The sequence below is a fragment of the Microvirga zambiensis WSM3693 genome (assembly GCF_016735695.1).
GTDB lineage: Bacteria > Pseudomonadota > Alphaproteobacteria > Rhizobiales > Beijerinckiaceae > Microvirga > Microvirga zambiensis.
Map to the genome: position 1 here is coordinate 1 of NZ_JAERQD010000014.1, position 57,671 is coordinate 57,671.

The following is a 57,671-nucleotide window of genomic DNA, read 5'->3' on the forward strand; positions in this document are numbered from 1 at the left end:
GACGTGGGTGCCCGGGACAAGCCCGGGCATGACGGCGCGGGTGTCATTCCCGGTCCGGTCACGGCGAGCGTGGCGCCCTTAGGATCGCGATCACCGGCACTGATCCCCGGAACGAGTCCGGGGATGACGATGGGAAAAAGCATCGCGCTTCATCGGACCGGGATGGCCGGCACAAGGCCGGCCATGACGTGAGAAGGTGTCATACCCGGCCGGAGCGTTAGCGGAGGGGGGAATCCATAGTGCTCCGCTTGATCGGGATCCCATTCCCTCGCCGAGCTCGCCGGGGACGACAGCGGGAGAGTGCCCATCGTCGGCACCTGCCGGTGGCCGCTCACCCAGCAACGGCAGCGTTCTGCCGGGATAGCCCGGTCAACGCCCCGCGCAGGTTGTCGGGATCGAGGCCGGAAAGCCCGGCTTCGATGACGGCGTGGAGATGGCGCCAGATCGGGACGGCGGAGGCCAGCACCTGCAGGCCCTTGTCGGTGAGGTGCAGACGGCGGTTGCGGCCGTCCTCGGGATCCTTGGCAATGGTGACGAAGCCCTCCCGCTCCAGCGGTTTCAGGGCGGCGGTGAGCGTCGTCCTGTCCATGGCCAGAAGCCTCGCCACCGGGGCGATGGAGGGCGGATCGGGGCGGTTGAGCGCATTCAGCAGCGAGAACTGGCCGGAGGTCAGGCCGACCGGGCGCAGGGCGTCGTCGAACAGCCGGGACAGGGTGCGGGCGGCGCGCTGGGCGTGCAGGCACAGGCAGGTATCGCGCACCTGCAGGGTGGTCTCGAAGGGGACGGGGCGGCCGTTTGACATGGGGGAATTATGTTGATATCAACTTAAATTGTCAAGAACGACCTGCATCGAAGCGTCACGAATTGATGCTTCCCTTCCCAGCACTTCCGAGAAAACCACCCAGGGAGATACGCGATGAAGTATGTCGATGGTTTCGTGATCGCCGTTCCGGCCGACAAGCAGGAGGTCTATCGCAAGCACGCTGCGGATGCGGCGCCCCTGTTCAAGGAATTCGGCGCCAGCCGCATGGTCGAGTGCTGGGGCGACGACGTGCCGGACGGCAAGCTGACCGATTTCCGCCGGGCCGTGCAGGCCAAGGACGACGAGGTCGTGGTGTTCAGCTGGATCGAGTATCCGTCCAAGGAAGTCCGCGACGCCGCGAACGAAAAGATCATGACGGATCCGCGCATGAAGGCCATGGGCGAGCAGATGCCCTTCGACGGCAAGCGCATGATCTTCGGCGGCTTCCTGCCGATCCTCGACGTCTAGAGCGCTTTTCGGCGAAGTGGATCCGGTTCGCCGTCGTACGGAGCGGAGAATCGAGTCCACATTTCCGCACGATGCGCTAGCTTCCCATCAGCCAAGATCAGCCTTCGAAAACACGGTCCACTTTTCAGCGAGGAGATGCACCATGGCCAACCGGCACGGCGATTTCATCTGGTATGAACTCCTGACCACCGACGCCGATGCGGCGGCCCGTTTCTACGAGGCGGTCATCGGCTGGAAATCCCGGGCTTTCGAAGGCTCGGAGATCGGCTACAGGCTCTTCTCGATCGACGGCACGGACGTGGCCGGCTTCATGCCGATCCCGGCGGATGCCAAGGGCATGCGGCCGGGATGGCTGGGCTATGTCGGCGTCGACGACGTCGACAAGATCGCGGCCGAGATCGTCCAGGTCGGCGGCACGCAATACATGCCGCCGGCGGACATCCCGGGCGTCGGCCGTTTCGCGATGCTGGCCGACCCGCAAGGCGTCCCGTTCTACGTGATGCGCGGCGCCTCGGAGGAAACGAGCACGTCGTTCTCGCCGAACGGGCGCGGGCATTGCCAGTGGAACGAGCTCAACACCAGCGATCAGCAAGCGGCGCTCGCCTTCTACAAGGCCCGCTTCGGCTGGGAGAAGGGCGATGCCATGCCCATGGGTGAGATGGGCGATTATCAGTTCATCAATCATCACGGTCAGACGATCGGCGCCGTGATGCGGCGCACGCCCGACGGGCCGCCGCCGGCCTGGACCTTCTATTTCGGCGTCGCGGATATCGACGTCGCCGCCCGGGCCGTCTCGGGCAACGGCGGCACGATCCATTACGGACCCGCCGAGGTGCCGGGCGGCATCTTCATCATCGTCGCCAGCGATCCGCAGGGAGCCATGTTCGGCCTCGTCGGCCCACGCATACCGGCCTGATCCGGCTAGAGCATCGGACGAACCCAGAGGGTCCGTCTCGATCGATGCTCTCATTCAAGGAGAAAGCATCGGATTCATCCCAAAAGTGCAAGTCCACTTTTGGGTCCGATGCTTTAGCCGTCGCAACACGTGAATCCGTCCAAGGAGTTTTCCATGGCTGATAAACTTGTGCCCGCCGCAGAGCTCGCGCACCGCTCGCCGGTGCGCTTTCCGAACGAGAGCGCCGAATATCGCGCGGCGCGCACGGCCCTGCTCGCGGAAGAGATCGAGCTGCGCCGCCATCTGGAACGCGTCGCCGCCCAGCGCCGCGCCCTGCCGCCCGGCGGCGAGGTGACGGGCGACTATCGCTTCGAAGGCGAGCAAGGTCCGGTGAGCTTCGCCGATCTCTTCGGCGACAAGCAGAACCTCGCCGTCTACAGCTACATGTTCGGCCCGCAGCGCGAACGCCCCTGCCCCATGTGCACCAACCTGCTCGGCGCCATCGAAGGCAATGCCGCCGATATCCAGCAGCGCATGGCGTTCGCCGTCGTCGCGCGCTCGCCGATCGAGAAGCTGAAGGCCTGGAAGCGGGAGCGCGGCTGGAAGAGCCTGAAGCTCTACACCGATCTCAACGGCAACTATTCGCGCGATTATCACGGCGTGCTGGAAGACGGTTCGGAAATCCCGAGCTTCAACGTCTTCACCCGCCGCGATGGAACCATCCGCCATTTCTGGAGCGGCGAGATGACCGGCGATTCCGCCGATCCCGGCCAGGATCCCCGCGGTGCGCCCGATTTCGCGCCGCTCTGGAACGTGCTCGACACCACGCCGGACGGGCGTGGCACCGATTGGTATCCGAAGCTGAATTACGGGACCTGAGGCAGGCGATCGGGGCCATCCGAAGATCGCGGCTCCGGAGAGACGGGAAGCTCGACCAGGACGGCAAGTCCGCCCCGGTCTACGTCATTGCGCAGCGACATGCGGCCCCCGATACGAGCCGTGAGAGCCTTGACGATCGAGAGTCCAAGTCCCGTCCCGTCCTGTTCGTGGTTCCCCCGGACGAAGGGATCGCACACGCGGTCGAGCAAGGCGTCGGACAGCCCGGAACCGGTATCGGCGATCTCGACCAGCGCCCTTCCCGCTTCGCAATGCGCGGTGACCCTGACCTGCCCGCCGGGAGGCGTGTAGCGAATGGCGTTATCGAGAAGGTTTGAGAAGATGACGATGAGATCGTTGCGCTCGGCCTGCACGTGAGCCATCGGCAGATCCGTGAGCGCGAGCGCGATGTGCTTGCTCTCCGCCAGGGGTATGACACCACGCGCGGCTTCCTGCAGCACCTTGGCCAAGTCGAGCGGTTGCGGCGCATCGACCGGCAACGGCGCTTCCGCGCGTGCCAGAGCCAGGAGCTGGCTCGTCAGAGCCGACATCCGCCGGAAGCCGAGATCCATGTCGTCAAGGACCTCCTTGGCATCTCCAAGCGTGCGGGCGTGCCGAAGATTGCTCGACTGGATCCGAAGCGCCGTCAAAGGCGTGCGTAGCTGATGTGCCGCGTTGGAGACGAACCGCCGTTGCGACGCAAGCATCTCCGCGACCCGGTCGAGCGCCTTGTTCATCGCCTGGATCAGCGGAACGATCTCGCTCGGCACATCCGACACGGCCAGCTGCTGCGTGCAATCGGGCTCGCGTGTCATGAGCTGAAGAGCCAGGGCGTCAACCGGCGCAAGGATCCGACCGACGAGCCAGCGCACCAGCAGGGCCGATATGGGAATGAGCAGCAGCGCCGTGATGATGGCGGGCAACGCCGCCATCAGCGCAAGCTCCCGGCGCACGCTTGCTCGTTGCGAGACCTGCACGGTGCCGTCGTCCAAAACCCATGTGTAGCTGCGCCACTGCCCGCCAGGCGCATCGAAATTCGAGAATCCGGTTTGCGCCTGACGCGGCAGATCGGAACCCGGCGGAAAAGATTTGAGCAGGTGCCCGTCCGCGTCCCAGGCCTGGACGACGAGCATGTCCTCGGCCTCGAGGGGCGGTGCAGGCATCTGCGCGAGATCGTCGACGGAGCTGACCACGTTGAACGCGATCTCCCGCATCTGATCGTCGAGGAGATTGTCCGGATCCTGCTGGGCCGCGATGTAAGCTCCGAGCCCCCCGAGCAGACCGAACAGGATCAACAGGGCCGTGAACCAGACCGTGAGGCGTGCGCGGAGCGAGTTGCGGCGTTTCATTTCATCACCATCCAACCGACACCGCGGACGTTCCGGATGATGTCGTTGTCGAATTTGCGGCGGATGTAATGGATCAATACGTCGACCGCATTGCTCTCGACCTCTTCTCCCCAACCATAGAGAGCATCCTCGAGCTGCTGGCGCGACAGGATCGTTCCCGGCCGCTCGAGCAGAGCCTGCAGGAGAGCGAATTCCCGCGCGGGGAGAAGCTGCGTGACGCCCTTGTAGTTGACCTCGTGCGCTGCGAGGTCGAGAACGATTTCGGAGGAGCGGATCTGCGATGTCGGATGCCCTGCATGACGACGGATCACCGCGCGGATCCGCGCGGCGAGCTCATCGAAGTCGAATGGTTTCACGATGAAGTCGTCGGCGCCGAGATCCAGACCCGCCACGCGGATCTCGACATCGTCGCGCGCCGTGACGATCAGCACCGGCGTCGCATCCTTGCCCGACCGCATGTCCTTGAGCACGTCGAGGCCGGCCTTGTCAGGAAGACCGAGATCGAGCAGGACGACCGAATAGCGGTTCGCCGTCAGGGCCGCGAGGGCGTCGTCCCCCGTACGGGTCCAGTCGATCGCGGCTCCCGACCCCTCGAAGGCCCGGGTCAGACTGCGCCCGATCAACGGATCGTCTTCGACCAGGAGAACCCGCATGTTTGCCGCTCTCGATACAGGGGCAAGTTCAACCCGAATGCCGGTGACATTCAATCGCGCAATTTGCCGCTTGAGGCCGCGGAACCGTTCGTCCGCGAAGCCGGGCCGTGTTCGAGGCTCGTTGAACTCGCGGCCCGATCCTCATTCTCCCCTAATTCAGGCGCCGTAGGATCGATGCCAGGTACCGTCAGGTGCTGTCATCGAACGGAGAGAATCCATGAAGCATCTCGTGATTGCCATGTCGACCCTGGCCTTCCTCGCAGGAGCCCCGCTGGCTGCGCAGGCGGCGACATCGTCGGCAGAACATCATAGCGCCAAGCATGCCACCGTCCGACATCATGCAAATGCAAGCAAGGGCCACATGAATCAGGCGAAGAACCACGCCTCATGCCCAGCCGGATCGACGAGCGCGGCATGCCAGCCGTCATCGACAGGTTCCGTCAAGTGATGTCGATTGTTCGCTGACACGGATCTTCGGTTTGCACCGAGCGACGCGCCAGTCGAACATGTAAGCATCGGAGCCCAAAGTCAGAGACCGCTTTCGGGTCCGATGCTCCAAAAGATGTTTCGGCGATGTGGATCCGATTGCCGGAGCATAAGCTCGAGGAAGTTGACGCTTCCGCGTACCCGGAGAAAGCATCTCCAGCTTTCGAATAGTACTCTAGCTTTGTTCCTCCCTTCATCCTGCCTGGCGCTCCCTCACCGGGAGCGCCTTTTTTCAAGGCTTGCCTCTCGATAGGCATCTCGGTGGGCAATCTTCATGGAAGCATTGATTGCCACGATCGCTCTGACGGCAACCCCACTGATGCTGACCGTCGTCGTGCATTACGAGGCTCTCAGCGGATTGTCGAAGCTGCTGCAGAGATCGACGATTCAATCCCACCCTAAGGTTCTCGTGGTGGTCTTCGGGGTCATCACGGCCCATTTCACGGAGATCGCCATTTATGCGCTGACATACTGGATTGCCGATGCAGGCCTGAACATCGGCGATTTCGGCGGCAACAGAGCCGTCAGCTTTGCCGATTACCTGTTCTTCTCCGCGGAAACGTTCAGCACCCTCGGCATCGGCGACATCTTTCCGCTCGGGATGATGCGACTGATTGCGAGCCTCGAATCCCTGAACGGCATCGTGCTGATCGGATGGTCGACGTCTTTCACCTATCTGACCATGTCCCGCTACTGGACAAGCGACTCGTTCTGAAGACGACGAGCTTCGGTCATGTCGTGCAAAATCAGATCAGGCGTCAATGCGCCGCCGCTTCCAGCAGCCGCGCCGCAGCGGCGCGGGCCTCCTCGGTGATCGTCGCGCCGGCGAGCATGCGGGCAATCTCTTCCCGGCGCGGGGTTGCCTCCAGCGGGATCACGCGGGTCGCGACCCGGTCCTTGACGCCGCGCACGCCCTCCTTGGCGATCAGGAAATGACTGCCGGCCTTCGCTGCCACCTGCGGCGCATGGGTCACGGCCATGACCTGAACCTTCTTCGCCAGGCGCGCCAGGCGCTGGCCGATGGCATCCGCCACCGCACCGCCGACGCCGGTGTCGATTTCGTCGAAGACCAGGGTCGGCGCCGAGCCCTTGTCAGCCAGCACGACCTTGAGCGCCAGCATGAAGCGCGATAGCTCGCCGCCCGAGGCCACCTTCATCAGCGGCCCTGGCCGCGTGCCCGGATTGGTCTGGGCCCAGAACTCGACGCGCTCGAAGCCGCTCGGATCGCGGCTGTCCTCGTCGGTGGTGATTTCCGTGATGAAGCGCGCCCGCTCGAGCTTGAGCGGCGGCAGCTCGGCCTGCACCGCCGCATCGAGGGCCTGCGCAGCCTTCTTGCGGCCGGCCGACAGGGCTTTTGCCGCCTTCACGTAAGCCTTGTCGGCATCCTTCAGCGCGCTCTCCAGGCCGGCAAGCTTCTCCTCGCCGGCATCGATGGCGGTGACATCCTCCTCGAAGCGCTGGCGCAGGGCGGCGAGATCGTCGGCGGGTACGTCGTATTTGCGGGCAGCGGCGCGCAGCGCGAAGAGACGCTCCTCGGTCTGCTCCAGCTCGCGCGGATCGTATTCGGTGGCGCGGATCGCCTCTTCGAGCGCCGCGCGGGCTTCGTCGATGGCGACGAGGGCGGCATCCAAGGCCTTCACGCTGGGCTCGACCAGCGTCGGCGCCTGAGCGCTGCGGCGCTCCAGCTTGCGCAGGGCGGCGGAAAGCTCGGCCACGGGAGACGTGTTTCCGGCGACGACGTCATAGGCCTCGTTGAGATCCTGAGCCACCTTCTCCGACTGCATCATGAGCACGCGCCGCTCGGCAAGCGCCTCCTCCTCTCCGGCAAGCGGGTTGAGCTTCGTCAGCTCCTCGACCGCATGGCGCAGGAAATCGGCCTCCTTGCGCGCTTTCTCGATGCGGCTGCGATGCTCCTGCAGGATATGGCGCGCCTCACGGACCTTCCGTGCGGCCTCCGAAACGGCCTGGACCTCGGCCGCGAGGCCGCCGAAGGCATCGAGGATGGTTCGGTGCGAGACGGGGTCGACCAGGGCGCGGTCGTCGTGCTGGCCGTGGATCTCGACAAGGGTCGCGCCGATGGCTTTCAGCACCTGCACGCTGACGGGCTGGTCGTTGACGAAGGCGCGGGTGCGCCCGTCCGCCACCTGGACGCGGCGCAGGATCAGGTCGCCGTCGACATCGATATCGGCCTCGGCGGCGATGCGGCGGGCGGGATGGTCGAGGGGGCAGTCGAACACGGCCGTGACCTGGCCCTGGTTCTCGCCGTGGCGCACGAGAGTGCCGTCGCCGCGGCCGCCGAGGGTCAGGGCGAAGGCATCGAGCAGGATGGACTTGCCAGCGCCCGTTTCACCCGTGAGGACACTCAGGCCCTCATGGAAATGAAGCTCAAGCCTGTCGATGAGGACGATATCGCGGATCGCCAGCTGGATGAGCATGGAGGGTGAGGCTTAGCCCGTGCGCTGACTGACCTGGGGAACGCCGCGGAAAGCCTTGCTGATCCAGGACTGGGAGTCCTCGCGCGGCTCGACGCCGCCCTTGGTCAGCAGGGCGTGGGCATCCTTGTACCAGGGAGAATCGGGGAAGTTGTGGCCGAGGACCGCGGCTGCGGTCTGTGCCTCGTTGACGATGCCCATGGCCATATAGGCCTCGGTCAGACGCTCGAGCGCCTCTTCCACGTGGCGGGTGGTCTGATAACGCGACACCACGGTCCGGAAGCGGTTGATGGCGCCTGCGTAATTGCGCTTCTGCAGGTAGAAGCGGCCGACTTCCAGCTCCTTGCCGGCGAGCTGATCGCTGGCGACCTGGAGCTTCTTGCGGGCATCCGCACTGTATTCGGAGGTCGGATAGCGCTGAACCAGCTCCTGCAGCGCCAGGATGGCGCGCTCGGACTTCTCCTGGTCGCGGGTGATGTCCGGGATCTGGTCGTAATAGGACGATGCCATCAGATACTGGGCATAGGCCGCGTCCGTGGTGTTGGGATAGCTCTGGAGGTAGCGCTTGGACGCGGTGATCGATTCCTCATAGAAGCCGCCCTCGTAATTGGCGTAGGCCTCCATGATCAGTCCTTTGCGGGACCACTCGGAATACGGGTACTGCTTGTCGAGGGCGCTGAATTTCTTAACGGCGCCGTCGAAATCGCCCTTCTGCACCCGGGCGAGACCGTCGTTGTAGATCTCCTCAGCGGGGGCATTCGCCACGATTTCGGGCTTGTAGGTCTCGCTCTTGTCGAACGGGTTCAGCGCCGAAAGGGATTCGCAGCCGGCGAGTCCCAGGGCGCAGACGCCGAGGATCAGAGCGCGGCCGGCCGCGCCTTTCATACCCGAATAAGCCTTCGCGAACGACATGCCTCGCGGTCCTCCAAAAACCGTGCCCGATGTTTCAACGATGCACTACGGGTTCTTTAGCCCAAGCATAGGGGCAGAGCCAAGCCCTTGCGTTCGGGTTTACCCAATAGGAATTAAGAAAGCCTGCATGATCCCATGCGGCCAATGGGCGCTCGCCCTCTCCTGCCGGGAGCCGGACGGCCCGGATGCGCTCTCAGTGCATCTCGGGTGCGAGGACCGAGGCGGCCACGCTGCCGAGATCGGCATAGCCGGGCTCGCGGCGCGGCACGGCATCGACGATGGCGTAGTTGGAGCGGCTCGAGAACAGGGCCTCGAGAACCGAGAAGTTCATGCGATGGCCGCCGCAATAGGAGCGGTAGGTGCCGAGCAGCGGCAGGCCGGCCAGGGAAAGGTCGCCGACCGCATCGAGAAGCTTGTGGCGGACGAACTCGTCCGCATAGCGCAGCCCTTCCGGGTTCATGATGCCGTCATCGCCGATGGCGACCGTGTTCTCGAGGGAGGCGCCGAGCGCGAAGCCGGCGCTCCAGAGCTTCTCAACATCGCGCATGAAACCGAAGGTGCGGGCGCGGGAGATGTCGCGGCGGAAGACCGACGGGGACAGGTCCACGACCTTGCGCTGGCGGCCGATCACCGGGGTCGGGAAGTCGATCTCCACATCGAGACGGAAGCCGCGGTCGTTGGGAAGAAGCTCGGCGAAGGCCTTGCCCTGCGTGACGCGCACGGGCTTGAGAACCTTCAGGTAGCGGCGGGTTGCGCCCTGCATGGCGATGCCGACCTGGTCGATGGCATCGATGAAGGGAGCCGAGCTGCCGTCGAGGATCGGAACCTCGGGCCCGTCGATCTCGACGAGCACGTTGTCGATGCCGAGGCCGGTCAGGGCCGCCATGAGATGTTCGATGGTGGCGACCGCGCCCGTATCGCGGTCGCCGATGACCGTGCAGAGCTCCGTGGCGGTGACCGCCAGGTGCCGAGCGTCGATCAGTCGGTCCAGGCCGCCCGGAAGACCCGTGCGGAGAAAAGCAATGCCATGGTTCGCTTCAGCCGGATGAAGGATCATCTTCACTTCATCCCCGGAATGGACTCCGGTCCCGATGAGGGTCACGGCGGCGCGAAGCGTGGTTTGCTGGCTTTGCTTCATTATTCCCGAACCTCAACTACCCTTGTCGCCTCTAGAGCCTGTTTGTGCCGGGGAAGCCGCATTTTCTGCCTTTTGCTTCCGTCCGGCAGGCTTCTCTTAGCGCTGCCCCGTTTGATGAGTAGGCACCATAGTCCCGCTGTCAGGCTAGGCCAAATCACGCTTTCTTACCGTGTGTTACAATTTGGATAACCGGCAAGGCATTGAAATTAATACATTTTTAACAAATGAAAGCCCCCAGCCGTTGCGGGCTGGGGGCCTTTTGTAACAACCGTGGCAGGACGTGGCGGCCGGTCAGTTCGCCTGTCGGCGCAGGAAGGCCGGAATCTCGAGCTGATCGTCTTCCGACGAGGCCCGGGGAGCCGGTGCCATCTGGCCCTGCGGCGGACGCTGAGCCTGGGGCGGAGCCGGCCGGCGGGCGTACTCGGCATGAACCGAGGACATCTGCTGGCGCGGGGCCTCCTGGCGCGGCTCGGCCGGTGCCTGCTGCGGTTCCTCGCGGCGGCCGAAGCCGATGGTCGCAAGGCGCTGGATCAGCGAGGGCTTGTGCTCCTGGCTCTCCTCGCCACGGCTGGCGCGGATCTGGTTCTGGGCCGGCATCGGCAGTTCGTCGATGCGCGGCATCCGGGCCGGGCGCATGGCGCGCTCCGCCTGCGGCGGGATGAAGGCGCCCTGCTCCATCGGCTCCTCGTAGACAGGGGCCTGGGATGCGGGAGCGTCGTAGGCCACCGCATGGCGCGGCTGAGCCGGGGTCAGGATCACGTCGTCGCGGATCACCGGCTGAGGAGCGGACTCCACCGGCTGGGCGGCGATCGGAGCCGGGGCATGGATGGGCGCGCTCTGGCTCAGGATCGGAGCCGCCTTCACCGGTTCGGCTGGGGCGGCGGCGCGAAAGGTCGGCGTGGCCTGGGTGGTCGTGGTGGCGCGGGCGCGGGCTTCGGCGCGCAGGCGCTCGGCCACTTCGGAGATCCGCTGTTCGGTCGCCGTGAGGTCGCCGCCGCTCTCCAGGAGAGCGTGATCGATGCCGGTCGCCACGACGGATACGCGGATGATGCCCTCCAGGCTCTCGTCGAAGGTGGCGCCGAGGATGATGTTGGCATCCTGGTCCACTTCCTCGCGGATGCGGGTAGCGGCCTCGTCGAGTTCGTACAGCGTCAGGTCGTTGCCGCCCGTGATCGAGATCAGCAGGCCGCGCGCGCCCTTCATCGACACGTCGTCGAGGAGCGGGTTGGCGATGGCTGCTTCGGCCGCGCGGATCGCGCGCTTCTCGCCGGAGGCTTCGCCCGTGCCCATCATCGCCTTGCCCATGCCGCGCATGACGGAGCGGACGTCGGCGAAGTCGAGGTTGATGAGGCCTTCCTTCACCATCAGGTCGGTGATGCAGGCGACGCCCGAGTAGAGCACCTGGTCGGCCATGGCGAAGGCGTCCGCGAAGGTCGTCTTCTCGGTGGCGACGCGGAACAGGTTCTGGTTCGGAATCACGATGAGCGTGTCGACCGCCTGCTGCAGCTCGTTGATGCCGGCCTCAGCCAAACGCATGCGGCGCACGCCTTCGAACTGGAACGGCTTCGTGACGACGCCGACAGTCAGTATACCGAGCTCGCGGGCCGCGCGGGCCACCACCGGAGCGGCGCCCGTGCCGGTGCCGCCGCCCATGCCGGCGGTGATGAACACCATGTGCGAGCCTGCGAGCTGATCGCGGATCTCGTCGATCACCTCTTCGGCGGCGGCGCGCCCGACTTCCGGCTGCGAGCCGGCGCCGAGGCCTTCCGTCACCTGAATGCCCATCTGGACCACGCGCTGCGCCTTGGACGAGGCCAGTGCCTGAGCGTCGGTGTTCGACACCACGAACTCGACGCCCTCCAGACCGGATTCAATCATGTTGTTCACGGCATTGCCGCCGGCACCGCCGACGCCGAAAACCGTGATATGCGGCCTGAGTTCCCGGATGTCCGGAGCTTGCTGATTGATAGCCATGACCTGTGCCTCTTCTGGCCTTATACCGATGAGCGTTTGGCGGACGCTGACCTTTGTTGACTTGAACTCTTCACGATGGCCCGCCGCGCCAACGCGTTACGCATTTAAAAACTATCGCGAATCCACCGGCCCATTCGCGAGAAGTAGCCGTCGGTTCCCGTACTCTGAAACAAGCCGCTCGACCGCGGCTCGAAATACTCGATATGCGCCACCTGCGGATAAACCAGGAGGCCGACCACCGCCGAGAAGGCGGGGCCCTTCGCCGCTTCCGGCAGACCCTTGATGCCGAGCGGACGCCCGACACGAACCTGGCCCTGCAAGATGCGGCGTGCCGTTTCCGGCAGCCCGACGAGCTGGCTTGCGCCGCCCGTCAGCACGACCCGCCGTCCGGCCTGGGCCGCAAAGCCCGCGGCCCTCAGCCGGTCGCGCACGAGTTCGAGAACCTCCTCGACCCGCGGCTTGATGATGCGAACGAGGTGCGATTTCGGCAGATGATTCGGAACGTCCCGTTCGTCCTCATCGACCTGCGGCACCGCGATCATGTCCCGGTCATCCGCGCTCGAAGCGATCGCGGAGCCGTAGAAAGTCTTGAGCCGCTCGGCAGCGGAGACGCGAGTCGTGAGACCGCGCGCGATGTCCATGGTCACGTGATGACCGCCGACGGCGATGGCATCGGAATGCACCAGATGCCCGTTGGAGAAGATGCCGACACTGGTGGTGCCGCCGCCCATGTCGACCACGGCGCAGCCCATATCGGCCTCGTCGTCGACGAGCGCGGAAAGACCCGCCGCATAAGGTGTTGCGATGACCGCCTCGACGCCGAGATGGCAGCGCTCGACGGCGAGCATCAGGTTGCGCGCAGCCGCAGCTTCGGAAGTCACCACATGCAGGTCCGCACCGAGCCGCTCGCCGATCATGCCGGCGGGATCGACGATGTGGTGCTGCTGATCGAGCGAGAAGCCCGTGGGCAGAGCGTGCAGGACGGTGCGGCCGCGCCGCAGGTCGTAGCTCGATGCGGCATCGAGCACGCGATGCACGTCGCCCTCGTTGACCGTGCCGCGCACGGGAACATGCGCCTCGAAATGCTCGGAGGCCAGACGGCCGCCGGTGAGGTTGACGATCACCGACTGGATCTCGACCTTCGCCATCCGCTCGGCCGCATGCACCGCCTGACGGATCGCGGATTCGGCCGCTTCCAGATCGACGACCACGCCGCCCTTGAGGCCGACCGAGCGCTGATGTCCGATGCCGAGGATGCGCGCCACATGGGTGCGGCTGCGCAGCGACTCGACCTCGTCGGCCGGCCGCAGTTCCGCCACGACGCAGACGACCTTGCTCGTGCCCACGTCGAGGACCGAGAGAATGGCGCTCTTGCGCGCGGAAAGCGGCTTCAAGCGGGGCGTCAAACCGTGACCCGAGAGACTCATGTGTCGACCCCCTTGCCGCGCATTGGTTTTTTCTTGAGTGCCTCGGCGCGGGCCAGGGCTGCCTCTTCCGTCAGGCGGACGACGACGCGATCAGCCATGCGCAGATCGATCGCCAGCACGTCCTTTTCCAGAATCTTCTGCTCGTTTTCGAGCTTCACGAGCCGGGCCAGCGCATCGGCGGCCTTCAGCTCCGGCAGGCGCACGTCCATGCCGTTGTCCATCTTGAGCGTCCAGCGCCGCCCGGCGACGAGCGTGCCCGCGCGAATGCGGTTCTTGAGCGGGCCTGCGGCTTCGAGCAGCGCGAGATAATCCTTGCTGCGGGTGTTGGCACCCTCGCCCACCACGAAGGGCAGGTTGAGGTAGCGCTCGTCCTGCATCAGGTCGATCACCGTTCCATCCGCGGCAATGACGAAGAGTTCGCCGTTGTTCTGCCAGATCCCGTGCGCCTCGCGCTCGGTGAGCGTGATGACGAGTTCGTTCGGATAGAGCTTGCGCACGGTCGCCGACTTGATCATCGGAACGCGCTCGAGGCGCTCGCGCAGGTCGTTCACGTCGAGGAAGGGGAGCGACAGCTTCGAGTTGAGACCGGCGGCCGCGAGAACCTCGTTCTCGCCCATCTGCGAGATGCCGGAGATCGTGACCTGCTCGAGAGCGAGGCCGACCGCGCGTGCAACCGCGTGATGCGGCTCGCCGTAATCGCGGATGAAGCCGTCGATATGGCCGCCCTGCCAGAGGCCGAGACCGACGACGGCGGAGAAAAAGCCGAGGGCGAGGCCGGAGCCGAGGAAACGCGGGAGGCGCTGCTCGATCGGAACGCCCGGAGCGCGCCGGCGCACGCCACGGGACACGCCGAAGATCTTCCTGATTCGCGAGGGCTTCTTGAAGTGGGAGGCACCCGCTCCCCTGCCTCCGGAGGCGGCGCGCGCAACGGAATGACCGGCCGGGTAGGCCGTCATCGGTTGCAGGTAGCGTCCTCCACCATCCATTGCACAAGCTCGCCAAACGTATAGCCCGCATGGGCTGCCAGTTCTGGCACCAAGCTCGTCTCGGTCATGCCGGGTTGCGTGTTGACCTCGAGTACGACGAGTTCCCCGGTTCCTCCCGGAGTATCGTCGTATCGCAAGTCGGCGCGGCTGATTCCCCGACAGCCGAGCGCTTGATGCGCCGTTAACGCCAACTCTTGGACCTTTTGGTAAATATTCGGTTTAATTTCTGCCGGGAGGACGTGAATGGAGCCCCCCTTCACATATTTTGCGTCGTAGTCGTAGAAGACCCCGGTGGCGGGCTGAATGTCGATGACCCCGAGGGCCTTGTCGCCCATGACGGCGCAGGTCAGTTCGCGGCCCGCAACATAAGATTCCACAAGGACTTGCTCGCCATAGGCCCAATCCTCCCGGGTCAGTTCCTGGGGCGGATGGGAGCGGTCCTCGCGAACGATGATGACACCGACCGAGGAGCCCTCGTTGACCGGCTTGATCACGTAAGGAGCCGGCAGGACGTGGCTTTTCGCCGCCTCAGAGCGGTTAACGACCATGCCGCGCGGAACCGGCACGCCGGCCGCCGCCATGACGGTTTTCGCCTTGTCCTTCTGCATGGCGAGCGCGGAGGCGAGGACGCCGGAATGGGTATAGGGAATTCTTAAGACTTCCAGCAGACCCTGAATGGTCCCGTCCTCGCCCACGCGCCCATGGAGCGCGTTGAACACCACATCCGGCGCAACCGCCTGCAGGACGGTGGCGATATCGGGCTGAACGTCGATGGGAGTGACCCTGTAGCCCAGATCCTCGAGCGCCTTGCAACAGGCCCGGCCCGAAGACAGGCTCACCTCGCGCTCTGCCGACCAGCCGCCATAAAGGATGGCAACATGCTTCGCCATGATCATTCCCCGTAATGCCCCGGTTTCACCGGATATCAAACGACAATGCGAATCAGGTCTAAGCGCATCGTGCGGAAAAGTGGATCCGGTTTTCCGCGAAGAACGATGCGCTGCTTAACGATTTGAGCATCGGATCTATCCCAAAAGTGGGTCCACTTTTGGGTCCGATGCTCTAGCGATCCCGACCCGCTTGATTTCCCATTCGAGCTCCACGCCGGAGGCCTCGCGGACGCGGCGGCGTACCTCCTCGCCCAGGCCCTCGATATCGGCGGCAGAGGCGGAGCCGTGATTGATCAGGAAGTTGCAGTGCATCTCGGAGACCTGGGCGTCGCCGATGCGAAGCCCGCGGCAGCCGGCCTCGTCGACCAGCTGCCAGGCTTTCCTGCCGGGCGGGTTCTTGAAGGTGGAGCCGCCCGTGCGGGTGTTGACCGGCTGCGTCGAGGAGCGCGCCTCGGTGATCGCGTTCATCTCGGCGAGGATCTCGGCCGGATCGCCGGGCCGGCCCTCGAACAGGGCCTCGGTGAAGATCACGTCCTCCGGCACGCCAGCATGGCGATAGGTGAAGCCCATCTGCGCATTGGTGAAGCTTACCGCCTCGCCGGTTCGCGCAATGCCCTTTGCCTCGACCAGAACATCCTTCGTCTCGCCGCCATAGGCACCGCCATTCATGCGCAGGGCACCGCCGATGGCGCCGGGGATGCCGCGCAGGAACGACAGGCCCGCAATGCCGGCCTCCGCCGCCGCGCGGGCCACCTTCACATCCGGCGCTCCTGCACCGGCGCGAACGCGATGACCCGGCTCGACCGACACGTCGGCGAAGCCCTTGCCGAGACGAATGATGACGCCTTCCCAGCCGCCATCGCGGATCAGTAGGTTCGAGCCCAGGCCGACGACGAGCACGGGCACCCGTCGATCGAGATGCTGCAGAAAATACGCGAGGTCGTCCGCATCCGCCGGCGTGAACAGAACCTGCGCCGGCCCGCCGGTGCGGAACCACGACAGTGGCGCCGTCGGCGCATTGGCCTCCAGCTTGCCCCGCAGTTCCGGCATGCCGGCCCCCAGATCGGGAACGATGTCAGGAAACATGGAGCACCCCATAGCCCTCATCCTGAGGAATGAAACTATCGGCTCTCTCCGCCCTCATCCTGAGGAGCCGCGCAGCGGCGTCTCGAAGGAGGTTCCAGTGCTCTCTTGATCCTCCTTCGAGACGGATTGCTGACGCAATCCTCCTCAGGATGAGGGGAGAGGTTGGAATGGAAGAACTTGTGCCGAGGCTCATTCGTTTTACGCCGCCTTCTCGCCCAGATGATCGAGCTCGCCCGGCAGGGCATAGGCCCATTGGGTGATGTTGCCGGCGCCGAGGCAGAGCACGTAGTCGCCGGGCTTCGCGATGCCCTTGATCAGGCCCGCGAGGTCTTCCGACTTTTCGAGCGCCATCACGTTCCGGTGGCCGCGCGCCTTGAGGCCCGAGACGAGGCCGTCGCGGTCGGCGCCCGGGATCGGCTGCTCGCCCGCCGCATAGACCGGCGCGACGATGACCGCATCCGCGTCGTTGAAGCAGGTGCAGAACTGGTCGAACAGGGAAGAAAGGCGCGAATAGCGGTGCGGCTGCACGACGGCGATGACCTGCCCGTCCGTCGCTGCGCGCGCGGCTTTGAGCACCGCCGCGATCTCGATGGGGTGGTGGCCGTAATCGTCGAACACGGTGACGCCGTTCCATTCGCCGGTACGGGTGAAGCGGCGCTTGACGCCGCCGAAGCCGGCGAGCGCCTTGCGGATCGCATCGGGCGAGACGCCGAGCTCATGCGCGACCGCGATCGCCGCCGTGGCGTTGAGCGCGTTGTGCGCGCCCGGCATCGGCAGGACGAGGTCTTCGAGTTCCAGGCGGAAGCCGGGGCGGCGATCGCGGATCATGACGCGGAACTTGGTCTGCCCGCCGCGCGGATCGACATCCATGATGCGCACGTCGGCCTGTGGATTCTCGCCGTAGGTGATGATGCGGCGATCCTCGATGCGGCCGACGAGATCCTGCACCGTCGGATGATCGATGCACATCACCGCGAAGCCGTAGAACGGAATCGAGTTGATGAAGGAATGGAACGAATCCTTGATCGCATCGAAGGTGCCGAAATGATCGAGATGCTCGGCGTCGATATTGGTGACGATCGCCACGTCCGCCGGCAGCTTCAGGAAGGTTCCGTCGGATTCGTCCGCCTCGACCACCATCCACTGGCCGTCGCCCATGCGGGCATTGGTGCCATAGGCGTTGATGATGCCGCCGTTGATGACCGTGGGATCGAGCCCGCCTGCATCGAGCAGGGTCGCGACGAGCGAGGTCGTGGTGGTCTTGCCGTGGGTGCCGGCGACGGCCACGCAGGACTTGAAGCGCATGAGCTCCGCCAGCATCTCGGCGCGGCGCACCACCGGCAGGCGCTTCTCGCGGGCGACGATCAGCTCCGGGTTGTCGCGCTTGATGGCGGTCGACACCACCACGATCTCGGCATTCTCCACGTTCTCCGCCCTGTGGCCGATGAAGGTCTTGATGCCTTTGTCGGCGAGGCGTTTCACGTTGTAGTTGTCGGCGGCATCCGAGCCCTGCACCGTATACCCTAAATTGTGCATGACCTCGGCGATGCCCGACATGCCGATGCCGCCGATTCCGATGAAATGAATGGGACCAAGCTTCGGCGGCAGTTTCATGGGTTTTTTCCGTTATTGTGCGAATGAATGAGGGTAAGGACGACTTGCGCCAGACGTTCCGCCGCATCCGTGATGCTGGCGCTATGTGCAGCGGCGGCGGCTCTCGTCAAGCGGTCAGGCTCTTGAAAAAAGAGCTGAATTTCTTGCGACAGCCGCTCAGGGGTGAAGTCCGATTGCGGACAAACGATGGCAGCGCCAAGGTCTCCAAGGGTTTTGGCGTTGGCCGCCTGATCCTGATCGAGGGAGCCCGGCAGGGGCACGAGGATCGAGGGGCGGCCGATCACCGCAAGCTCCGCCACCGTCGAAGCGCCGGAGCGGGAGACCACCAGATGGGCCTGAGCCAGCCTTTGCGGCAGGTCCTTGAAGAAGGGCTCCGCCTCGAATTCCACACCCAGTGTGCGGTATTGCTCGCGGACCCGGTCGAGATCCTCGCCCCTCGCCTGCTGGGTGATCGCAAGACGGGCGCGCAGCTCCGCCGGAAGGCGTTCGACGGCGGGCGGAACCACGTCGCTCATCACCCGGGCGCCCTGGCTGCCGCCGACCACGAGGAGGCGAAGCTTTCCGTTCGGCTCCAGCGTCGCGTAGGGCTGCCTTGCCGCTTCCAGCACAGCGGGGCGGATCGGGTTGCCCGTGTGGACCTGTTTGCCCGGCACATTCGCGGGCACGCCCCTGATATCGGCAAATCCCGTCGCGATCACCGTAGCGCGGCGGGCGAGCAGGCGGTTGGCGCGTCCCATCACGCCGTTCGCCTCATGGATCACGCTCGGAACCTTGATGAACGATGCAGCCAGCACCGGCGGCACGGTGGGATAGCCGCCGAAGCCGACGACGACGGCCGGCTTCATCCGGCGGATCATCGAGACCGATTTGAGCGTCCCCTGCCCCAGCATGAAAGCCGCCTTCGCCATCTGCGGCAGCGAGCGGCCGGACGGCGTGGCGGAAGGGATCTCGACGATCTCGTCGGCCGGGAACGAGCCCGCATAGGCGTTGGCGCGCTTGTCGGTGGCGAGCGCCACCTTGGCGCCGGCCGCCTTCAGGGCATTCGCCAGCGCCTCGGCCGGGAAGAGGTGACCGCCGGTGCCGCCGGCGGTCAGGAGGATCAGCGGTGCGCTCATCCTTTAGGCCCGATCCTGATTGAAGTGATCCATCATCTCGGCCCGCGGCCGGCGGCGCGTGAGCGCGATGAGAAAGCCCATGCCGAGGGCGAGCGAGAGCAGCGACGAGCCGCCATAGGAGATGAAGGGCAGCGTCATGCCCTTGGCCGGCATGAGGTGCACGTTCACCATCATGTTGATGCAGGCCTGCAGGCCGAACATGAAGATCAGGCCCGTGGCCGCGAGGCGGCAGAACGTGTCCTCGTTGCGGCGCGCAAGGCTTAAGCCGCGCAGCACGATGAAGGCGAAGACGATGAGCAGCGCGATGCACACGACGATGCCGAACTCCTCCGCCGTGACGGCGAAGATGAAGTCGGTATGCGCATCGGGCAGGATGCGCTTGACCGAGCCCTCGCCCGGACCGCGCCCGAGCCAGCCACCGCGAGAGAACGACTCCATCGCCGTGTCGACCTGGAAGGTGTCGCCGGAATCCTTGTCGAGGAAGCGCTCGATTCGGGCACGCACGTGCGGCAGGAATTCATAGGCCGCAACGATGCCGACGAGGCCGGCGCCGCCGAGGCCCATCACCCAGAACCAGTGCAGGCCGGCGACGAAGAACAGGCCGCACCACACGATGGTGACGAGCATGGTCTGGCCGAAATCCGGCTGGAGAATGAGGGGAATGATCGTGGCAGGCAGAAGCATAAAGGCGAGCAGCGTGCCCGGCACGTCCTTGCGCCGCGCGCCCTCCGAGAAGGCCCAGGCGGAGAGCACCACGAAAGCGGGCTTCACGAATTCGGACGGCTGCAGGCCGAGCGGGCCGATCATGATCCAGCGATGCGCACCCTTGATCTCGGGACCGTACTGGAACGCCAGCAGAATCATCACCATGCCCACCGCGTAGACCAGCAGGGCCAGTCGCCTCAAATGGCGCAGGGACAGGAACGAGACCGTGACCATGATGCACAGGGCCGGGACGAGGAACATCACCTGCCGGTTCACGAAATGGAAGGTCGAGAGGCCGAGCCGCTCCGCGACCGGCGGACCGCCGGCCATGAGGAAGACGAGGCCCGCCAGCATGAGGATGGCGAGGCCTGCGAGCAGCAGACGGTCGACCGTCCACCACCAATCGCCGAAAGCCGAGCGTTCCGCGCGAGACACCATCTTCAAGCCCCCTTGGCTTCGATGCCGGGTAAGGCCCGGACCAGATCGCGGAAATGGTTTCCGCGCACTTCGTAATTGGGAAATTGATCGTAGGACGCGCAGGCCGGCGACAGCAGCACCACGGCAGCGCCTCCCAGCGCCCGCGCATCCGATGCCGCCTGTTCCACCGCCTTGTCGAGGGTGCCGCTGAAGACATGCGGCACCGCATCCCCGAGCGTCTTCGCAAACTGGTCGGACGCCGCGCCGATGAGATAGGCCTTGCGGATCTTGCGGAAATACGATGTCAGCGTCTCGATGCCACCTTCCTTCGACTTGCCGCCGAGGATCCAGAAGATGTCATCGAAGGACTTCAGCGCCTTCTCGGTGGAATCCGCGTTGGTGGCCTTCGAATCGTTGATGAAGAGGGTCTGCCCGATGCGGCCGACCTCCTCCATTCGATGCGGCAGGCCGGGAAAGGTGAGGAGAGCGGAGCGGATCTGCTCCGGAGAAACGTTGAGCGCCAGGGCGATGGCGACGGCCGCGGCAGCGTTCTGGGCGTTGTGCTCGCCGCGCAGCGAACCGATGCCAGAGAGATTTGCGATTGGTGCGGCATCAGTCCCGGTGACGCCGACAAGCGTTTCGCCATCCGCATAGACGCCTTTTCCGCTCAGCGGCTCGACCGAGACGCGGGCAACGTTCACGCCCCTCGCTTCGCAGGCGTCCGCAATCGCCCGGCTCATGGGATCGTCCACGCCGATGACCGCAAGCCCCGCCTTCGCCACCAGCCGCTCCTTGATGGCCGCGTAGAGCTCCATCGTCCCATGCCGGTCGATGTGATCCGGCGAGAGATTGAGATGCACGCCGATGGTGGGGTTAAGCGAGGGCGCAAGATCGATCTGGAACGAGGAGCACTCGATCACGTGGATGCGGCTGTCGGAGGGCGGCTCGAGCGAGAGGATCGCGGTACCGATGTTGCCGCCCATCTGCACGTCGCGGCCGGCTTCGCGCAGGATATGCGCGATGAGCGCGGTCGTCGTCGACTTGCCGTTGGTGCCCGTGATCGCAATGAGCGGTGCGTTCGGTGCGATCTTCGCGCGCTCGCGGCAGAACAGCTCGATATCGCCGATGATCTCGACGCCGGCGTCCTTTGCCAGCGTCGCCGACCAATGCGGTTCGGGATGGGTCAGCGGCACGCCCGGTGAGAGAACGAAGGACGAGAAGCGCGACCAGTCAGCCTTGCGCAGATCGGCGGTTTCGATGCCCTTCGCCTCGGCCTCCGTCATCTTCGCCGGATTGTCGTCGCAGGCGATTACATGCGCCCCGCCCGCCTTCAGGGCAAGCGCCGTCGCCAGCCCGGATCCGCCGAGGCCGAAGAGAGCAACCGTTTTGCCGGCGAAGGTGGTGACGGGTGTCATGCGCCTTACCGCAGCTTGAGGGTGGCGAGGCCGGTGAGCGCCAGCACGACGGCGATGATCCAGAACCGGATCACCACCTGCGGCTCGGTCCAGCCCAGCTGCTCGAAATGGTGGTGGATCGGCGCCATCTTGAAGACGCGCTTGCCGGTGAGCTTGAATGACGTCACCTGAATGATCACCGACATGATCTCCAGCACGAAGAGGCCGCCGACGATGGCGAGCACGAACTCGTGCTTGGCGGCCACCGCGATGGCACCGAGCATGCCGCCGAGCGCGAGCGAGCCCGTGTCGCCCATGAAGATCTGCGCCGGCGGCGCGTTGAACCACAGGAAGCCCAATCCCGCGCCGATGAGCGCGCCGCAGAGCACGGCGAGCTCGCCGGTGCCGGGAATGAAATGGATCTGCAGGTAGTTGGAGAACACCGCATTACCGGCGAGATAGGCGATGAAGCCGAAGGTGCCGGCGGCGATCATCACCGGCACGATGGCAAGCCCGTCGAGACCGTCCGTGATGTTCACCGCATTGCCCGCGCCCACGATCACGAAGGCGGCGAAGACGATGTAGAACCAGCCGAGATTGAAGATCAGGTCCTTCGAGAAGGGCAGAGCCAGCTTGTTGGCAAGGCCCGGTGTCGCCATGTAGGAGATCGCGATGCAGGCGATCGCCGCGATCAGCGCCTCGATGGCGAGGCGCGAGCGGCCGGAAAAGCCTTTGTGCGACTGCTTCGTCACCTTGAGATAATCGTCATAAAAGCCGATGGCGCCGAAGCCTACGGTCACGAACAGCACGATCCAGACATAGTGGTTTTCGAGATTGGCCCAGAGCAGGGTCGAAATCAGCACGCCGGCGAGGATCATCAATCCGCCCATGGTGGGCGTGCCGCGCTTGGTCAGCAGATGCGATTGCGGGCCGTCCTCGCGGATCGGCTGGCCCTTGCCCTGGCGCAAGCGCAGCAGAGAGATCATCCACGGACCGAACAGAAAGACGAGCAGGAAGGCGGTGGCCGTCGCGCCGCCGGTGCGGAACGTGATGTAGCGGAAGACATTGAGGGGGCTGAAATAGGGGCTGAACTCAGCCAACCAGGTCAACATCGGTCATCCTTTCAGCGCGTTGGCGGCAGGGCCCGCGCCGTAACTGTCTTTCAGAGCCTTGACGATCAAGGCCATCTTCATGCTGAGCGAACCCTTGACGGTGACGGCATCGCCAGGACGCACGGCCGCGCGGACCGCATCGATCAGCGCGGCTGATGTCTGGGCATGCGCTGCGACCTTCGCCTTCGGAAGGGCATCGACGAGGCTCTGCATCAGGGGTCCGGCGGCGAACACCAGATCGATCTTGTTCGTCTCGACCGCTTCCGCCAGCTCGGCGTGCAGGCGTGGGCCTGTCTCGCCCAGTTCCTTCATGTCGCCGAGAACCGCGATGCGCCGGGCGCCGCGGCCGAGTTCCACCGCGCCGAGATTGGCGAGCGCCGCGCGCATGGAAGCCGGGTTGGCGTTGTAGCTCTCGTCGATCAGCAGGACCTCGCGGTCACCGACAGCGAGCATGGTGCGCTCGCCGCGCCCGACCGGCGGCTTCAGTTCGGCAAAGGATAGAGCCACGAGTGCGAGATCGGCACCGAGCGCATGGGAGGCTGCAAGCACGCTCAGGGAATTGAGCGCGATGTGCCGGCCCGCCGTGCCGATCCTGTAGGTCAGAGGCTGACCGAAGATCGTGGCATCGACGATGGAATGATCGGGCTTCACGATGATGCGGTGCGCGCGGACATCCGCCGTCTCATGCTCGCCGAAGGTGACGACGCGGCCCGCCGCAGAGGCGTAGGCATGGGCGCGCATGCGCTCGAAATAGGCGTTGTCGCGGCTGATGACCGCCGTGCCGCCGGGCTCGAGGCCGGAAAAGATCTCGCCCTTGGCATCGGCGATGCCCCAGAGCGAGGGGAAGAATTCGATATGGACAGGCTCGATGGTGGTGATCACGGCCACATGCGGGCGGACCATGCCGGTGAGCGGCAGGATCTCATGCGCATGGTTCATGCCGATCTCGAACACGCCGAACTCGGTTTCCCGCGGCATGCGGGCGAGCGTCAGCGGCACGCCCCAATGATTGTTGTAGGACGCCACCGATGCATGCGTCACGCCCTGGCGGGAGAGCGCAAGTCGCATCGCCTCCTTCGTGCCGGTCTTGCCGACCGAGCCGGTGATGGCGACGATCTTCGCATCCGTGCGCCTGCGCGCAGCGCGGCCCATCCGGCGCATGGCGTCGAGCACGTCCGGAACGACGATCAGCCTGTCGGAACCGGCAAAGGTGGGAGCCTTTTCCTCGGATACGATTGCGGCGGAAGCGCCCTTCTCCAGCGCCGCCTGCACGAAATCGTGCCCGTCATGCACATCGCCCTTGATGGCGAAGTAGAGATCGCCCGGCTCGAGCGTGCGCGTGTCGATGGAGGCACCGGTCGCCTGCGCGAAGCCGCCGCCGATCCGCGCGCCGGTGGCGGCTGCGATCTCGTCTCTTGTCCAAAGGGGCGAATTCATCCCTGCCTCTCCGCAATGGCCGCCCGGACCTCGTCATGGTCCGAGAACGGCAGGGTCCGGTCGCCGATGATTTGGCCGGTTTCATGACCTTTGCCGGCCACGACCAGAATATCGCCCGTCTGAAGCTCCCTGACGGCGGTGCGGATGGCTTGAGCGCGGTCGCCGATCTCGCGCGCTCCAGGAGCGCCTTTCAGCACCTCGGCGCGGATGGAGGCTGGATCCTCGGAGCGAGGATTATCGTCCGTGACGATGACCACATCTGCCTTGTCGTGGGCAATGCGTCCCATGAGCGGCCGTTTTCCCCGATCCCGGTCGCCGCCGCAGCCGACGACGCAGAACAGCTTTCCCTTCACGAAAGGCCGCAGGGCATCGAGCACATGAGCGAGCGCGTCGGGCTTGTGCGCGTAATCGACGATGCAGATGGCGCCGTCGATATCGCCGACCTGCTCGAGGCGCCCCGACACGCCTTTCAGGTTCCTGAATCCTTCAAAGACCTCGGCCGCCCTGCCCTCGCCTTCGACCGCGAGCACGAGGCCGGCGGCAACGAGGGCGTTCTCGACCTGGAAGGCGCCGAGAAGCGGCAATTTGGTACGGAACGTCTGCCCGAAAGCCTCCACGGTGAGAATTTGGGTAAAGCCTTCGGTGCGTGTCTCGACCAGGCGCAGGGTTTCGCCCGTGCTCCCGGTGGTGACAAGCTTCAGGCCGCGATCGCGCACGCCCTGCAGGAAGACGTCCGCATAGGGTCCGTCGGCATTGATGACAGCCGGCGCATCGCCCGGCAGAAGCGTGTCGAACAGGCGCATCTTCGCCTTGGCATAAGCCTCCGTCGTCGCGTGATAGTCGAGATGGTCGCGGCCGAGATTGGTGAAGCCCGCAGCATCGAGGCGCACGCCGTCGAGGCGGCGTTGGTCGATGCCGTGGGAAGAGGCTTCCATCGCAAGGCGCGTCACGCCGTCCTTCGCCAAGCGGTCGAAGCTCTCGTGCAGGGAGATCGGGTCCGGCGTCGTCAGCGAGCCATAGGCCGCACCGTCCGAGGTGATGATGCCGAGCGTGCCGACGCTCGCCGACTTGTAGCCCAGATGCGCGAAAAGCTGGCGAGTGAAATCGGCGACCGAGCTCTTGCCGCTCGTCCCCGTGACGGCGACGATCTTTTCCGGCTGCTTCGGATAGAAGCGCGATGCCGCGAGCGCGAGCGCCTGGCGCACGTCGTCGACCTGCACATAGGCCACATGACCCGGCAGATCCGCGGGACGCGCAGCCTCGCCGACGATAGCGACGGCGCCGGCGGCGAGAGCCTGCGGCACGAAGCTCATGCCATCCACCTTCGTGCCGGGCACGGCGAAGAACAGCGTCCCCTGCTCGACCTTGCGGCTGTCCGAGGCGATCTTCGAAACGGAAAGCGAGGCCTCCTTGTGGCCCCGCGCTTCAGCGACCAGGTCGCCGAGATGCCTGGTGGACGCGCTCATCGGTTGCTGCCCCAGGCGCCGAGGCGCGACATGAGCGGGAAGGGCTGCGACGGCGGCTCGAAGCGCGGCGGAACGCCAAGCAGCGGAGCAACGCGCTCGATCACGTTGCCGGTGACCGGGCCTGCATTCCAGCCCGCGGTCGAGAAGCCATAGGTGCCCTCCACCGCCTGCGGCTCGTCCATGATCGTCAGGAACACGTATTTCGGCTTGTCCGCCGGTACCACCGCCGTGAAGGTGGTGAAGTTCTTGTTCTTGGCATAGCGGCCGTTGATGACTTTTTCGGCGGTGCCGGTCTTGCCGCCGACGAAGAAGCCGGCGATGGAGGCCGAACCTGCCGAGCCTTCCGGCGTCGAGGCATTGAGGCGCATCACGTAGCGCATCGCCTCGCTCGTCTCGGGCTTCAGAACCTGCATGGCGTTCTGCCGCGCCTCTTCCGCATTCCGCTTCAAGAAGGTCGGCTTGATCATCACGCCGCCATTGACGAGAGCACCGACCGCCATGAGAGCCTGGAGCGGCGCGACGGCAAGGCCGTGACCGAAGGCGATGGTCATGGTGTTGAGCTCGCCCCAGCGCGGCGGGACGATCGGCAGGGCGTTTTCCGGCAGCTCCGTCTCGAGACGCGTGAGCTGGCCCATCTTGCGCAGGAAGGCCTTGTGCCCCTCGACGCCGATGCCGAGCGCCATGCGCGCGGTGCCGATATTGGAGGAATGCACGAAGACTTCCGGCGTGGTCAGAACGCGGCGTGTCGGATGGTAGTCGCCGATGGTGAATTTGCCGTAGCGCAGGCCCGAGCGCGCATCGAAGCTCGAATTGATGTTGTACTTGCCGGAATCGAGCGCCATGGCGACCGTCAATGCCTTGAAGGTCGAGCCCATCTCGAACACGCCGACATTGATGCGGTTGATCCGGTCCTTCTCGAGTGCGTCGACCGGGTTGTTGGGATCATAGTCCGGCAGCGACACGAGAGCGATGATCTCGCCCGTGTTCACGTCGAGGACCGCGCCTGCCGTGGCCTTCGCCTTGAACTTCGCCATGCCTTTCGCGAGCTCGTCGCGAAGCGCGTGTTGCACGCGCAGGTCGAGCGAGAGTTGCACGGGCTTGAGATCCGCGGCGGAGATGTTGAAGCCCGCGCCGTTGAGATCCTGCAGGCCCATGCTGTCGATATATTTCTCCATCCCGGCGATGCCCACGTTGTCCACGTTGGCGAAGCCGAGCACGTGGGCCGCAGCCTCCGCGTTCGGGTAGACGCGCTTGTTCTCGGGCAGGAAGCCGACGCCGGGGATGCCGAGGCGATGCACTTCCGCCTGCTGGCGCGGCGTGATCTCGCGCTTGACCCAGACGAAGCCTTTCTTGGTGCCGAGCTTGTTGCGCAGGTCCGTGGCGTCGAGATCCGGCAGCACGGCGGTCAGAAGCTCGACCGCCTCGTCCTTGTCGATGATGTTGCGCGGCTCGGCGAAGACCGAGACCATCTTCACGTCGGTGGCCAAAACCTCGCCGTTGCGGTCGACGATGTCGGGACGGGCGGCGGAAATCTCGGAGGAAGCGGCGCGGCGCACTTCGCTGGTGTTCTCGCTCGTCACGGCGAGAAAGACGAGCCGTCCGCCGATCAGGCTGAACAGGCCGACGAAGCAGGCTGCGGCCAAGCCGACGCGCGAGGTGCTCTTGTCGTGGCGCAGGCGAAAAAGCTCACGGGCATGACCGAGCACGCCGCGCTTCTGCGCTACAGTCCTGCCCTGCCATTCGGTTTGTTGCTCTTGCGACACGAGGCTCACCGTCTCGGGGTTTGGGTCGTCGGGGTACGGGCGTCCGAGCTTCGATCCTTCGGCGTCGCCGTCGGCTCGAGAAGTCCGAGCGCTTCGAGCTTGCGGCCGATCTCGTCCTCGCGCGAGGGCCGGTTCGGCAGGTCGGACAGGCGCGCGAGCTGCTGGATCTTGAGAGGCTGGAGATCGAGATGCTTGTCCACCGCCTCCTGGAGGCGATCGGGACGGTCGAGATATTGCCACTCGGCCTGCAGCACCGCGATGGCCTCGCGCTCGCGGCTGACCTGCGATTTCAGCTTCGCCACCTGCTCGACGTAGAAGAGCGTCTCATATTTGATCGAATAGGCATAGCCTGCCGATGCGATGAGGGCGGAGATCGCGATGATGTGGAGCAGCCTGATCATCGGCGCCCTCCCCGTTTCTCGGCTGTCTGCGGAAGCTCGGCCAGCATGGTGATGGCACTCAAGGGTTCCTGCGGCGGCGTTTCCGTGCGGGCGCCGGCGCGGAGCTTTGCCGAGCGCGCCCGTGGGTTCTGCGCCATTTCCTGGTCGCTCGGCCCCACCGGTCCCCGTGTAACCGCGTCGAATGTAGGCTCGGGTGCCGCTGCCGTCGGCAGGTGGCGCGAGCCCGCCGGCGCACGGCCGGTGCGAGCCGTGAAGAACTGCTTCACGATGCGGTCTTCGAGGGAATGGAACGTCACGACGACGAGGCGCCCGCCCGGCTTCAGGATGCGCTCCGCCGCATGCAGCGCGCGCACGAGTTCGCCGAGCTCGTCGTTGACGGCGATGCGTAAGCCCTGGAACACGCGCGTGGCGGGGTGAATGCCGCCCGGCTCCTGGCGGATGAGCGACGCGACGAGATCGGCGAGCTGCCGCGTGGTTTCGAAGGGCTGGCGCCGTCGCGCTTCGATGACGGCGCGGGCAACTGCGCGGGCGCGGCGTTCTTCGCCGTAATGGTAGAAGATGTCGGCGAGCTCGGCCTCGGAGGATTCGTTGACGAGATCCGCCGCGCTCGGGCCGCTTTGCTCCATGCGCATGTCGAGCGGCCCCTCGTTGCGGAACGAGAAGCCGCGCTCGGCCTGATCGAGCTGCATGGACGACACGCCGATATCGAGCACGACGCCGTCGACCGCATCGAAGCCCTGCCCGCGCGCGATCTCATCGAGGTCGCCGAAGCGTCCCGGCACGAGCATCAGCCGCTTCTTGAATTTGGACGACAGCGAAGCTCCGCCCGCGATCGCATCGGGATCGCGGTCGATGGCAACGACCTTGTTCTGCTGATGAGCATCGAGGATGGCGCGCGTGTAGCCGCCTGCGCCGAATGTTCCATCGATGAAGACGCCGCCGCTCTTCGCATCGAGCGCCGTGAGAACCTCCGCCAGGAGAACGGGAACGTGACGGGACAGTCCGCCAGCGGCTCCGGCTCCTGGGCCGTCGCCGCGTCCCGTCATCGCTCCCGTACTCCTGGTGAGGTGTTCTGCACTGTACGCGACTCCATCATTCGACTTCCCAACGTCTTCTTCAGGTCTCTGACCTTCGTGCGCGCCTCCTCCAGATGCGCACGGAAGCGTTCGGGCTCCCAAATCTGGAACTTGTGACCGAGTCCGACGAACGTCACCGTATCGCCGATCCCGGCATGCACTTTTACCGTATCCGTCAGGATGACACGCCCTTCCGGATCGACCTTCAGAATCTCGCTTGTCCCGAACAACGCCGTCGACAGCTGATCCCGCTCGTCCGAATAGGGCGACAGCGTCGACAAAAACGCATCGATCTCGTTCAGAAGCACGTTGCCGCCTGCGTCCAAGGCCGGCGAGTCGAGCGCCGGATGCACGTAGAGTCCCTCGAATCCGTCCTTGGCCAACACGGCCCGGAAGGATGCGGGGATCGAGACGCGACCCTTCGAATCCAACTTGTTCGTAAAATTGGACACGAAGCGGTTCATTGGCCGCAGCTCGCACGCTCCTGATTGTCAGCCCCCCGGCGGATCTTGAGGATCCGCCACCCGCAGCCGGTGATGACGCTACGTTCCGAAGCAGCGCGTCAGCATCTCTTGAGTGCTTGACGCTCCCTTCGGAAGACACCGTCGACGGGATGATTTGGGATAACATGGGATAATATGGGCGTCAACGGAACGGGGATGGAGTGCACGCCTCATGGCATGTGTTCCCCATGAGACGCATTTACGGTTAATGAATCGTAAGCAGGGCAACGGTTTGCCCCGCTTTCTTGCAAATTCTAACCTGTGGAAAGATGGCGTCAGCCGGCCTGTAAGCCGGGTTCTGTAGGGCCCAAAGTCTAAGAAACTTTGGACGTGGCGACCATTCCTCTGGGACGATCATTGCTGACCGCCTCTAGCAACCAACCCGGACGACGAGCCTGGAAACGGGCCTGGCGCGAACGCCTGTCGTCCCTATTCGGTTTTGCTCCCGGTGGGGTTTACCTTGCCGTCCGCATTGCTGCGTCCGCGGTGCGCTCTTACCGCACCCTTTCACCCTTACCCCGAATACGGGGCGGTCTGCTTTCTGTGGCACTTTCCCTGGGGTTTCCCCCGCCGGACGTTATCCGGCACCTTGCTTCCATGGAGCCCGGACTTTCCTCTCCGAGACGAACTCGAAGCGGCCGCCCGGCCAGCTGACGGTGCGGATGTGGTGCCAAATGGCCCCTGCCGTCAAGGACATTCAATCGGCGATCGTGACTTAAGTTTGAGTCCCGATCGGGGTCGGCACGCCGTCATTCCGGAGCGCCGCAGGCGAACCCGACCCGAAGGGCCACACCGAAGGTGGGGAAACCCATAACCGCCGATGGTGCAGAAGAGGCGCGACGCTGGTCGCCCTTTTCTAAGATGTCGTGGTTATGGGTTCCGGGTTCCGCTGCGCGGCCCCGGAATGACGGGGCAGAGTCAAACAGGGTCACTACTCAATCGGCTGCGGCCGTGATCACCTTCACCTTGGCGCAATAGGCACGGGAAGCGCTCGTCATCGTCTGCGTGCGATGGCCGAACTGATAGCGCAGGATCGTGCCGCAGGTGTCGCCGCCGGCGAGCTTGTAGGCCTTGGCGAGGTATTTCAGGCCGTAGCGCAGGTTCGTCTCGGCATCGAGAAGGCCGGTAGCCGGGCCGGCATAACCCAGCGACTGGGCCGTGCGCAGATTGATCTGGGTGAGGCCCATATGAGAACCGTTGCGCGCGCCGGCATTGTAGCGGCTCTCGAGCCTGACGACGGCATCCGCCAACTCGTAAGGCAGGCCGTTCTCGGAGGCGTAGCGGACGATCAGCGGCTTGATCGCGCCGGCCCGCGCGGCATCGGAGGTTCGAAGCCTCAGGCGGGGTTCTGTCGATACCGAAGGCAGCGAGGCGGTTTCGTTCGCATCGTCCTCGGACGGGTGAACCGCGTCGGCGCTTTTCTGAAACTTGCCCGCCGCGGCCACCTGTTTCGCCTTCTTGCCGTCGGCACCCTTGGCCGCCTTCGCGGTCGTCTTGGCATCGGGCTCCTCGCCAGCCTCTTCCAAGGGTACGGCAGCTTCGGCAGCGGCGGCATCCAGAAATTCCTGGGCCTTGTCCGGAGAAATGACGCTGCCGGAATCTCCGCCCTCCGCCCTGGCCTGCGAAGCAACAACAAGTATAACCGCACCAATGAACGCAACGGCCAGGGTTCTGAGGAAATGCTGCCAAGTCAAACCGAAAACTCCAGCCGGCGATCATCGAAAGGGCGGGCTGGGTGGAGGCGAAATGGGGCAAAGATGTGGCACATCTCGACGCAATTTCGTTCAGAATGCGTTCAAGCTTGACTGTGCTATCCTTCTAATTCTTGGCTTTATGGCGACGATTCTACCCTCTTGGAGGGATTGAAAAAATTTCGCCGGCCGACCTGTCGGGAGGAACTCTTTCTCCGCCCGGGAGTTGGCGACAGCGTAAGGTCAAGCTAAACAGGACCGGGCAGCCCCGCCCGATCATAACAGGGAAGCCTCCATGAAGAAGATCATGACAGCCATTGCCGCCGGTGCTCTCACCCTCTCGATGGCAGCCTGCAACACCCCCGGCGAGCGCGCAGTCGGCGGCGCAGCGATCGGCGGCCTTGCCGGTGCGGCAATCGGCGGCGCAGCAACCGGAACCGCAGGCGGTGCTCTTGCCGGCGCAGCCATCGGCGGTGCGGGCGGCGCCATTGTCGGCGCTTCTACGGCTCCGCGCGGCCCGGCCTGCCCCTACGGCACGTATCAGGACGTCTACGGCAACGTTTACTGCCGCTGATCCGCTCCACACGAGAATTTAAGGGGCTGAGGCATTCTCGGCCCCTTTCCTTTTGCCCGCACTTGAGCGTACGACTAATCTCAAGATGATTCAGTCGATCTGGGGTAAGTTGGGCGGTGCCGGCATCGGGCTGGCGCTTGGAGGGCCGATTGGCGCGCTCCTCGGCGGAGTTGCCGGCCATGTTCTCATTGACCGGGAAGGCTCCCTGTTCGGGAAGCCGCCGCGCGACGTTCTCTTCACCATGGGTCTCGTGGCGCTGGCCGCCAAGATGGCGAAGGCCGACGGCGTCGTCGTCGACGTCGAGATCCAGGCCTTCGAGCAGCTCGTCGAGGTGCCCGAGAGCGAGCACGCCCGCGTGGAACGCCTTTTCAACCTCGCCATGCAGACCTCGGACGGGTTCGAGTCCTACGCCCGCCAGATCGCCGATGAGTTCAAGGACGAGCCTGCCCTGCTGGAAGACGTGCTCGACGGCCTCTTCCATATCGCCAAGGCGGATGAGGCGATCCACGAGGCCGAATATGCCTATCTCAAGGATGTGGCGACGATCTTCGCGTTCTCGGATATGGATTTCGAGCGCATCGCCGCCCGGCACGTGCTGCGCCAGGACGATCCCTATCTGATCCTCAAGGCCGACCGCAGCATGAGCGACGAGGAACTGAAGCGGCATTACCGCCGGCTCGTCGCCGAAAACCATCCCGACCGCGAGATCGCCCGCGGCCTCCCGCCGGAGGCGGTGAAGATCGCAACCGAGCGCGTGGCGGCCATCAACGCTGCCTGGGAACGCATTGCGGCAGAGCGGAAGATCAGGTGACGGGATGAGCGCGCTGCCCCCGGAGAGCCCGATCGCCGCGAAGGTGTTTCCCTCGCCCAATCACGGGGAGCGCAAGGACGGCCAGCGTCCCACCATGCTTATCCTGCATTACACGGGCATGCCGGACGAGGGCGAGGCGCTGCAATGGCTGTGCAATCCGGTCTCGCAGGTCTCCGCGCATTACTTCGTGTTCGGCGATGGGCGGGTACTCCAGCTCGTGCCGGAAATGCGCCGCGCCTGGCACGCGGGCCGCTCCTCCTGGGATGGGGAGACCGACACCAATTCCTGCTCCATCGGGATCGAGATCGCCAATCCCGGCCATCCGGGCGGACTGCCACCCTTCCCCGATGCGCAGATCGAGAGCGTCGCGGCCTTGGCCAAGGACATCGTCGCGCGCTGGCGCATTCCGGCAACGCGGGTGCTCGGCCATTCCGACGTTGCTCCCGGCCGCAAGGTCGATCCGGGCGAGAACTTTCCCTGGCAGCGGCTGCATGAGGCGGGTGTCGGCCATTGGGTCACGCCGGCGGCGACCAGCGACGGGCGCTTCTTCGCCCGCGGCGATCAGGGCATGCCGATCGAGGCGCTGCAGGCCATGCTGGTCATGTATGGCTACGGGTTGAAGATCAACGGAACCTTCGACGAGGACACGGAGAAGGTGGTCGCCGCATTCCAGCGCCACTTCCGGCCCGAGCGCGTCGACGGCGTGGCGGACGCCTCCACTATCATGACCCTGCGCAACCTGATCGCCACGCGGCCAGGGGCCAGCGCATGACAAAGAGAATTTTCGCACACCGGTCCATGCAGTCCGCGCCAGTACGCTGACCTGCACGATTTCGAGGACTTGGCAGCCGCGTCACCCTACGCCGAGCGCCCGCCGGAATCCGCATTTCCCAGGAATTCTGCGCCCTATCTAAGTCCTAGATTTATCGGGGCTGTCGGCAGAGGAACTCTCACGTGAGCCCGCACTTGTTAATGAAGGTCAAGGAGAGCGCCCATGTCCGACAAGAAATCGTCCGATCCCGGCGGGCAGCAGCCGGAAGCGGTGGCATCGCTGGAGGATGCCGCGAGATCCGGATCGAAGAAGGCCAGCGACCAGGGGCTGCGGGCCAAGCCAGAAACTGCGCCGCAACCGAATTCGCTTGAGGCGGAGGAGGCCAAGGCTGCGGAGATCCTTAAGCGAGGCGCCGAGAAGGACACCGGTAAACCGGTATAAGCACCACTCCCAGCGCCCGGCGAACGTACTTTTTCTGCCCACATCCAGGGAATGCCGCGCAGGCGCTCAAAAGCTGTCCTGTTTCATAACCACGGACTGACGCCAGATCGGCTTATAAGCGGCGATTGCCGACCTACACCTTGATCGAGTTCCCTCGACCATCATCCGCTCGGGCACCGATCACCTCCTTGCATTGCGGAGAGGAAAGGATGGTGCTCGGAACGCCGGCTAAAACCCGCCAACCGACCGGGAATTAAAAGAAAAACATTGTTGCTTTATTGCAAAGAGTTAACTCGCAACATTGTAGGAAATCGGCCACAATCGCCCTGCATGAAATCCGGTCTGGCAGAGGGTTCTTCGGTGCGGCGCGTCTGGGTGTGGTTGATCGGCATTGTCCTCGTGGCGGGAGGTATAGGCGTCGTCCTGTGGAAGCCGACCGGCGGCAATGCGTCCGATCAGGCCTACCGCCTCGGAGCAGTGGACCGCGGCCCGATCACGGCGAGCGTGCGCGCCACCGGAACGCTCAACCCGGTCACCACGGTTCTTGTCGGCTCGCAGCTCTCCGGCCAGGTCGTCGAAATCCTCGCCGACTACAACACGCCGGTGAAGGAAGGCCAAGTGGTGGCCCGGCTCTATTCCGAGCAGATCAAGTCGCGCCGGGACGCGGCTCTGGCCGATCTCGCCCAGGCCAAAGCCGACCTCGACACCAAGCGTGCGCAGATCGACAAGGCACGCTCGCTGCTCCTGCGCGCCGAGGCGCAGGCCAATGACCTTCAGGCGCAGCGCGACCGCAGCCAGGCGCAACTCACGGAGGCGCAGCGAAATCTCGACCGGCAGCGGGAACTGACCACCCGTTCCGTGGGAACGCAGACCGCCCTTGAGCAGGCTGGCACGCAGGTCGACATCCAGAATGCGAACCTCGCCTCGGCTCATGCGCAGATCGCATCGAACAAGGCCGAGACCGAAGGCCTCAAGGCGGACCTTGCCCTTGCCGAGGCCGGCGTGAAATCGGCGGAGGCGATCATCCTGCAACGCCAGGCGAAGCTGAAGGACATCGAGATCGATCTCGCCCGCACCGACATCAAATCCCCGGTCGAAGGCGTCGTCGTGAAGCGCGACATCGAGCTCGGCCAGACCGTTGCCGCCTCGCTCTCCGCTCCCACCCTCTTCACCATCGCGCAGGATCTGCGCGAGATCGACATCTACGCCAATATCGACGAGGCGGATGTGGGGCGCATGAAGGAGGGCCAGAAGGTCTCCTTCACCGTGAACGCCTATCCGAACCGCAGCTTCGAAGGCAGCGTGCGCATGGTGCGCCTCTCGGCGCAGACGGTGCAGAACGTCGTGACCTATACCGCCGTGATCGGCGTGCGCAACGAAGACCAGGCGCTGCTCCCCGGCATGACGGCGAACCTGCAGATCGTCACCGACGAGCGCGAGGACGTGCTGCGCATCCCGAACGCAGCCCTGCGCTTCCGGCCCACGATGAGTGTCGCTTCGAGCGACACGGCAAGCGAGGCACGCAATGATGCCTCGCCCAGGCGTCGCATGCGCAGCCAGGAGGCGCAGGCCGGCGCGAACGAGGGTACGGTCGGACGTATCTACCGTCTCGGGCCCGACGGCAATCCGCAGGCCGTGTCGGTGCGGCTCGGCGTGACGGACGGCACCTACACGGAGATCCTCCGAGGCAATGTGCAGGAAGGCGCAGCGATCATCGTCGGCGCGCCGCGCGCCGACGGCGGCGAGGATGCAGGCGCCGGCTCCGGCACGCGCCGTCCGCGCCCGCCGCGGATGTTCTAAAGGTGATGTCGTGGCACTCATTGAAACGCGCGATCTGAGACGGGTCTACGACCTCGATGCCGGTCGCGTGGTCGCGCTCGACGGCGTCTCCCTCGATATCGAGCAGGGGGATTTCGTCGCCGTGATGGGCCCGTCGGGCTCCGGCAAATCCACCTTCATGAATCTCGTCGGCTGTCTCGACCGGCCCTCGGGCGGGCAATACCGCCTCGCCGGCACCGAGGTCGAAAGCCTCGACGCGGACGGCCTCGCGCATTTGCGCAACCGCGAGATCGGCTTCGTGTTCCAGCAGTTCAACCTGCTGCCGCGCATCGATGCGCTGAGCAATGTGGAATTGCCGATGATCTATGCCGGCTTCGACCGCAAGGTCCGCCGCGAGTGCGCCCTGCAGGCGCTCGGCCGCGTCGGTCTCGCGGAGCGCGCCCATCACCGGCCGATGCAATTATCGGGCGGGCAGCAGCAGCGCGTGGCGATTGCGCGGGCGCTCGTGAACAGCCCGAGCCTGCTCCTCGCCGACGAGCCGACCGGCGCGCTCGACAGCCGCACGGCGAAGGAGATCCTGGGCCTGTTCCAGGAACTCAACCGGGAAGGCGCCACCATCGTGCTCGTCACCCACGATGCCGATGTGGGACGCCATGCCCGCCGCCTCATCCGCTTCCGCGACGGCCGCGTGATCGAGGATCACCGCCAGACCCCCGTCGATGCGCGGGATCTCGCAGCGGAGGCCGCCGAATGAGACTGATCGAGGCGATCCGCTCCGCATTCTCCGCCATCGCGGCAAACGCTCTGCGCAGCCTGCTCACCATGCTCGGCATCGTCATCGGCGTTGCCGCCGTCATCGCCATGGTGGCGATCGGCTCCGGTGCGCGCAATCTCGTCGACCGGCAGATCCGTTCGCTCGGCGCGAACCTCGCCATCGTCACGCCCGGCAACGTGACCCAGGGCGGCGCGCGGCTCGGCGCCGGGGCCGCATCGTCCCTCACCGACGAGGATGCGCATGCCATCCGGCGCGAGGTCGACGGCGTCGTCGCGGCAGCGCCCTTCGTGCAGGGCGGCGTGCAGGTGGTGGCCGGCGGCAGCAACTGGGGCACGCGCATCTACGGCATCGATCTCGACTGGTTCTCCGCCCGCGAATGGGACGTCGCCACCGGCCGCACCTTCGATCCGGAAGAGGTGCGCCGCGGCGACATCGTCATCCTTCTCGGCCAGACGGTCGCGCGCAATCTTTTCGGCGAGGACGATCCCATCGGCCAGAATGTGCGCGTGCGCAACGTGCCCTTCCGCGTCATCGGCGTGATGGCATCGAAAGGCCAGTCGGCCTTCGGGCAGGACCAGGACGACGTGGTCTTCGTGCCGCTCGATGCGGGCCGCCGCCGCGTGATCGGCCGCAACTACGCCAAGGACGGCTCCGTCGGCTCGATCTTCGTGAAATTCGCCAACGAGAGCGATATCGAGCCCGGCATCGAGAGCATGACGGAGCTGCTGCGCCAGCGTCACCGCATCATCGGCTATCAGGAGGACGACTTCTCGATCCGCAACCTGACAGAGATCGCGAACACCGCCTCGGCCTCCGCCAACACGCTCTCGATGCTGCTCGCGGCGGTGGCGGCGGTGTCGCTCCTCGTCGGCGGCATCGGCATCATGAACATCATGCTTGTCTCAGTGACGGAACGCACGCGCGAGATCGGCCTGCGGCTCGCGGTCGGCGCGCGCCCGCGCGACATCCGCAGCCAGTTCCTGATCGAGGCGACGACGCTCTCGACCCTCGGCGGCGCGCTCGGCATCGGCCTTGGTGCCGGCGCCGCCTATCTCGTGGCGCAGCTCGCCGGCTGGCCCTCGCTCGTCTCGACGAACGCGATCCTCATTGCGGTGGGCTTCTCCGCGCTGGTGGGAATCTTCTTCGGGTTCTATCCGGCGCAGCGCGCGGCGAAGCTCGATCCCATCGAGGCGCTGAGACGGGAGTGACATTTTAGGAGCGTCATCCCGGAGGAGCGACGAGAGAGGCTACCGTAAGCCGGCCCTTTGCTCATCGATGGCCAGGTACCTCTCGAACAAGGGGGCGATATGCCGGGCACCCGACAGGCTGAGATGATGATTGTCGAAGTACAACGGTTTCCCTTCAAGCATGACGGAACATGTCTCTTCCCGGCATAGAGACTCGTGCGGGACGACGCGGGCAACGTTGCGCTGACCTGCCAGCGTGTCGAGGAGATTGAGGATTTCCGTGTTGCGTCGAAGGTACGCGCTCTTCTTGGAGCCCAGCGCATCGATTCCCATCCCATTCCAAGCGTAGCGGGCAAGAGCGCTCGGCACGTCGATCGTCGCCCGCGGAATCGGATAGATGAGAACGACCTGTTTTCCGGACTCGGCTAACCTGCTCACGGAAGCGCGAAGGCCATCTGCATAGGTGAAAGAGCGATTGTCTTTGTCATTGTCGTAGAAGGCGATGAGGAAGACCGTTTTGATGGTGGGATGATCGGTCAGAAATCGAAGCGTCGCCTCGTTGTGCTTGCGGCAGCCGGCGCTTCCGTTCCCCATCACGGGAGGACAGGAGGAGTAGCTGACCTGCATCAATGATCGCTGATGCTGCTCGGCAAGCTGACCCAGCACAAAGGCGAGCTCCACCGCATGGCTGTCGCCCCAGATGGCGAATTCCGGCGGCACGGATGTGCCGAAGACACAGGATCGCGGCAATGGAAGCGCGCTGTTTTCGAGACGGTGGCAATCCATGCGCCGGGGACTGGAGTCGTTCTTGAAGCTTTCAAGATATGCCACTTCGGCAGGAACCCGAGACACCCAGCCCTTGGACACAACGCCCGCCAGCCCGGCGGCGATGAGGAAGACCATCGCCACTGGAGCCGCCGAGAAAACGAATCGGCGGTTGACGATGCCCTTCCGACGAAACGGCATCTCGATGTATCGCCAAGACAGAATGGCAACGCAGAACGAGAGAAGAAGAACAGAGACGACATTCCAGCCCGAGAGCTCGTCGATCAGATAATACCGCGCGAACACCATGATCGGCCAGTGCCAGAGATAGAGGGAATATGAAATAAGCCCGATGAACACGACCGGCGAAAGACTGAGGATCCGACCGCATGTCGTGTCGTGCGATGCATAGACGACAAGCGCGGCCCCCAGCACCGGCACGAGCGCATGGTAGCCCGGGAACGGCGTGCGCGCCGAGAAGAGGCAGACGGCAAATGCGATGAGCGCGATCCCGAGAAGGGCCAAACCCTCGCGCAGGATCCTGCTCTTGAGCGGTGGGACGAAGCCGAGCGCAAGCAGCGATCCGAGCAGGAGTTCCCACGCGCGTGTCGGAGCCATGTAGAACGCGAAGGACGGTGACCTCGGCAGGCTCCAGATATTCAGCAGGAACGACACGGCCGCCATCGCTGCAATGATCGCAATGAGCCTTGACCGGCCGAAGCGATGGAGCAGAGCGAGCGCCGGCGGAAAGAGAATATAGAACTGTTCCTCGACCGCCAATGACCAGGTATGCAGCAGCGGGATCAGGTCCATCTGGGCGTTGAAGTACCAAGACTGTCGCCAAAAGAGAATGTTTGACGAGAACAGGACAGTCGCGATCGCGCTTTTCGAAAGACTCATGAAATCTTCCGGCAAAAACAGGATCGCCGCAGCAGCCAGGCAGAATCCGATCACCGCCGTGAGGCATGGGATGATGCGGCGAATGCGGCGCTCGTAGAATGCGATCACCGAGAAGCGGCCCTCCCCCATCTCCGACGCGATGATTCCCGTGATCAGATATCCGGAGATGACGAAGAACACATCGACGCCGACATATCCGCCGGCGAAGAACGGAAGCCCGGCATGAAACAGCAGCACCGGGAGCACGGCCACGGCTCGCAAACCATCTATTTCGGAGCGATAGTGCATTGAGTGGCGCTGCCTATCCCTGAAACGAGTGATGTATGCAGTCTTGAACCGTCGATACGCAGGCCGCCCGCGTTTGGTGGAGCAGCAAAGCGGCGTCATTATTCTGCGCTGCCAAGTAGCGGCACGCATCGCGCACGGACGATTGCGGCCCGCCCTTGAACAAAGGATAGAGCACCTGATTCAAAAGTGGACCCGCCCTCGCTTTCGATGCCATGGGCCCGGCCACCATCGCATCGGGTCAGCTTGACCCAAGTTCGGAAACCGGCATCGATCTGCCTCCACTTCGATCTGCCCCAGTGACTGGGATCAGCCGCTGAGAACATGTCGAGGAGCGGTGAAGGCGCACCAGTCTAAATTAGCCAGCCGGCCGGTGGGCATCATGGGGTCGGGCGGCGCCGGAGATGCGACCGAACAGGGACGAGAACGATGCTCATGCGACCTTGCGGAAGAAAATCCTGAGGGGCATCCACTTCATGGCACGCGCCAAAAGAGCGCATCGTCGCGAGCCTGCAGTTTACCACCTTGCGCCAGTGTCGGGGCGTTGCTTGCAACGGCCTGAGATGGAAGGATTTCTCTGGTCGCCCTCCAAAGGTCTTTGTCAGGACCGCAGCGCGTCGAAGCGGGTTGACATTAAGAGACATCTGGCAACACTTCTGTCCTTGCTAGAACATTATTAGCAGAAGTCGGACATATTCCGCATCGGCTTCTGCGTTCTGCTCAATTTCATGACGCTCACGCGGCGCTCTTTGGGGGCCGCACGCATTTTGCCGACCGAGGCACCCGCTGCCGACGTCGCCGGAAAGGTATTGCTTTGACGACTTTGTATGTTTCTCCAACCGGATCCGGCACCAGGGACGGTTCTTCCTGGGCCAATGCAGGTACGATTTCCAGCCTCTCAAGCTTCATCACCAAGGCCGGCGCGAACGGAGAGGTTCTTCTGCGCGCCGATCAGGGCGCCTACAAGGTGACCGGTCAGACAACCATCCGGGCGGGTGGCGAAGCAGGAGCGCCCGTCACGATCCGTGGCGTGGATGCGACCGGCAAGAGCATGGATGCGCAGTTCGTGGGCACGCGGGCGGCCGACTGGACAACAGGCAAACCCGAAGGAACGGAGGTCTTCCGTCTCCTGGCCGGCGCCGACCATCTCAAATTTCAGAACATGGCGTTCGAGAACATCGGCAACGGCGCGTTCCGGATCGGTGCAGACATCAGGAATCTGACCCTCGAGCACATGCAGGCAAACAACGTAAGGCGATTCCTCGAGGATACGGTCTCGAGCGGATATGCGAGTGCCAGTGTCGACGGGCTCACCGTGAGAGATGTGACCATCGGCAAATTCTCTCAGAATGCCATCAAGCTCAGGTATGACAGCAGCAACATTCTTATCGAGAACGTCACCGGGCACGGTGATCTGAATACACCCGAGAAGTACGTGCAGGGTATCGCGCTCGACGACACGGCACACAATGTCGTATTCAGAAATGTCGCGATGCACAGCAGCAACGCGCGAGGTTCGAGCACCGAATACTGGAACGGCGACGGATTCACCACGGAGACCGGCAACTACAATATTCGGTTCGAGAACACGATGGCGTCGGGCAATACCGATGCCGGCTATGATCTCAAGTCGAGCAGCACGGTTCTGATCAACACGATCGCGGAGGGCAACAACCGCAACTACCGTTTCTGGAGCACGTCGATCAGCATGGAGGGCGGGCAAAGTCTCGATCCTCGCTATTTCGGCGGCAGCGCCTCGACCGATCATTTCTGGCTCGCAGACGGCGCTCATGCGAAGATCAGCGGCGGCTCCATCCTGGATCGGAATGCCAACGTAACTGTATTCGATCTGTGGAAGACGGGTGCGGTGCTGGAAGTCGACGGCACGACGATCGACACGATGGGGAAGTGGTCGGGGCTCGGATCGAACTCCCAGGTTGTCATCATCACGCCGCCCGCGCCCGAGCCTGCTCCCTCGCCCGTTCCGCAGACGATCACGAGCACGGCGGGTCATGACGAGCTGCACGGCACCGCGGGCAGCGATACGATCGATGGCCTAGGCGGTAACGATGCCCTCTCGGGCGGCGGAGGGAGCGACAGGCTGACGGGCGGCCTTGGTCAGGACATACTTTCCGGCGGCAGCGGAAAGGACTTTTTCTGTTTTACTGCCACCAGCGAGTCGGGATCATCCAAAACTGTCGACACGATCAAGGATTTCGTGATCGGTGAGGACAAGATCGACTACTCGGCGATCGACGCGAGCACCAAGAGTACGGGCAATCAGTCCTTCGTATTCATCGGCGACGCCAAATTCAGCAAGGTGGCTGGTGAGCTGCGTGCCTTCAGCGTCAATGGCGTTACGGAGGTCCACGGCGATGTGAACGGCGATGGTCATGTCGATATCTGTGTCAAGCTGAGTGGTGCATTGCGCCTGACCGCCCAAGATTTCATCCTCTAGCGTGTGAGACGGTAGCATCGGATATGTCCCCAAATGTCGTCTACTTTGGGAGCAATCCAATGCTACCGGCAACAACGCGAGCGATCCGTCGGCTCTGCAAACTGCCGGCGGATTTTTCTAATGCATCCACTTTGGTGGTATCGACGCTCTTTTGGATTGCCGCTTGTTGCGTGAGAGGCTGGATTTTCCGCGCGAACCCGAGAACGATCGTCCGGCTTGAGGCACATTTCGTTCATACAAGGCCCCTCATCGAGGCGCCACAGAGGTACTTCGTCCGATGTAGTCGATGCTCGTCGAGCACGCCCGCAACCTCAGGCGACGAGAGCCAGCATGATCCGCCAAGCTGTCGCGCCCCTTGCTATCAGTCGTCCCAAGATGTTCTTCGGGGATTGACAATCGATGGTATAGGGTGTCATCTGGCCGCAAGCAGTTCGGCCCGGATTTGCTTTTGACTACATTGCATATTTGTTGATCAGTACGTTGTTTCACAGAAGGCCGAACATCGTTGACTCGCAACTAGGTCTCGATAACCAAAGCGTACTTTTTTCGGGCGCCGCCCGTGAGCGGCATGTACCCACAGCCCGCGTAGCGTGATTCATATCGGGAAGCAGCAGGACGGAGATGCGCTCTCGTTTTTGATCGAGCAAAGGCCGAAGTCATGCGCTTCAACACATCGACACTTTGCGGTTTGCTCTGTTCCATTGCGATGATCGGCCTCCCGATCCGCGCGGCTGCCGACGATTATCGACTCGGCCCGCAGGACAAATTGCGCATCAGAGTTGTCGAATGGCGGGCTGGTAGCGCCGAATACTTTGATTGGGCAGTCTTTGCCAACGAATATGCCGTCAGCGCCTCCGGCACCGTCTCCTTACCGCTCATTGGAAGCCTTCCCGCAACCGGACGAACGACGGAGGAGTTCGCGACCTCCGTTGCGGAGACATTGCAGAAACGAGCCGGACTCTTGCGCCCGCCGGAAGCCACAGTCGAAATCGTTCAGTACAGGCCGGTCTATGTTGTCGGGACCGTGCAGCATTCGGGGGAATATCCCTATCGGCCCGGGATGACGGTCCTGCAGGCGATAGGTTTGGCGGGAGGCATTTTCCAGCAGCCCGGAACGGAGGCCGGTCGTACGGAGAAAGACCGCATTACGGCACAAGGGGTCCACGAAATTGCGCGTCTCGACGCTCGTCGGCTGCTCGTCCGTCGAGCGCGTCTCGGCGCCGAGCTCGAAGAGACCAGGCAGATCGCGACACCCGAGGAACTGCGCAATGACGCCGACGTCGCGCGCTTGATCGAGACCGAGTCAGCCGTCATGAATGCCCGCAGCGAGGCGCTAAAGTCGCAGCTGCTGGCCTTCTCTGAAATCAGGAACCTGTTCTCCAGGGAGGTCGAGGCTCTCGAGCAAAAGATCGAGGTCCAGAACAGGCAAATTGCCCTTGCCCGCCGTGAACAGCAGACCGTCAGTGCCTTGGTCAACAAGGGCTTGGCAGTTACCTCCCGAGAGTTCGCCCTGGAGCGCACATTGGCGGACCTCGAGAGCAAGCTGCTCGACTACACGACGGCCGTCCTCCGCGCCAGGCAGGAGATTAGCAAGGCGGAGCGCGCCGCAGACGACCTGAAGGCCGAGCGGAAGGCAAGGATCGTTACCGAGAAGCAGGATACCGAAGCGCAGATCGACCAATCCAAGGCACGTCTCACGACCGCTTTGAGTCTTATCAACGCAGCGACGGACATCACGCCCCAGCTTCTCCTCGAAAAGCCGCTCGAAAAGCCGACGACGGTGTTCACCGTCATCCGCCGGGTTGGCACCAACACTGTCAAGACCGTCGTCGATGACACGGCAATGATCGAGCCAGGAGATGTGGTGCAGGTCGACCAAGTCGTTGGAGAGAGCGTCTCACCCGGGAAAGCCAGCATGAGGGCCGCCACAGAAGAGTCACTAACCCGATAAGAATGAATGCCCGATAGAGAGGCAAACAATTGGAGGAAATGCATCGAACAACCCGTCGGAGTGAGTTGGGCACCACCGAGGGTGGGTTCGAAGGAAGAGCTTCAAGGAGAACCATTACGCCAAGGTCGACATCTAGAGGAAAGCGGCATGAGATCGATCTCAACGGAAGGGCTCGAAAGGCCGGACAATGTCAGCGCCGGCGCGGTTCCAATGCTACAATGGTTGCGCATAGAAGATCTGCTGGTTGATCCAGCGTATCAAAGGCCGATCGTCGGCCAAGGCCGGCGCAATGTTATGAGAATTGCGAAATCCTTCTCCTGGTCCTGCTTTTCCCCCGTTGTCGTCTCACCGATCGAGGGGGGAAAGTTCGTTATCATCGATGGGCAGCATCGGACCACAGCGGCGGCGCTTATCGGCTTCGACAGCGTCCCCTGCCAAGTGGTCATCGCTTCGCGGGAGCAGCAAGCAGCCGCCTTCAAAGCCATCAACGGAATCACCGTGGCGATCTCGCCAATGGCTCTGCATGCCGCCGCGGTCGTGGCCCGCGAGCCCTGGGCCATCGACACCGCCGATATCTGCCTCAGGGCCGACGTCGAGCTGCTTCGTTATCCGCTTCCTGTCGAGCGCCAGCGCCCTGGGCAGACCATGGCCGTTGGCGCGATCACGCAATGCTTGAAGCGCTTCGGTCCGGACACGTTGATTACGGCACTGCAATGTGTCACCCAAACTGCAAACAACAAGCCGGGCGCGCTGACCTCGCGGATGATCCGTGCCCTGTGCGAGGTACTCCACAGCAACGGCCATTGGAGAGATAGCGGGCTTGCCCTGTTGGAGGCATTCGATACGATCGAGCTGGCCGCGATCCAGACGCGGGCGGCAGTATACGCTGGAACGATGCGCATCAGCCAAGTCGAGAGCATCAGAGACCAGATCCGCGCGGAGCTGAGCCAATTGCTGCCCGCACCAGACGTGCAAATTTCGGGGCATTCGCCACCGAGGAGCGTCACCCATGGGGTGAGCTCGCTGTCCGAAAGACACTGAAGGTTCCGCTGGAGAGGCCGGAACATGCGATGTCGCGAACATATTGCGCGGAGCCAGAGGCCGTCATCGGCGGGAAGTAGCATCGCTATCGGAGATCGATGAGCATGGAACTGAATGTCCCGACATTCTCCCCCTACGTTGTCGGAGGCGTATACCTGGCTCTTCTTCCGCTGACTCTGTTCGCGCTGCTCCGCCACGGAGATGCGGCGACACGCTTTCTGGTTCTCGCTCTGTGGCTGCGCTATCTCCTCTCGGCGCTCCACCCATACACATACCCGCCGATGGCGGGTGGATTGTCGCTGAATGCGCTGGGCTCGATCATGGTCACGGCGATCGGGCTCCTGATCATCGACCGGCGCCTTCTGTTGCTGAAGGTCTTTGGAGGGGTCTATCTCGTAGTCGCCGCGACGGTCGCCAGCGCGAGCATCAACAATCCTGCAGACGTTGTCGGCAGCCTGACAAAATGGGGATACTTCGTTGTCCTCACGGCGGCGGCCTTCCAAGCGCTCGGTCGCCACGGTTCCGGCGCCGTGTTTGGCACCTTGATCGTTGCCTTCCTGCCTCCTCTCACCCTCCAGGCCTTGTCCGTCGTCGTCGGCCTAGGCAAGTTCAGTACATCCGATAGCTCGATATGTTTTATCGGCGGGTACAATCATGAGGCCGCATTCTCGATCATCTTGCTGACCTTCCTCTATTGCGCATGTTTCCTCGAGCCCAAGCGGCCGATCCTCACCATGGTGTGCATCCCCATTGCACTCGTCGCGCTGCTTCTGGCCAACTACCGAACCTCGCTTCTCGCTGCGATCCCTGTTGTCGTTGCGGCCCCGCTTATGGGAGCGGTCCGGCGCGTTTCACCGTCCGACCGACCATACGTGCTCGGCGTGTTCTGTCTTGCGGGCGCCATGCTTTTCTATGTCGCGGTCATTGCCCTGCAAGAGCGCTTCAACGATCTGTTCGTCACGCTGGCCAACCTCTCCGACCTCGTGAAGCCGCCGGAGTATTATACCGCGTCCGACGAGGAGCTGCTCTCGGCCCGTGCCGTCATCTGGAGCCGGTATATCAGCGCCTATCTCGAAGGTTCGCTCCTCAACCTTGCCTTCGGTTTTGGTCCAGATTCCTGGGAGGATGTCTTCACGCGATATGCTCACAACACATTCATATCGTCGCTCTACGAGATTGGAGTCGTCGGCCTTGCCAGCATGATCGTCCTGTTCGTGTCGAACTTCAGGTTCGCCTTTGCCAGCGCGCCCGCATATCGCCCTCTCGTTGTCGGCGCGCATGTGGGATTTCTCATTCTCAACCTGGCAACGATGCCGCTCTGGCTGATCGAAGGAAATATCCTTCTTGCTTTGACGCTAGCCTATACCTTGCACGTGCAGAGGCCCAGATATGTTCATGTCGTTAGCAATCCGCCTCAGGTGCGGCCATTCCCCATCTAGGGGCGATCGTGAATGGAGCATCAGGCCTGGCAATGAAGGTTCTCAGATCCTCACCTCCTGAGGGTCGGCACTGGTATCACGCACAGCAGGGCAAAGACGGTCGTAAATATCCATGACCTTTTTCGCATGCGTGCTTGCCGAGACATCAATGGCAACCCGGGCGCGCTCATGGCTTCCGAGAGCGACGGCTTCAGGCGCCATCAGGATGTCGAGTGCGACCTGAGCGAATTCGTCCGCGGCGCCCGGCATGGGGATCAGACGGCCCCCACGCCAGGCATTCCAAATCTCCCGATAGCCGGCATCGTCGGTAGCAACGTATGGCGTTCCAACGATGGCTGCCTCGACGAGTGTGCGGCCGAATGGCTCACGAACGGAGGTCGCGATCAGAAGGTCCAGTGCCGCGATGTTTCGTTCTCCCGGCAGATGAAACCCAGCGAATGTCACCCGCTCGGCAATCCCAAGATCCTGCGCCATCCGCGCGAGGTCGCGTTCCGTCCAGTTGCCGTCACGCCCGAAGACCACGAAATGGCAATCGGCTCTCACCCGCAGCAATCTCGAGCAGATCTGCAGGAACAGGTCCGGGCGCTTCCAGAAATGGAAATTGCCGACAAACCCGATCAGGACTCGATCCGACGGGCAGCCATGTTCGGCTGCAAACCGGCGCGCGTCCGCCCGCTGTGCGCTCTTGGCATCGATGTGGATCGGGTTGAGCACCAGCGTGCTTCTGGCCGGCGCGACGAATGGAATATTGTCCTGGCATGACGCCGAGATGCAGATGACCTCATGGGCGAGACCAATGAGAAGGCGCTTCGGAAGCGTCATCCGATTGAGCGAGCGGTGGTGATACACGACACGCTTTCCGGCAAGCCGCGCGACGGGTCCCCAGGACTGCATCGTCCGCAAATCGTTGAAATGAACAACGCTTTCCGCTGGAAATGTCCCTGCGATTTGCAGGCGCGCGAACAACCGACGCGCGTCATACAGCGGATGATGACGGGATGTCGGCGCCTCATTCGTCGGGATGACGCGAAGCCCACTCTCGATCGCTTGGCGGGCGATCAGAGTGCCTGCCGAGCAGAGGACGCAGCATTGAAGTCCGAACTCCCCCTGGAGCGTTCGCGCGAGAGTAAAGGTGGAAACATGGCTCCCGCCCATCTCACTGCCCACGAACGGGAACACGACTGCCCTAACGCCTCGCCCCCTGGACTGCGCCTTCGACGTCGTCATTTAGAAACCCATGCGCCCAACCTGTCACGGGCAGAACCGGCCAGCGACGGGAACGTGGCATGTACGCGTCCGCCATGCGAAGTCCCGCGCGTCGCGTCCTGTGCGTGACCATATTCCTGGTAGTGTCGGATTCGTCTCATGTCCACGCCGTTCAGGATGGCGCCGACGCATTGAGGCTTTATGCTTTCTTCAGCCGCCAGGACCTCGCGAATGAGCTCCTTCGACGTCTCGCCCCATTTGACGACCAGAAGAACACAATCGACCTTTCTCGCAAGAATCCTCGCTTCGCTCCCATCATTCAAGGGCGGCAGATCGACGACGATGTACTTGAAGTGCGATGCCGCATCCCGAAGCATCTCGTCGAACTGCTCACCGGCCACAAGGTGGCTCGGATGCGGCATGTCCGGACGCCTGACCAGGGGAAGCATCGCGACCCGAGGAACCGGGCCGCAGCGCCATGCGTCATTCCACCGGCATGAACCTGCGAGGACATCAAGAAGACCGAGCTTGGCCTCCGGAGCAAGCACCATACTGAGATGCGGATTCCTCGTATCGCCATCAATCAGAAGGGTTGGCCCTTCCTCTCGCCCGAGAAACATCGCGAGATTTGCGGCGACCAGCGACCTGCCTTCCTGCGGAGCGACTGACAGGACACCAATGACCTTCGAGCTTTCCAAGCCCCTTTCAGCAATCGAAAGTGACACCGATCGGAGTGTTTCCGCAAATCTCGAGGCAGGAAAACGATCGACGAATCTGGCAAGGTCATAAGACACCCCGTTTCGATCGCTCGATTGCTTTCTGGTAGTAACGCCATATCCGTGTCTTTTCGCGCCAGGGGGGATGGAAATGGCCGGCAGCAGCCCGAGGCACCGCAACCCGAGCTCTTCCCTGACATCCTTAGCAGTTCGGACCGACCTGTCGCGATACTCGCGCACGGCGCCCCAGGCCCCGCCGGCGACCGCACCTACGAGTGTAGCGAGAACGATGCTGATGAAGGGCTTCGGCTGGCTGGGCTGCAGCGGCGGAGCCGCCGCGGTCACAACCCGGGCGTCGCTCAAGGGGAAGGATTGCTGCTGAATAGTCTGCTGATAGCGCTGCGAGAACGTGTCGTAGAGGCCCTTGTAGGTGTCCGACGCACGCTCGAGCTCTCGCAGTTGGACAAGCTTGGCGTTTGCGTTCGCGGCAATCGAAATCAAATCATTCACATTGCGGTCGAGCTGCTCCAGTCTGGCCTTCGCAACCTCGAAGTCACTTTCGTAGCTCTGTGCGACGGAAGCCAGTTCGGTGAGTATCTGGTGCTGGACCAGGGCCTTTTCGTTTCGATACTGGATCGCCCGTTCATGCTCCGGCCCAAAGCGCGCACTGATCTCCGCCTCCCGCCTCCCGGCTTCTATGTAGCGCGATTGCAGGTCGTTGATGACATTGTCCTTGAGGCCCTCGCCGACCAATGTTTCGACCTGATTTGAATTCAGGACATAGCGAATTCTGTCCAGCCGAGCGCTCGTGCGCGCCACCTCCCCACGAGCTGCAGCGAGTTGACCGTTGAGTTCGGAAAGCTGCAGGTCCGTGACGAGTTGCCCTCCGACGGCAATGAGATTGTTGCTGGCGCGGAACTTTTGAACGGCGAGGTCCGAATCGACGGCCTGCTGTCGAAGCTCTTCGAGCCGAGCAAGGAGCCATGCATTGGCGCGCCGCGTAGAATCGTATTTTCCCTCCAGCTGATCAGCGAGATATGCCTCGACATAACTGTTGACGATGCGAGCCGATTGCTCGGCATTTGCTCCCGTGTAGCTGATCGAAATGAGATAGGTCTTGCCCACCCGCGTAACTGCCGTCCGACGCAGGAGGCGGTACACCGCGGTCCATCGCGCGGCCTCCCGTGCCCGCGCTTCATCGGGAGCGGTTGGGGGGGCATCCTGAATCAGTGCGACGAGGGAGCGAATGGTTCGGTCGATCGAACGGCTTACCCAGGTGAGGACCCAGCCGTCATCCGTCCAAAACAACTGATCGTCAACGAGGCGCAGGCCGTCGACGACGGCGAGTGCAATCTTTTCGGATTTCAGGATCTCGACCTGACTATCGACCACGGTCGAGGAATCCACCGAGCCGATCTCCGTAACCGCCGAGACGTCCTGAACGGCGCGGACCTGACGCCGATCGATCATGATGCTGGTGGTAGCCGTGAACAGGGGCACAGATGTTGACACGAACACGAGCCCGACCAGCGCGCCCAATAGTGCGAAGAGAAGGATTATTTTCAACTGCCGTCTGATAGCCGAGAGAATGAACCTCACGTCGAAGTAATCGTCCTGATCTCTCCCATGAGGAAGGGCCAATGTCGGCTCGTCGAGAGTATTTCGCGCGAATAGCTGCAGCATTCGGTTCCTCGCAACTCACACAGGCACAGAAGGACTACACTTCTCGATTAGGTGGGATCCAGGGGGGCAATGAAACCCTCGCAGCCACGGCATCCCATGCCACGGCGCCCTTTAGACCCAGCAGTTCCAATGTCTTCTTCTTATCAATCTATGGCGCTGACGGAGCATAGCCAGTCGTTATCGCCCCGACCAACCGCATCATGAGAGAGCTCGGTCAGGAAGAATGTAGCACGCCTTCCATCTGACGCTCTAGCTTGCCTCGGGCAAGTTTAAATTAGCTCTCATTCAAACAGCGTGATGACGCTTGCCCATTCCTGCCGTTCGAATCGTGCTCAACCCGCCAGCGATGGAGAGACGAGTGCCGGCGGCTGCCAAACCTTGCGAACGGATGATGGCATGGGAAACAGGTGCCAGCGGCAGTTCGTACAGATTTTCCACCCGAACGAGTATCGGGTCACTCAGAATGACCGAACCATCTCTGAGACGAACAGTTCAAGTCGCGCCCGAATCTTCCTTTGCGGTTCGGATAATAAAGCCAAGGCTCACAATACTGGACAGGATCGCGTGAGACTAATTTAGCGCATCGCGAGCATCTATGCCGGACGGGCTCCGGCGGTTGTTCTTGTCGAGCACCGCATTATAAAACCCAGCGACAACTTTATGCTTGCCGAGCAAGGCCCACAACCGCGCGTGGGTCAGCTGAACATTTTGCAGTAACGGTGCGTTCATATTCGCTACGTGCAGCCCCGGTAACAATTCCGTTGCGCGTCAGCTTGCTGCTTCTCCGCACCACGAGATTGCACATTGATGACAGTAGGACCGCACATGGCCATGCTTACATCGAGGCTGACAGTCCCATACGACTTTCATCGCTCATCGCGCTCGCGACGGGGGGAATTGTGCAAGCGCGCGTTCGATCTGATTTTTGCCAGCGCGATACTCATTTCCGTAGTGCCGATTCTGCTCGCCATCGCCGTTGCAATACGTCTCGACTCGCGCGGGCCCATCTTGTTCCGGCAGACCCGCGGAGGGATGAACGGCCGTCCGTTCCGGATGTACAAATTCCGCACGATGTCGGTCACCGAAGAGGATGGAGCGATCACCCAGGCGACGCGCGGCGATCCACGCATTACGCCGCTCGGACGGCGCCTTCGGAAGTCAAGTCTCGACGAACTCCCCCAACTGCTGAATGTCATCCGAGGGGAAATGTCACTGGTCGGACCTCGTCCGCACGCACTTCAGCACGATATAGAATTTGGAAAGATCGTCGACGGCTATGCACTGCGGAACCAGGTGAAGCCGGGAATCACGGGCTTGGCGCAAGTTAACGGCCTTCGCGGCGGAGTATCGACGGTGGACGCGATCCAGAGACGTGTCGATCTCGACATTGAGTATATTACGCATTGCAATCTGCGCCTCGACCTCTTGATCCTTGTTCGGACAATTCGTGAGGTGCTTCGTCAGACGAACGCATACTAGCGAAACGATCCAGCTGGCGATCAGCTGAATCGGGCGTTGAAGCTGGCAATTCTCCGGCGTGACTGGATCGTCGTCGCAGATGCTTCGGATCGACCCATTTTCAAACGCTCTGACGTCGAGACGTATCAATGGGAGAACCGAATGCCGATCTCACCGGACAGATTGATGTCGACGTGCGGTGCGAGATGCCGATTTCGACCTTTCGCCTATGCGGGCCTGGCATCCAGCCTCGGCAGCGCACTCACACGAGCGCTTGCCGGGATAGCGCTTCTGGCAATCGTTAGTGAATCCTGCCTCGCCTTGAGCCAAGGAGCGCAGATCCTGTACATTTCACCCGTACCGGCAGGCTCAGAAGATGGAACCGACTGGTCGAATGCCGGCTCGCTCAATCGACTTCCCGAGTTCATCGCGAGACTTGCGCCGGGAGGTTCGATTCAGCTGAAGGCTGATGCCGGACCCTATCGGGTCGACAGGCAGATCGCGATCCGGAACGGCGGCGGCGACCGCGCGTCGATCACGATCCACGGTGTCGACTCGAAGGGAAATCCCGCGAATGCGGAGATCCTTGGATTGCGTGCAGAACCCTGGCAAAAGGGCGCTCAGGCCGGCTCCGAGATCTTTCGCCTCCTGACCGGGGCAAACCATCTCACTTTCAAGAATATCTCGTTTCGGAACACGGGTGACGGCAGCTTCCGCGTGGCGGGCAACATCCGCGGCCTGCATATCGAGGACGTCTCCGCCCGGAATGTTCGTCGCTTCTTCGACGTCAACCCAAGTGGCACGGAGCAGAAGGCCCAGGTCGACGATCTGACGATCCGGCGCGTGGATGTCCGAGGATTTTCCAAGGGGGCAATTCGCATCAGGGGCGATTCAAGCAACATCGTAATCGAAGATGTTCTTGGCGACAGCGAGCGCCAGGATGGCGACAATTTCGCGATCGGTATCGCCCTCGAGGACACGGTTCATGATGTCGCCCTGCGACGCGTGGAAATGATGAATAGTCATGACAGCACGAACGAATACTGGAACGGCGACGGTTTCACGACAGAGCGCGGTGTCCGTAATGTCAGCTTCGAAGACACGACGGCATCCGGGTCCACCGATGGTGGATATGACCTCAAATCCTCCGCGACCACGCTGCGTCGTCCCATTGCCGGCGACAATAAGCGCAATTACCGCATCTGGGGCGACGCCGCGATCATCGACTGTGTCAGCCGCGATCCGCACAAACGTGGTGGAAGCGGTTCTCAGAATCATTTTTGGATTGCCAAGGGCGCCAGAGCGGATGTCTCCGGCTGCGAGATAGAGGATTCTGATGAGCGGACCACGGCGTTCGAGATCGAACCCGGAGGATCGCTCACGGTCCAGAACTCCTCCATCAAGACCAATGGAAAGGCGTCGCTGGTCCGTGAGGGCGGCCGTCTCGAGATCACGCCAAGCCAGTAACAGCCAGATCGAGGTACGCCGTGAAGATCTGTGTTCTCGGACTTAGAGGCATCCCCAATGTCAGCGGCGGTGTCGAGACACATTGCGAGCAACTCATCCCGCGGCTGCAAAAGCGCCGGCCGGATGATCAGTTCACGATCATCGGCCGCAGATTATATTGTCCCAGGGACGTCTCTGAATTCGACGGCGTGCGGATCGTGGCACTGGCTCATGCGAGGGGGAAATACCTCGAGGCGATCTCGAGCGCGCTGATCGGTCTCCTCTACGCCAGGTTTCGCCTTCATGCCGAGATCATCCATATCCATGCGATCGGTCCGGCTCTGGTCACTCCGCTGGCGAGGATGCTGGGGATGAAGGTTCTCGTGACCCATCACGGTGCAGACTACAACAGAACGCGTTGGAATTCGTTCGCCAAGGCGGTTCTGCGCGTCGGCGAGTTTTGTGCCCTTCGCTTTGCCGATCATATCATCTCAGTCTCGCCATCGGCGGCTGATCAGCTAAAGCAGCGCCATCGGTCTCGGTCGTCGCATATCTCTTTCATACCCAACGGCTCAAATCATGTGACGGAGGACGACGCTGTCGACGGCGCCGATCAGGCGATCTTGTCACGGTATGGCCTGGCTCCTCGCGATTACCTCATCACCGTCGGGCGGCTCGTGCCGGAAAAAGGCGTCGAGACTCTCATCCACGCATATCGTGGCGTTCCTCGCCCGTCGAAACTCGTCATCGTCGGAGGCTCGTCGGAAGATCGGTATGCTGACTATCTGCACCGCGAGTCCGATCAGCGGGTGCTCTTCACGGGAGCCCTCGAGCCCCCCGATGTTCGTGTGCTCCTAGCGAACGCGGCATTGTTCGTCCTCGCTTCCCGGCACGAAGGCTTGGCAATCGCCGCGCTGGAGGCCGCGGCCTCGGGGTGCCCGGTCCTTTTGAGCGACATTCAGGCCAATCTTGATCTCGGCCTTCCGAAGGCAAGCTACTTTAGATCCGGCGATGAGGACGACCTTCGAGCAAAGCTATTCGCGCCGCATCAGACATATTGCGTCCCTTCGACCGCCTTCCTGCGCAACTACGACTGGGACAGAATCAGCGATGAGACGAGCGCGGTGTATGAAGCCCTGCATCGGGCTCCGAGGGATGGCGCTTCGAACCGGCTCATCCCCTGGCTTCGTTGATGCTGCGGTATACCGCCATGATTTTGGCCGCATGCGTTCTTGGAGAGAGTTCGTCGGCCACCTTGCGACGGGCATCGAGGGACAGGACGACTTTCTCTGGCGCGGCGAGGATTCGCATGGCTGCATCGGCGAAGTCTTTCACCGTCGCCTGAGGATCGACCAGGACACCGCCGTGCCAGCGGGCCACGATCTCGGAGTGACCGGCATCGTCTGTCGCGACGAACGGAACGCCGAGGAGCACAGCCTCCACGAGAGTCCGGCCAAATGGCTCCCCAAAAGCCGGCGCGAGCAAGATGTCCAGGGTCGCGATGTTCATCTCGGGCGGCGTCCGGAAGCCCGCCATGACGAGCCTGTCGGCGATTCCGAGGTCCCTGGCGTATGCCTCCAGGTCGCGGCTTCGGAAATCCCGTTCGCGGCCGAAGATGACGAACTTGGCGCGGGGCTCCCGTGCGGCGATGTCCGCACAGACCTTGAGGAAAAAGTCCGGCCGCTTCCTGAACTGGAAATTGCCGATGAATCCTATGAGGATCGGCTCCGCTCCGTCTGGGGCATGGGCACGGAACTCCGTCCGCCACCCTTTGGGAGGCTCGAGCATCGGATCCGGAAAAGGATTGAGAACGGATGCGACGCGATCGCCGGACAGAAACCGGAGGTCGCGGCGGCAGGGATCCGATATGGTGATGATGCCGTGCGATTGACGCACGAGCGATCGGTCGAACCACCGCATCTTCAAGAGCGCTCGGTGGTGGTAGACGAGCGGCAGCCCGATCATCCGTCCCGCGATGCCCCATGACTGCAGACTCCAGATGTCGTTGCAGTGAACGATGGTACCGGTCCCATAGGACTTCAATGCCCGGATGCGACGGGCCAGCCTCGCAATGTCTGCGAGGGGATCGCGGGCGGTTGCCGGTGCATCGCCGCTCGAATGCACGAGAACGTCCATTTCTTCGGCTTGGCGCGCGACATTCGATGCCGGCGGCGCCAGGACGATGCATTTGATGCCATGATCCTCCGTCAGGGATCGCGCAAGGTGGAAGGTCGAGATGTGACTTCCGCCCACGGTCGAGCCTGTGAATGGAAAGAGCACTGGCCCAAAAGGCGCGTTGGTCTCAGGCATCACTGCCCCTCACAAGGTCCGTGCATCGACATGTGCCAAGGTAGGCAGGTAGGCTCAAAAATCAGGATATCCATAGCGCCGTGCAACCGCGTCGATCTGACGGTCGTTCATGTTCGCCAGGAGATTCTTGCGGAAAAGCGCGGTCCTCTGCGAGCCCGGCCAGTCCCATAGGCCTCCCGAAGACTGAATTTTTCTGTAGGTGCTTCCGGCGCGCCTCCCCATCCAGTACAGCCAGACATCGTCCGCTTGCGGGCAGAGCGCGAGGAACGTCGCTTCGTCGGCGACTTCGAATGACAACGCACCTGGGGGATAAAGAATGCCTCCGCGTCCGACGGGAAACGCCGCTGTCGATTCCCTCGGCCCTCTCAGGTACGGCCACCGGTCGTAGGGCTGCAATTGACCCTGATCATCCAGCCGGATTTCACGTGCCTGATAACAGACGATCACGCCGCTGCGACCGGAAGAGGCCATCGCCAAGTCTTCGAGCCAGCGCGGCCCGTAATAGACATCGTCGTCCGCCGTCACGATGAAGGCGTCTGGAAAAGCTCTCAAAGCCGGAATGATTTTCTTGAACGACTTCATGTCGTTGGTGGTACGGATCTCGAGGCCGTACGAGGTGAGCCTGCGCACGGCATCCGGGATTGCCGGCTCGTCGCCGTAGGACACCCAGAGAACGATACGGTCCGGCTTGACCGTCTGGCATAGCAGCGATCGCAGCGTCAGAAAAAGGCTGGCGAAGCGCGGGGGATAGGATGTCAGGGACACAACGAGTTCTCCCGGAAGCGGGTGCCGTCGACGACCGGCGCCGCGGATCCGCCATACCATCGCCGCGCGCGCACCACCGGACCGGATGTTCAATGCCAGGCGGTCCAGACGCCATTGCGCCTTCCTGAGAAGGCGCGAGGTCGCCGTATCGCGCGCGGGCCCAGGCTCCTCCCGGACAGTTGCCCGCGACAGCTCCCGAGCGCGATCCGGTGCGGTTTCCAAGGTTGATCCCTCCGTATCGTAACCGCCGCAACCCGGCGGATTGTCGAAGGCAGGCGGTGACTACCGCGACAGGTTCGACCCTATGACCTTGCTTGTGAGCATTTGGAGGGGCCAATCGCGGAGTCAACTGGATGACCGGGCCTCTATAGGCCGAGCAGCGATGCGACGAGGACCCGCTGAATTTCCGAGGTTCCCGAGTATATCCGGCTGCCCAGCGCATCGCGCAACTCGCGCTCGACCTCCGATTCCACCATGTAACCGTAGCCGCCATGGATCTGGATGGCGTCCTCCGCGCACCGAACCCAGTTCTCGCTGATCGTGAGCTTCGCCAGGGCCGCTTCGAGATAGACGTTCCGCCCCTTGGTTTGAAGCCAAGCCGTCCGATACAGAGCCGCCTGGGCCTGGTCGACCCGCATCTTCATATCGACGATCTTGCTGCTCACCAGTTGGAACTTCCCGATCGATTGACCGAATTGCTTGCGCTCCCTTGCGTAGCGGATGGACATGTCGAGGAGCCGCTGCATCGCTCCAACGGCATTGGAAAGAATGCAGGCGCGCTCCCAATTCATGGAATGCGTGAAGAGACTTTGGCCGCCTCCCTCACGCCCCAGGCGATTTTCCACGGGCACCTCGCAATCATCGAAGAACAGTTCCGCCATCGGCGATGTACGAAGACCCATCTTTTCGAGAGGGCGCCCGACCTGAAAGCCAGGGTACTTCCTCTCGACGAGAAAGCCGCAAATTCCATTCGCCCCGGCAGACCGGTCGAGCGTGGCGTATACAACGACAACGTCGGCGACATTGCCGTTGGAGACGAAGGTCTTGCTGCCGTTCAGCACATACCGATCGCCACGCCGTTCCGCCGTCGTTCGAAGACTGTACGCGTCCGAACCCGAACCCGGTTCCGACATCGCGTTGCCGCCGATCAGGGCGCCACTGCACAGGTCGGGCAGGTACTTTCGCTTCTGCTGCTCCGATCCGAATTCAAGCAGCGGGGCCTCGACCGTCCACATATGAGCGTTGATCGAGAACACGAGACCATTGTCCTTGCAGGCATAACCCAGGCTCTCCAGCACACCCACCGTCGTCAGAGGATCGGCACCCATTCCGCCGTAATCAGCCGGAACGGGAAGCCCATGAATCCCGAACCTGGCGCATTTGTTCCAGCACTCGCGGCTGAACTCGCCCCTTTTGTCCCGCGCGCGAAGGTCCGCATTCAGCTCGTCGCCGGCAAAGCTCTTGACGGCTTCCCGCATCTGCATCTGTTCGTCGGACCAGGCAAAGTCCACGGCTCAGCTCCCGCTCCAGATTCTCAGCGTCTGATAGTCGATCTTGTCGGTCGAGGTCTTGGGAAGCGAGGAATGGAAGCTGAACCGGTCCGGAATCATGTAGATCGGAATGTGCTCTGAGCAGAATGTCTTCATGTCGATCAACGACAGTGCCTTCCCTTCCTTGGACACGACGTGGGCATGAACCCTCATTCCGACGGCGTCGTCCGCCAGTGCAACCACGGCGGCTTCGCGAATGCTTGGATGACGGTAGAGGCAGACCTCGATTTCACCCAGTTCGACACGGAATCCGCGCTTCTTGATCATCCTGTCCTTTCGACCGAGGTAGCG

General features: G+C 63.1%; 49 protein-coding genes and 1 other RNA gene (1 of these 50 running past the window's edge). 19 read left to right on the plus strand and 31 right to left on the minus strand.

All coding sequences use genetic code 11. The annotated features are described in order from the left end of the window. Positions 1 to 192, plus strand: a 192-nt coding sequence (locus JKL46_RS35195; protein WP_210381345.1) for a hypothetical protein, incomplete at its 5' end; no start/stop codon positions are given. 139 nt (positions 193 to 331) lie between these two features. Here JKL46_RS35195 and JKL46_RS12720 read toward each other — a convergent pair. Continuing rightward, positions 332 to 802: a MarR family winged helix-turn-helix transcriptional regulator gene (locus JKL46_RS12720; protein ID WP_201833287.1), complete on the minus strand. Its 471-nt coding sequence runs from the start codon at positions 800 to 802 to the stop codon at positions 332 to 334. A gap of 114 nt (positions 803 to 916) precedes the next feature. Between JKL46_RS12720 and JKL46_RS12725 the strand changes: the two genes are divergently transcribed. The 3 genes from JKL46_RS12725 (at position 917) to JKL46_RS12735 (ending at position 3,044) form a co-directional block, all read left to right on the plus strand. Then, complete coding sequence (locus tag JKL46_RS12725) at positions 917 to 1,270, plus strand: DUF1428 domain-containing protein (RefSeq protein ID WP_201833289.1); 354 nt, start codon at positions 917 to 919, stop codon at positions 1,268 to 1,270. Between the two features lie 142 nt (positions 1,271 to 1,412). Beyond that, entirely contained in the window at positions 1,413 to 2,186 is a 774-nt protein-coding gene (locus JKL46_RS12730; protein WP_201833291.1) for a VOC family protein, read from the plus strand. Positions 2,187 to 2,339: 153 nt separating this feature from the next. Continuing rightward, on the plus strand, positions 2,340 to 3,044 hold the full coding sequence (locus JKL46_RS12735; RefSeq protein ID WP_201833293.1) for a DUF899 family protein: 705 nt from the start codon (positions 2,340 to 2,342) through the stop codon (positions 3,042 to 3,044). Here the strand turns inward: JKL46_RS12735 and JKL46_RS12740 are convergent. Both JKL46_RS12740 and JKL46_RS12745 read right to left on the minus strand, forming a co-directional pair. Continuing rightward, the gene (locus JKL46_RS12740; protein WP_201833295.1) at positions 3,032 to 4,390 is read right to left on the minus strand and encodes a sensor histidine kinase; all 1,359 of its coding nucleotides are present in this window, start codon (positions 4,388 to 4,390) and stop codon (positions 3,032 to 3,034) included. The two genes, JKL46_RS12735 and JKL46_RS12740, sit on opposite strands and share 13 nt — an antisense overlap. Next, positions 4,387 to 5,043 (minus strand): response regulator transcription factor, encoded by a 657-nt coding sequence (locus tag JKL46_RS12745; RefSeq protein ID WP_201833296.1) that lies wholly within the window; start codon positions 5,041 to 5,043, stop codon positions 4,387 to 4,389. Before JKL46_RS12745 ends, JKL46_RS12740 begins: the two co-directional genes overlap by 4 nt. Positions 5,044 to 5,803: 760 nt before the next feature. Between JKL46_RS12745 and JKL46_RS12750 the strand changes: the two genes are divergently transcribed. After that, the gene (locus tag JKL46_RS12750; RefSeq protein ID WP_201833297.1) at positions 5,804 to 6,244 is read left to right on the plus strand and encodes an ion channel; all 441 of its coding nucleotides are present in this window, start codon (positions 5,804 to 5,806) and stop codon (positions 6,242 to 6,244) included. Between the two features lie 43 nt (positions 6,245 to 6,287). Here JKL46_RS12750 and recN read toward each other — a convergent pair whose 3' ends face one another. The 21 genes from recN to JKL46_RS12855 form a co-directional block, all read right to left on the minus strand. Beyond that, positions 6,288 to 7,964: a DNA repair protein RecN gene (recN, locus tag JKL46_RS12755; protein WP_201833298.1), complete on the minus strand. Its 1,677-nt coding sequence runs from the start codon at positions 7,962 to 7,964 to the stop codon at positions 6,288 to 6,290. Between the two features lie 12 nt (positions 7,965 to 7,976). Then, positions 7,977 to 8,873 carry an outer membrane protein assembly factor BamD gene (locus JKL46_RS12760; RefSeq protein ID WP_201833299.1) on the minus strand — a complete coding sequence of 299 codons (897 nt, stop codon included), beginning with the start codon at positions 8,871 to 8,873 and terminating at the stop codon, positions 7,977 to 7,979. Positions 8,874 to 9,066: 193 nt separating this feature from the next. Next, complete coding sequence (gene lpxC / locus JKL46_RS12765; protein WP_201833300.1) at positions 9,067 to 10,011, minus strand: UDP-3-O-acyl-N-acetylglucosamine deacetylase; 945 nt, start codon at positions 10,009 to 10,011, stop codon at positions 9,067 to 9,069. Between the two features lie 291 nt (positions 10,012 to 10,302). Continuing rightward, complete coding sequence (gene ftsZ, locus JKL46_RS12770; RefSeq protein WP_201833301.1) at positions 10,303 to 11,985, minus strand: cell division protein FtsZ; 1,683 nt, start codon at positions 11,983 to 11,985, stop codon at positions 10,303 to 10,305. Between the two features lie 104 nt (positions 11,986 to 12,089). Next, on the minus strand, positions 12,090 to 13,412 hold the full coding sequence (ftsA, locus tag JKL46_RS12775; RefSeq protein ID WP_201833303.1) for a cell division protein FtsA: 1,323 nt from the start codon (positions 13,410 to 13,412) through the stop codon (positions 12,090 to 12,092). Then, complete coding sequence (locus tag JKL46_RS12780; protein WP_201833305.1) at positions 13,409 to 14,398, minus strand: cell division protein FtsQ/DivIB; 990 nt, start codon at positions 14,396 to 14,398, stop codon at positions 13,409 to 13,411. The genes ftsA and JKL46_RS12780 overlap by 4 nt, the downstream gene beginning before the upstream one ends. After that, positions 14,365 to 15,288: a D-alanine--D-alanine ligase gene (locus JKL46_RS12785; RefSeq protein WP_201833307.1), complete on the minus strand. Its 924-nt coding sequence runs from the start codon at positions 15,286 to 15,288 to the stop codon at positions 14,365 to 14,367. The genes JKL46_RS12780 and JKL46_RS12785 overlap by 34 nt, the downstream gene beginning before the upstream one ends. Positions 15,289 to 15,423: 135 nt before the next feature. Then, positions 15,424 to 16,374 carry a UDP-N-acetylmuramate dehydrogenase gene (murB, locus tag JKL46_RS12790; RefSeq protein WP_201833308.1) on the minus strand — a complete coding sequence of 317 codons (951 nt, stop codon included), beginning with the start codon at positions 16,372 to 16,374 and terminating at the stop codon, positions 15,424 to 15,426. 198 nt (positions 16,375 to 16,572) lie between these two features. After that, positions 16,573 to 17,988 (minus strand): UDP-N-acetylmuramate--L-alanine ligase, encoded by a 1,416-nt coding sequence (gene murC / locus JKL46_RS12795; RefSeq protein WP_201833309.1) that lies wholly within the window; start codon positions 17,986 to 17,988, stop codon positions 16,573 to 16,575. Continuing rightward, complete coding sequence (gene murG, locus JKL46_RS12800) at positions 17,985 to 19,103, minus strand: undecaprenyldiphospho-muramoylpentapeptide beta-N-acetylglucosaminyltransferase (RefSeq protein ID WP_201833310.1); 1,119 nt, start codon at positions 19,101 to 19,103, stop codon at positions 17,985 to 17,987. Before murG ends, murC begins: the two co-directional genes overlap by 4 nt. A gap of 3 nt (positions 19,104 to 19,106) precedes the next feature. Beyond that, the gene (locus tag JKL46_RS12805) at positions 19,107 to 20,246 is read right to left on the minus strand and encodes an FtsW/RodA/SpoVE family cell cycle protein (RefSeq protein WP_201833311.1); all 1,140 of its coding nucleotides are present in this window, start codon (positions 20,244 to 20,246) and stop codon (positions 19,107 to 19,109) included. Positions 20,247 to 20,248: 2 nt separating this feature from the next. Next, positions 20,249 to 21,640: a UDP-N-acetylmuramoyl-L-alanine--D-glutamate ligase gene (murD, locus tag JKL46_RS12810; protein ID WP_201833312.1), complete on the minus strand. Its 1,392-nt coding sequence runs from the start codon at positions 21,638 to 21,640 to the stop codon at positions 20,249 to 20,251. A 5-nt stretch (positions 21,641 to 21,645) separates the two neighbouring features. Further along, positions 21,646 to 22,731, minus strand: coding sequence for a phospho-N-acetylmuramoyl-pentapeptide-transferase (gene mraY / locus JKL46_RS12815; RefSeq protein WP_201833313.1), 1,086 nt, complete (start codon positions 22,729 to 22,731; stop codon positions 21,646 to 21,648). A 3-nt stretch (positions 22,732 to 22,734) separates the two neighbouring features. Continuing rightward, positions 22,735 to 24,168, minus strand: coding sequence for a UDP-N-acetylmuramoylalanyl-D-glutamyl-2,6-diaminopimelate--D-alanyl-D-alanine ligase (locus tag JKL46_RS12820; protein ID WP_201833314.1), 1,434 nt, complete (start codon positions 24,166 to 24,168; stop codon positions 22,735 to 22,737). Beyond that, positions 24,165 to 25,634 carry a UDP-N-acetylmuramoyl-L-alanyl-D-glutamate--2,6-diaminopimelate ligase gene (locus JKL46_RS12825; RefSeq protein ID WP_201833315.1) on the minus strand — a complete coding sequence of 490 codons (1,470 nt, stop codon included), beginning with the start codon at positions 25,632 to 25,634 and terminating at the stop codon, positions 24,165 to 24,167. The genes JKL46_RS12820 and JKL46_RS12825 overlap by 4 nt, the downstream gene beginning before the upstream one ends. Beyond that, positions 25,631 to 27,406 (minus strand): peptidoglycan D,D-transpeptidase FtsI family protein, encoded by a 1,776-nt coding sequence (locus JKL46_RS12830; protein WP_201833317.1) that lies wholly within the window; start codon positions 27,404 to 27,406, stop codon positions 25,631 to 25,633. Before JKL46_RS12830 ends, JKL46_RS12825 begins: the two co-directional genes overlap by 4 nt. Further along, entirely contained in the window at positions 27,403 to 27,798 is a 396-nt protein-coding gene (ftsL, locus tag JKL46_RS12835) for a cell division protein FtsL (RefSeq protein WP_201833319.1), read from the minus strand. Before ftsL ends, JKL46_RS12830 begins: the two co-directional genes overlap by 4 nt. After that, positions 27,795 to 28,844, minus strand: coding sequence for a 16S rRNA (cytosine(1402)-N(4))-methyltransferase RsmH (rsmH, locus tag JKL46_RS12840; protein WP_201833321.1), 1,050 nt, complete (start codon positions 28,842 to 28,844; stop codon positions 27,795 to 27,797). The genes ftsL and rsmH overlap by 4 nt, the downstream gene beginning before the upstream one ends. Continuing rightward, entirely contained in the window at positions 28,841 to 29,338 is a 498-nt protein-coding gene (gene mraZ, locus JKL46_RS12845; RefSeq protein ID WP_201833323.1) for a division/cell wall cluster transcriptional repressor MraZ, read from the minus strand. The genes rsmH and mraZ overlap by 4 nt, the downstream gene beginning before the upstream one ends. Positions 29,339 to 29,648: 310 nt before the next feature. Further along, positions 29,649 to 30,031: RNase P RNA component class A (gene rnpB / locus JKL46_RS12850), an RNA gene on the minus strand. Positions 30,032 to 30,312: 281 nt separating this feature from the next. After that, the gene (locus JKL46_RS12855; protein WP_201833325.1) at positions 30,313 to 31,071 is read right to left on the minus strand and encodes a lytic transglycosylase domain-containing protein; all 759 of its coding nucleotides are present in this window, start codon (positions 31,069 to 31,071) and stop codon (positions 30,313 to 30,315) included. Between the two features lie 292 nt (positions 31,072 to 31,363). On the opposite strand from JKL46_RS12855, the gene JKL46_RS12860 reads away from it, so the two are divergent. The 7 genes from JKL46_RS12860 to JKL46_RS12890 all read left to right on the plus strand — a co-directional run bounded on the left by JKL46_RS12860 (position 31,364) and on the right by JKL46_RS12890 (position 37,428). Then, on the plus strand, positions 31,364 to 31,642 hold the full coding sequence (locus JKL46_RS12860; protein ID WP_183447790.1) for a hypothetical protein: 279 nt from the start codon (positions 31,364 to 31,366) through the stop codon (positions 31,640 to 31,642). Positions 31,643 to 31,727: 85 nt separating this feature from the next. Then, entirely contained in the window at positions 31,728 to 32,453 is a 726-nt protein-coding gene (locus JKL46_RS12865; RefSeq protein WP_201833327.1) for a TerB family tellurite resistance protein, read from the plus strand. Positions 32,454 to 32,457: 4 nt separating this feature from the next. Beyond that, entirely contained in the window at positions 32,458 to 33,225 is a 768-nt protein-coding gene (locus tag JKL46_RS12870; RefSeq protein WP_201833329.1) for an N-acetylmuramoyl-L-alanine amidase, read from the plus strand. 222 nt (positions 33,226 to 33,447) lie between these two features. Continuing rightward, positions 33,448 to 33,666, plus strand: coding sequence for a hypothetical protein (locus JKL46_RS12875; RefSeq protein WP_201833331.1), 219 nt, complete (start codon positions 33,448 to 33,450; stop codon positions 33,664 to 33,666). 330 nt (positions 33,667 to 33,996) lie between these two features. Next, complete coding sequence (locus JKL46_RS12880; protein WP_201833333.1) at positions 33,997 to 35,466, plus strand: efflux RND transporter periplasmic adaptor subunit; 1,470 nt, start codon at positions 33,997 to 33,999, stop codon at positions 35,464 to 35,466. Positions 35,467 to 35,476: 10 nt separating this feature from the next. After that, on the plus strand, positions 35,477 to 36,199 hold the full coding sequence (locus JKL46_RS12885) for an ATP-binding cassette domain-containing protein (protein WP_201833335.1): 723 nt from the start codon (positions 35,477 to 35,479) through the stop codon (positions 36,197 to 36,199). Then, positions 36,196 to 37,428, plus strand: a complete 1,233-nt coding sequence (locus JKL46_RS12890; RefSeq protein WP_201833337.1) for an ABC transporter permease — start codon at positions 36,196 to 36,198, stop codon at positions 37,426 to 37,428. The genes JKL46_RS12885 and JKL46_RS12890 overlap by 4 nt, the downstream gene beginning before the upstream one ends. 39 nt (positions 37,429 to 37,467) lie before the next feature. Here JKL46_RS12890 and JKL46_RS12895 read toward each other — a convergent pair whose 3' ends face one another. Beyond that, entirely contained in the window at positions 37,468 to 39,489 is a 2,022-nt protein-coding gene (locus JKL46_RS12895; RefSeq protein WP_343074055.1) for an acyltransferase family protein, read from the minus strand. Positions 39,490 to 40,171: 682 nt separating this feature from the next. Between JKL46_RS12895 and JKL46_RS12900 the strand changes: the two genes are divergently transcribed. From JKL46_RS12900 to JKL46_RS12915, 4 genes are all read left to right on the plus strand, one after another. Then, entirely contained in the window at positions 40,172 to 41,815 is a 1,644-nt protein-coding gene (locus JKL46_RS12900; RefSeq protein WP_201833341.1) for a calcium-binding protein, read from the plus strand. A 658-nt stretch (positions 41,816 to 42,473) separates the two neighbouring features. Continuing rightward, a complete protein-coding gene (locus tag JKL46_RS12905; protein ID WP_201833342.1) occupies positions 42,474 to 43,766 on the plus strand; it encodes a polysaccharide biosynthesis/export family protein in 1,293 nt (430 codons plus the stop codon). Positions 43,767 to 43,913: 147 nt separating this feature from the next. Continuing rightward, complete coding sequence (locus JKL46_RS12910) at positions 43,914 to 44,807, plus strand: ParB N-terminal domain-containing protein (protein WP_201833343.1); 894 nt, start codon at positions 43,914 to 43,916, stop codon at positions 44,805 to 44,807. 104 nt (positions 44,808 to 44,911) lie between these two features. Next, complete coding sequence (locus JKL46_RS12915; protein ID WP_201833344.1) at positions 44,912 to 46,246, plus strand: O-antigen ligase family protein; 1,335 nt, start codon at positions 44,912 to 44,914, stop codon at positions 46,244 to 46,246. Positions 46,247 to 46,288: 42 nt separating this feature from the next. On the opposite strand, the gene JKL46_RS12920 is transcribed toward JKL46_RS12915, so the two are convergent. Together JKL46_RS12920 and JKL46_RS12925 are read right to left on the minus strand one after the other, a co-directional pair. After that, positions 46,289 to 47,140, minus strand: a complete 852-nt coding sequence (locus JKL46_RS12920) for a glycosyltransferase family 4 protein (protein ID WP_201833345.1) — start codon at positions 47,138 to 47,140, stop codon at positions 46,289 to 46,291. A gap of 329 nt (positions 47,141 to 47,469) precedes the next feature. Further along, the gene (locus JKL46_RS12925) at positions 47,470 to 49,809 is read right to left on the minus strand and encodes a Wzz/FepE/Etk N-terminal domain-containing protein (protein WP_201833346.1); all 2,340 of its coding nucleotides are present in this window, start codon (positions 49,807 to 49,809) and stop codon (positions 47,470 to 47,472) included. A gap of 867 nt (positions 49,810 to 50,676) precedes the next feature. Between JKL46_RS12925 and JKL46_RS12930 the strand changes: the two genes are divergently transcribed. From JKL46_RS12930 to JKL46_RS36570, 3 genes are all read left to right on the plus strand, one after another. After that, complete coding sequence (locus JKL46_RS12930) at positions 50,677 to 51,330, plus strand: exopolysaccharide biosynthesis polyprenyl glycosylphosphotransferase (protein WP_246529289.1); 654 nt, start codon at positions 50,677 to 50,679, stop codon at positions 51,328 to 51,330. A 696-nt stretch (positions 51,331 to 52,026) separates the two neighbouring features. After that, a complete protein-coding gene (locus JKL46_RS12935) occupies positions 52,027 to 52,776 on the plus strand; it encodes a hypothetical protein (RefSeq protein WP_201833347.1) in 750 nt (249 codons plus the stop codon). Between the two features lie 20 nt (positions 52,777 to 52,796). Beyond that, on the plus strand, positions 52,797 to 53,948 hold the full coding sequence (locus tag JKL46_RS36570) for a glycosyltransferase (RefSeq protein WP_201833348.1): 1,152 nt from the start codon (positions 52,797 to 52,799) through the stop codon (positions 53,946 to 53,948). Here JKL46_RS36570 and JKL46_RS12945 read toward each other — a convergent pair. The 4 genes from JKL46_RS12945 to JKL46_RS12960 all read right to left on the minus strand — a co-directional run. Further along, positions 53,929 to 55,065 carry a glycosyltransferase family 4 protein gene (locus JKL46_RS12945; protein WP_201833349.1) on the minus strand — a complete coding sequence of 379 codons (1,137 nt, stop codon included), beginning with the start codon at positions 55,063 to 55,065 and terminating at the stop codon, positions 53,929 to 53,931. The genes JKL46_RS36570 and JKL46_RS12945 overlap by 20 nt on opposite strands. A 54-nt stretch (positions 55,066 to 55,119) precedes the next feature. Next, the gene (locus tag JKL46_RS12950) at positions 55,120 to 56,052 is read right to left on the minus strand and encodes a hypothetical protein (protein ID WP_201833350.1); all 933 of its coding nucleotides are present in this window, start codon (positions 56,050 to 56,052) and stop codon (positions 55,120 to 55,122) included. Positions 56,053 to 56,195: 143 nt separating this feature from the next. Beyond that, positions 56,196 to 57,341, minus strand: a complete 1,146-nt coding sequence (locus JKL46_RS12955; protein WP_201833351.1) for an acyl-CoA dehydrogenase family protein — start codon at positions 57,339 to 57,341, stop codon at positions 56,196 to 56,198. A 3-nt stretch (positions 57,342 to 57,344) separates the two neighbouring features. Next, positions 57,345 to 57,671, minus strand: the final stretch of a protein-coding gene (locus JKL46_RS12960; protein WP_201833352.1) for an amino acid adenylation domain-containing protein. The gene runs 1,224 nt beyond the window's last position; the window shows 327 of its 1,551 coding nt (coding positions 1,225-1,551); its start codon lies beyond the right edge, outside the window — the gene reads right to left on this strand; it ends in the stop codon at positions 57,345 to 57,347.

Bases quoted from the DNA above. Each gene is read 5' to 3' on its own strand.
- JKL46_RS12905 (WP_201833342.1), top strand. From the start codon at position 42,474: ATGCGCTTCAACACATCGACACTTTGCGGTTTGCTCTGTTCCATTGCG.
- murG (WP_201833310.1), bottom strand. From the start codon at position 19,103: ATGAGCGCACCGCTGATCCTCCTGACCGCCGGCGGCACCGGCGGTCAC.
- JKL46_RS12740 (WP_201833295.1), bottom strand. From the start codon at position 4,390: ATGAAACGCCGCAACTCGCTCCGCGCACGCCTCACGGTCTGGTTCACG.
- JKL46_RS12895 (WP_343074055.1), bottom strand. From the start codon at position 39,489: ATGCGTGCCGCTACTTGGCAGCGCAGAATAATGACGCCGCTTTGCTGC.
- JKL46_RS12915 (WP_201833344.1), top strand. From the start codon at position 44,912: ATGGAACTGAATGTCCCGACATTCTCCCCCTACGTTGTCGGAGGCGTA.
- ftsZ (WP_201833301.1), bottom strand. From the start codon at position 11,985: ATGGCTATCAATCAGCAAGCTCCGGACATCCGGGAACTCAGGCCGCAT.
- mraY (WP_201833313.1), bottom strand. From the start codon at position 22,731: ATGTTGACCTGGTTGGCTGAGTTCAGCCCCTATTTCAGCCCCCTCAAT.
- JKL46_RS12875 (WP_201833331.1), top strand. From the start codon at position 33,448: ATGTCCGACAAGAAATCGTCCGATCCCGGCGGGCAGCAGCCGGAAGCG.
- JKL46_RS12890 (WP_201833337.1), top strand. From the start codon at position 36,196: ATGAGACTGATCGAGGCGATCCGCTCCGCATTCTCCGCCATCGCGGCA.
- JKL46_RS12730 (WP_201833291.1), top strand. From the start codon at position 1,413: ATGGCCAACCGGCACGGCGATTTCATCTGGTATGAACTCCTGACCACC.
- mraZ (WP_201833323.1), bottom strand. From the start codon at position 29,338: ATGAACCGCTTCGTGTCCAATTTTACGAACAAGTTGGATTCGAAGGGT.
- JKL46_RS12720 (WP_201833287.1), bottom strand. From the start codon at position 802: ATGTCAAACGGCCGCCCCGTCCCCTTCGAGACCACCCTGCAGGTGCGC.
- JKL46_RS12930 (WP_246529289.1), top strand. From the start codon at position 50,677: ATGGCCATGCTTACATCGAGGCTGACAGTCCCATACGACTTTCATCGC.
- JKL46_RS12870 (WP_201833329.1), top strand. From the start codon at position 32,458: ATGAGCGCGCTGCCCCCGGAGAGCCCGATCGCCGCGAAGGTGTTTCCC.
- JKL46_RS12760 (WP_201833299.1), bottom strand. From the start codon at position 8,873: ATGTCGTTCGCGAAGGCTTATTCGGGTATGAAAGGCGCGGCCGGCCGC.
- recN (WP_201833298.1), bottom strand. From the start codon at position 7,964: ATGCTCATCCAGCTGGCGATCCGCGATATCGTCCTCATCGACAGGCTT.
- JKL46_RS12780 (WP_201833305.1), bottom strand. From the start codon at position 14,398: ATGGATGGTGGAGGACGCTACCTGCAACCGATGACGGCCTACCCGGCC.
- murB (WP_201833308.1), bottom strand. From the start codon at position 16,374: ATGTTTCCTGACATCGTTCCCGATCTGGGGGCCGGCATGCCGGAACTG.
- JKL46_RS12785 (WP_201833307.1), bottom strand. From the start codon at position 15,288: ATGGCGAAGCATGTTGCCATCCTTTATGGCGGCTGGTCGGCAGAGCGC.
- JKL46_RS12920 (WP_201833345.1), bottom strand. From the start codon at position 47,140: ATGCAGTCCTGGGGACCCGTCGCGCGGCTTGCCGGAAAGCGTGTCGTG.
- ftsA (WP_201833303.1), bottom strand. From the start codon at position 13,412: ATGAGTCTCTCGGGTCACGGTTTGACGCCCCGCTTGAAGCCGCTTTCC.
- JKL46_RS12880 (WP_201833333.1), top strand. From the start codon at position 33,997: ATGAAATCCGGTCTGGCAGAGGGTTCTTCGGTGCGGCGCGTCTGGGTG.
- JKL46_RS12865 (WP_201833327.1), top strand. From the start codon at position 31,728: ATGATTCAGTCGATCTGGGGTAAGTTGGGCGGTGCCGGCATCGGGCTG.
- JKL46_RS12745 (WP_201833296.1), bottom strand. From the start codon at position 5,043: ATGCGGGTTCTCCTGGTCGAAGACGATCCGTTGATCGGGCGCAGTCTG.
- JKL46_RS12750 (WP_201833297.1), top strand. From the start codon at position 5,804: ATGGAAGCATTGATTGCCACGATCGCTCTGACGGCAACCCCACTGATG.
- JKL46_RS12735 (WP_201833293.1), top strand. From the start codon at position 2,340: ATGGCTGATAAACTTGTGCCCGCCGCAGAGCTCGCGCACCGCTCGCCG.
- JKL46_RS12805 (WP_201833311.1), bottom strand. From the start codon at position 20,246: ATGGTGTCTCGCGCGGAACGCTCGGCTTTCGGCGATTGGTGGTGGACG.
- JKL46_RS12860 (WP_183447790.1), top strand. From the start codon at position 31,364: ATGAAGAAGATCATGACAGCCATTGCCGCCGGTGCTCTCACCCTCTCG.
- murC (WP_201833309.1), bottom strand. From the start codon at position 17,988: ATGAAACTGCCGCCGAAGCTTGGTCCCATTCATTTCATCGGAATCGGC.
- JKL46_RS12910 (WP_201833343.1), top strand. From the start codon at position 43,914: ATGAGATCGATCTCAACGGAAGGGCTCGAAAGGCCGGACAATGTCAGC.
- murD (WP_201833312.1), bottom strand. From the start codon at position 21,640: ATGACACCCGTCACCACCTTCGCCGGCAAAACGGTTGCTCTCTTCGGC.
- JKL46_RS12820 (WP_201833314.1), bottom strand. From the start codon at position 24,168: ATGAATTCGCCCCTTTGGACAAGAGACGAGATCGCAGCCGCCACCGGC.
- JKL46_RS12725 (WP_201833289.1), top strand. From the start codon at position 917: ATGAAGTATGTCGATGGTTTCGTGATCGCCGTTCCGGCCGACAAGCAG.
- JKL46_RS12945 (WP_201833349.1), bottom strand. From the start codon at position 55,065: ATGCCTGAGACCAACGCGCCTTTTGGGCCAGTGCTCTTTCCATTCACA.
- lpxC (WP_201833300.1), bottom strand. From the start codon at position 10,011: ATGAAGCAAAGCCAGCAAACCACGCTTCGCGCCGCCGTGACCCTCATC.
- ftsL (WP_201833319.1), bottom strand. From the start codon at position 27,798: ATGATCAGGCTGCTCCACATCATCGCGATCTCCGCCCTCATCGCATCG.
- JKL46_RS12825 (WP_201833315.1), bottom strand. From the start codon at position 25,634: ATGAGCGCGTCCACCAGGCATCTCGGCGACCTGGTCGCTGAAGCGCGG.
- rsmH (WP_201833321.1), bottom strand. From the start codon at position 28,844: ATGACGGGACGCGGCGACGGCCCAGGAGCCGGAGCCGCTGGCGGACTG.